The organism is Rhizobium sp. CB3060 (assembly GCF_025200735.1).
GTDB lineage: Bacteria > Pseudomonadota > Alphaproteobacteria > Rhizobiales > Rhizobiaceae > Rhizobium.
This window is the reverse complement of the sequence record NZ_CP104160.1, coordinates 115,343-172,852: the sequence shown is the minus strand read 5'-3', so window position 1 is coordinate 172,852 and position 57,510 is coordinate 115,343. Positions and strand designations below refer to the sequence as shown.

General features: G+C 56.4%; 55 protein-coding genes (2 of these 55 only partly in view). 29 read left to right on the top strand and 26 right to left on the bottom strand.

Going from position 1 to position 57,510, the window contains the following annotated elements; translation table 11 throughout:
* A protein-coding gene (locus tag N2601_RS30370) for a SulP family inorganic anion transporter (protein WP_260305707.1) crosses the window boundary here: on the top strand, positions 1-64 show its 3' portion. It extends 1,478 nt beyond the left edge of the window; the window shows 64 of its 1,542 coding nt (coding positions 1,479-1,542); its start codon lies off the left edge, out of view; it ends in the stop codon at positions 62-64.
* Positions 65-132: 68 nt separating this feature from the next.
* On the opposite strand, the gene N2601_RS30365 is transcribed toward N2601_RS30370, so the two are convergent.
* The 6 genes from N2601_RS30365 to N2601_RS30340 form a co-directional block, all read right to left on the bottom strand.
* A complete protein-coding gene (locus N2601_RS30365; RefSeq protein ID WP_260305706.1) occupies positions 133-579 on the bottom strand; it encodes a hypothetical protein in 447 nt (148 codons plus the stop codon).
* A complete protein-coding gene (locus N2601_RS30360) occupies positions 560-1,999 on the bottom strand; it encodes an amino acid permease (RefSeq protein WP_260305810.1) in 1,440 nt (479 codons plus the stop codon). Before N2601_RS30360 ends, N2601_RS30365 begins: the two co-directional genes overlap by 20 nt.
* Before the next feature lie 171 nt (positions 2,000-2,170).
* Positions 2,171-3,379, bottom strand: coding sequence for a beta-ketoacyl-[acyl-carrier-protein] synthase family protein (locus N2601_RS30355; protein ID WP_260305705.1), 1,209 nt, complete (start codon positions 3,377-3,379; stop codon positions 2,171-2,173).
* Entirely contained in the window at positions 3,380-3,661 is a 282-nt protein-coding gene (locus N2601_RS30350) for an acyl carrier protein (protein ID WP_260305703.1), read from the bottom strand. It lies immediately after the preceding gene.
* 94 nt (positions 3,662-3,755) lie between these two features.
* On the bottom strand, positions 3,756-5,630 hold the full coding sequence (locus N2601_RS30345; protein ID WP_445945068.1) for an acyltransferase family protein: 1,875 nt from the start codon (positions 5,628-5,630) through the stop codon (positions 3,756-3,758).
* Between the two features lie 223 nt (positions 5,631-5,853).
* Positions 5,854-6,444, bottom strand: coding sequence for a NodA family N-acyltransferase (locus tag N2601_RS30340; protein ID WP_260305701.1), 591 nt, complete (start codon positions 6,442-6,444; stop codon positions 5,854-5,856).
* 500 nt (positions 6,445-6,944) lie between these two features.
* Between N2601_RS30340 and N2601_RS30335 the strand changes: the two genes are divergently transcribed.
* Positions 6,945-7,163: a hypothetical protein gene (locus tag N2601_RS30335; RefSeq protein ID WP_260305700.1), complete on the top strand. Its 219-nt coding sequence runs from the start codon at positions 6,945-6,947 to the stop codon at positions 7,161-7,163.
* A 569-nt stretch (positions 7,164-7,732) separates the two neighbouring features.
* Here the strand turns inward: N2601_RS30335 and N2601_RS30330 are convergent.
* The 3 genes from N2601_RS30330 to N2601_RS30320 all read right to left on the bottom strand — a co-directional run bounded on the left by N2601_RS30330 (position 7,733) and on the right by N2601_RS30320 (position 11,610).
* Entirely contained in the window at positions 7,733-8,782 is a 1,050-nt protein-coding gene (locus N2601_RS30330; RefSeq protein WP_260305699.1) for an AraC family transcriptional regulator, read from the bottom strand.
* Between the two features lie 189 nt (positions 8,783-8,971).
* The gene (locus N2601_RS30325) at positions 8,972-9,910 is read right to left on the bottom strand and encodes a LysR family transcriptional regulator (RefSeq protein WP_260305698.1); all 939 of its coding nucleotides are present in this window, start codon (positions 9,908-9,910) and stop codon (positions 8,972-8,974) included.
* A 797-nt stretch (positions 9,911-10,707) separates the two neighbouring features.
* Positions 10,708-11,610: a calcium-binding protein gene (locus N2601_RS30320; RefSeq protein WP_311319473.1), complete on the bottom strand. Its 903-nt coding sequence runs from the start codon at positions 11,608-11,610 to the stop codon at positions 10,708-10,710.
* 398 nt (positions 11,611-12,008) lie between these two features.
* On the opposite strand from N2601_RS30320, the gene N2601_RS30315 reads away from it, so the two are divergent.
* A complete protein-coding gene (locus N2601_RS30315; RefSeq protein WP_260305697.1) occupies positions 12,009-12,461 on the top strand; it encodes an SgcJ/EcaC family oxidoreductase in 453 nt (150 codons plus the stop codon).
* A 139-nt stretch (positions 12,462-12,600) separates the two neighbouring features.
* On the opposite strand, the gene N2601_RS30310 is transcribed toward N2601_RS30315, so the two are convergent.
* Positions 12,601-13,488: an omptin family outer membrane protease gene (locus tag N2601_RS30310; protein WP_260305696.1), complete on the bottom strand. Its 888-nt coding sequence runs from the start codon at positions 13,486-13,488 to the stop codon at positions 12,601-12,603.
* An 892-nt stretch (positions 13,489-14,380) separates the two neighbouring features.
* Between N2601_RS30310 and hemN the strand changes: the two genes are divergently transcribed.
* Entirely contained in the window at positions 14,381-15,727 is a 1,347-nt protein-coding gene (gene hemN / locus N2601_RS30305; protein ID WP_260305808.1) for an oxygen-independent coproporphyrinogen III oxidase, read from the top strand.
* Between the two features lie 117 nt (positions 15,728-15,844).
* On the opposite strand, the gene N2601_RS30300 is transcribed toward hemN, so the two are convergent.
* The 3 genes from N2601_RS30300 to N2601_RS30290 all read right to left on the bottom strand — a co-directional run bounded on the left by N2601_RS30300 (position 15,845) and on the right by N2601_RS30290 (position 18,825).
* Complete coding sequence (locus tag N2601_RS30300; RefSeq protein WP_260305694.1) at positions 15,845-16,879, bottom strand: porin; 1,035 nt, start codon at positions 16,877-16,879, stop codon at positions 15,845-15,847.
* A gap of 514 nt (positions 16,880-17,393) precedes the next feature.
* Entirely contained in the window at positions 17,394-17,612 is a 219-nt protein-coding gene (locus N2601_RS30295) for a ferredoxin (protein WP_260305692.1), read from the bottom strand.
* A 34-nt stretch (positions 17,613-17,646) separates the two neighbouring features.
* Entirely contained in the window at positions 17,647-18,825 is a 1,179-nt protein-coding gene (locus N2601_RS30290) for a cytochrome P450 (protein ID WP_260305807.1), read from the bottom strand.
* Between the two features lie 753 nt (positions 18,826-19,578).
* On the opposite strand from N2601_RS30290, the gene N2601_RS30285 reads away from it, so the two are divergent.
* From N2601_RS30285 to hypE, 16 genes are all read left to right on the top strand, one after another.
* The gene (locus tag N2601_RS30285) at positions 19,579-20,601 is read left to right on the top strand and encodes an L-histidine N(alpha)-methyltransferase (RefSeq protein ID WP_260305691.1); all 1,023 of its coding nucleotides are present in this window, start codon (positions 19,579-19,581) and stop codon (positions 20,599-20,601) included.
* A 717-nt stretch (positions 20,602-21,318) separates the two neighbouring features.
* Positions 21,319-23,337 (top strand): flavin-containing monooxygenase, encoded by a 2,019-nt coding sequence (locus tag N2601_RS30280; RefSeq protein ID WP_260305690.1) that lies wholly within the window; start codon positions 21,319-21,321, stop codon positions 23,335-23,337.
* A gap of 91 nt (positions 23,338-23,428) precedes the next feature.
* Positions 23,429-24,541, top strand: coding sequence for a hydrogenase small subunit (locus N2601_RS30275; RefSeq protein WP_260305689.1), 1,113 nt, complete (start codon positions 23,429-23,431; stop codon positions 24,539-24,541).
* The gene (locus N2601_RS30270; protein ID WP_260305688.1) at positions 24,538-26,328 is read left to right on the top strand and encodes a nickel-dependent hydrogenase large subunit; all 1,791 of its coding nucleotides are present in this window, start codon (positions 24,538-24,540) and stop codon (positions 26,326-26,328) included. Before N2601_RS30275 ends, N2601_RS30270 begins: the two co-directional genes overlap by 4 nt.
* An 11-nt stretch (positions 26,329-26,339) precedes the next feature.
* Positions 26,340-27,053, top strand: coding sequence for a Ni/Fe-hydrogenase, b-type cytochrome subunit (gene cybH, locus N2601_RS30265; RefSeq protein WP_260305687.1), 714 nt, complete (start codon positions 26,340-26,342; stop codon positions 27,051-27,053).
* Position 27,054: 1 nt separating this feature from the next.
* Positions 27,055-27,645, top strand: a complete 591-nt coding sequence (locus tag N2601_RS30260; RefSeq protein ID WP_260305686.1) for a HyaD/HybD family hydrogenase maturation endopeptidase — start codon at positions 27,055-27,057, stop codon at positions 27,643-27,645.
* 152 nt (positions 27,646-27,797) lie between these two features.
* On the top strand, positions 27,798-28,073 hold the full coding sequence (hypC, locus tag N2601_RS30255) for a HypC/HybG/HupF family hydrogenase formation chaperone (RefSeq protein WP_445945067.1): 276 nt from the start codon (positions 27,798-27,800) through the stop codon (positions 28,071-28,073).
* Between the two features lie 353 nt (positions 28,074-28,426).
* Complete coding sequence (locus N2601_RS30250; protein ID WP_260305683.1) at positions 28,427-29,122, top strand: hydrogenase expression/formation protein; 696 nt, start codon at positions 28,427-28,429, stop codon at positions 29,120-29,122.
* A 47-nt stretch (positions 29,123-29,169) separates the two neighbouring features.
* Positions 29,170-29,664 carry a hypothetical protein gene (locus N2601_RS30245; RefSeq protein ID WP_260305682.1) on the top strand — a complete coding sequence of 165 codons (495 nt, stop codon included), beginning with the start codon at positions 29,170-29,172 and terminating at the stop codon, positions 29,662-29,664.
* A 91-nt stretch (positions 29,665-29,755) separates the two neighbouring features.
* Positions 29,756-30,760 (top strand): nickel-dependent hydrogenase large subunit, encoded by a 1,005-nt coding sequence (locus N2601_RS30240; protein WP_260305681.1) that lies wholly within the window; start codon positions 29,756-29,758, stop codon positions 30,758-30,760.
* A complete protein-coding gene (gene hypA / locus N2601_RS30235) occupies positions 30,753-31,094 on the top strand; it encodes a hydrogenase maturation nickel metallochaperone HypA (RefSeq protein ID WP_260305680.1) in 342 nt (113 codons plus the stop codon). The genes N2601_RS30240 and hypA overlap by 8 nt, the downstream gene beginning before the upstream one ends.
* Positions 31,094-31,966: a hydrogenase nickel incorporation protein HypB gene (hypB, locus tag N2601_RS30230; protein WP_260305678.1), complete on the top strand. Its 873-nt coding sequence runs from the start codon at positions 31,094-31,096 to the stop codon at positions 31,964-31,966. Before hypA ends, hypB begins: the two co-directional genes overlap by 1 nt.
* A gap of 2 nt (positions 31,967-31,968) precedes the next feature.
* On the top strand, positions 31,969-34,242 hold the full coding sequence (gene hypF / locus N2601_RS30225; RefSeq protein WP_260305675.1) for a carbamoyltransferase HypF: 2,274 nt from the start codon (positions 31,969-31,971) through the stop codon (positions 34,240-34,242).
* Positions 34,233-34,460 (top strand): HypC/HybG/HupF family hydrogenase formation chaperone, encoded by a 228-nt coding sequence (locus N2601_RS30220; RefSeq protein ID WP_260305674.1) that lies wholly within the window; start codon positions 34,233-34,235, stop codon positions 34,458-34,460. Before hypF ends, N2601_RS30220 begins: the two co-directional genes overlap by 10 nt.
* Positions 34,457-35,614: a hydrogenase formation protein HypD gene (gene hypD / locus N2601_RS30215; RefSeq protein ID WP_260305673.1), complete on the top strand. Its 1,158-nt coding sequence runs from the start codon at positions 34,457-34,459 to the stop codon at positions 35,612-35,614. Before N2601_RS30220 ends, hypD begins: the two co-directional genes overlap by 4 nt.
* Positions 35,611-36,657, top strand: a complete 1,047-nt coding sequence (gene hypE, locus N2601_RS30210; protein ID WP_260305672.1) for a hydrogenase expression/formation protein HypE — start codon at positions 35,611-35,613, stop codon at positions 36,655-36,657. The genes hypD and hypE overlap by 4 nt, the downstream gene beginning before the upstream one ends.
* A 156-nt stretch (positions 36,658-36,813) precedes the next feature.
* Here the strand turns inward: hypE and N2601_RS30205 are convergent, their stop codons facing one another.
* The 3 genes from N2601_RS30205 to N2601_RS30195 form a co-directional block, all read right to left on the bottom strand.
* Complete coding sequence (locus tag N2601_RS30205) at positions 36,814-37,407, bottom strand: hypothetical protein (RefSeq protein ID WP_260305671.1); 594 nt, start codon at positions 37,405-37,407, stop codon at positions 36,814-36,816.
* 38 nt (positions 37,408-37,445) lie between these two features.
* Positions 37,446-38,033 carry a hypothetical protein gene (locus N2601_RS30200; RefSeq protein WP_260305670.1) on the bottom strand — a complete coding sequence of 196 codons (588 nt, stop codon included), beginning with the start codon at positions 38,031-38,033 and terminating at the stop codon, positions 37,446-37,448.
* A 142-nt stretch (positions 38,034-38,175) separates the two neighbouring features.
* Positions 38,176-38,613, bottom strand: a complete 438-nt coding sequence (locus N2601_RS30195; protein WP_260305669.1) for a SyrB-like regulator — start codon at positions 38,611-38,613, stop codon at positions 38,176-38,178.
* A 393-nt stretch (positions 38,614-39,006) separates the two neighbouring features.
* Between N2601_RS30195 and N2601_RS30190 the strand changes: the two genes are divergently transcribed.
* Positions 39,007-39,303 carry a hypothetical protein gene (locus N2601_RS30190; protein ID WP_260305668.1) on the top strand — a complete coding sequence of 99 codons (297 nt, stop codon included), beginning with the start codon at positions 39,007-39,009 and terminating at the stop codon, positions 39,301-39,303.
* 248 nt (positions 39,304-39,551) lie between these two features.
* Here N2601_RS30190 and N2601_RS30185 read toward each other — a convergent pair whose 3' ends face one another.
* Complete coding sequence (locus N2601_RS30185) at positions 39,552-40,676, bottom strand: ROK family protein (protein ID WP_260305667.1); 1,125 nt, start codon at positions 40,674-40,676, stop codon at positions 39,552-39,554.
* 536 nt (positions 40,677-41,212) lie between these two features.
* On the opposite strand from N2601_RS30185, the gene N2601_RS30180 reads away from it, so the two are divergent.
* From N2601_RS30180 to N2601_RS30165, 4 genes are all read left to right on the top strand, one after another.
* On the top strand, positions 41,213-42,499 hold the full coding sequence (locus N2601_RS30180) for a DegT/DnrJ/EryC1/StrS family aminotransferase (RefSeq protein WP_260305666.1): 1,287 nt from the start codon (positions 41,213-41,215) through the stop codon (positions 42,497-42,499).
* A gap of 78 nt (positions 42,500-42,577) precedes the next feature.
* Positions 42,578-43,246 (top strand): HAD family hydrolase, encoded by a 669-nt coding sequence (locus N2601_RS30175; protein WP_260305665.1) that lies wholly within the window; start codon positions 42,578-42,580, stop codon positions 43,244-43,246.
* 203 nt (positions 43,247-43,449) lie between these two features.
* Positions 43,450-43,953: a GNAT family N-acetyltransferase gene (locus N2601_RS30170; RefSeq protein ID WP_260305662.1), complete on the top strand. Its 504-nt coding sequence runs from the start codon at positions 43,450-43,452 to the stop codon at positions 43,951-43,953.
* Between the two features lie 269 nt (positions 43,954-44,222).
* Positions 44,223-44,939 (top strand): GntR family transcriptional regulator, encoded by a 717-nt coding sequence (locus tag N2601_RS30165; protein WP_260305659.1) that lies wholly within the window; start codon positions 44,223-44,225, stop codon positions 44,937-44,939.
* Positions 44,940-45,002: 63 nt separating this feature from the next.
* Here N2601_RS30165 and N2601_RS30160 read toward each other — a convergent pair whose 3' ends face one another.
* The 6 genes from N2601_RS30160 to N2601_RS30135 all read right to left on the bottom strand — a co-directional run bounded on the left by N2601_RS30160 (position 45,003) and on the right by N2601_RS30135 (position 50,976).
* The gene (locus N2601_RS30160) at positions 45,003-45,197 is read right to left on the bottom strand and encodes a helix-turn-helix domain-containing protein (protein WP_260305658.1); all 195 of its coding nucleotides are present in this window, start codon (positions 45,195-45,197) and stop codon (positions 45,003-45,005) included.
* 170 nt (positions 45,198-45,367) lie between these two features.
* Complete coding sequence (locus tag N2601_RS30155; RefSeq protein ID WP_260305657.1) at positions 45,368-46,540, bottom strand: ABC transporter ATP-binding protein; 1,173 nt, start codon at positions 46,538-46,540, stop codon at positions 45,368-45,370.
* A gap of 77 nt (positions 46,541-46,617) precedes the next feature.
* Positions 46,618-47,643: a Gfo/Idh/MocA family protein gene (locus N2601_RS30150; protein WP_260305656.1), complete on the bottom strand. Its 1,026-nt coding sequence runs from the start codon at positions 47,641-47,643 to the stop codon at positions 46,618-46,620.
* Positions 47,644-47,675: 32 nt separating this feature from the next.
* Positions 47,676-48,506, bottom strand: a complete 831-nt coding sequence (locus N2601_RS30145) for a carbohydrate ABC transporter permease (protein ID WP_260305654.1) — start codon at positions 48,504-48,506, stop codon at positions 47,676-47,678.
* Position 48,507: 1 nt separating this feature from the next.
* Positions 48,508-49,437, bottom strand: a complete 930-nt coding sequence (locus N2601_RS30140; protein WP_260305653.1) for a carbohydrate ABC transporter permease — start codon at positions 49,435-49,437, stop codon at positions 48,508-48,510.
* A gap of 72 nt (positions 49,438-49,509) precedes the next feature.
* The gene (locus tag N2601_RS30135; RefSeq protein ID WP_260305652.1) at positions 49,510-50,976 is read right to left on the bottom strand and encodes an ABC transporter substrate-binding protein; all 1,467 of its coding nucleotides are present in this window, start codon (positions 50,974-50,976) and stop codon (positions 49,510-49,512) included.
* Positions 50,977-51,251: 275 nt separating this feature from the next.
* Here N2601_RS30135 and N2601_RS30130 point away from each other — a divergent pair, with 275 nt between their 5' ends.
* Positions 51,252-52,508, top strand: a complete 1,257-nt coding sequence (locus N2601_RS30130; protein WP_260305651.1) for an ROK family transcriptional regulator — start codon at positions 51,252-51,254, stop codon at positions 52,506-52,508.
* Between the two features lie 170 nt (positions 52,509-52,678).
* Here N2601_RS30130 and N2601_RS30125 read toward each other — a convergent pair whose 3' ends face one another.
* From N2601_RS30125 to N2601_RS30115, 3 genes are all read right to left on the bottom strand, one after another.
* Positions 52,679-52,984: a DUF982 domain-containing protein gene (locus N2601_RS30125; protein WP_260305650.1), complete on the bottom strand. Its 306-nt coding sequence runs from the start codon at positions 52,982-52,984 to the stop codon at positions 52,679-52,681.
* A gap of 118 nt (positions 52,985-53,102) precedes the next feature.
* Entirely contained in the window at positions 53,103-53,576 is a 474-nt protein-coding gene (locus tag N2601_RS30120; protein WP_260305649.1) for a hypothetical protein, read from the bottom strand.
* A 27-nt stretch (positions 53,577-53,603) separates the two neighbouring features.
* Complete coding sequence (locus tag N2601_RS30115) at positions 53,604-54,062, bottom strand: phasin (protein WP_260305648.1); 459 nt, start codon at positions 54,060-54,062, stop codon at positions 53,604-53,606.
* Positions 54,063-54,734: 672 nt separating this feature from the next.
* On the opposite strand from N2601_RS30115, the gene N2601_RS30110 reads away from it, so the two are divergent.
* The 3 genes from N2601_RS30110 to N2601_RS30100 form a co-directional block, all read left to right on the top strand.
* Positions 54,735-55,490, top strand: coding sequence for an aquaporin (locus N2601_RS30110; RefSeq protein ID WP_260305647.1), 756 nt, complete (start codon positions 54,735-54,737; stop codon positions 55,488-55,490).
* Between the two features lie 569 nt (positions 55,491-56,059).
* Positions 56,060-56,650, top strand: a complete 591-nt coding sequence (locus N2601_RS30105; RefSeq protein WP_260305646.1) for a NodA family N-acyltransferase — start codon at positions 56,060-56,062, stop codon at positions 56,648-56,650.
* Positions 56,651-56,763: 113 nt separating this feature from the next.
* On the top strand, positions 56,764-57,510 hold the 5' portion of the coding sequence (locus tag N2601_RS30100; RefSeq protein ID WP_260305645.1) for a LysR family transcriptional regulator. 243 nt of this gene lie beyond the right edge of the window; the window shows 747 of its 990 coding nt (coding positions 1-747); it begins with the start codon at positions 56,764-56,766; the stop codon falls past the right edge of the window.

The window sequence follows — 57,510 nt, the reverse complement described above, 5'->3', positions numbered from 1 at the left end:
TCATCCGCGGTTGGTGCCGATCTTCAAGCGATTGACCGCCGAGACCGCGGAACCCGCAGGATAAGTCGCAGGGGACTGCCGAGCAGCAGATGGGCGAAGACATTCTCGGCCATCCGGATCTTATGCCTTTGATCAACCGCCTCGCAAATTATGATTTAAAGAAGCTTGCCTGTTTCTCCTGAGATTTTTTGGTGCGTCCGCGCTGCCCGGCTTAAAAGGAGCGACCGTCGCATCTGGATTTGAAAACGCGCGCTGCGCTTCGTATTGCTTAGGCCGGCTTGTCGTCCGTTTGCAGAGCGACGCTTCCTGCGTTTCTGAGCGCGATAGCGAAGGAAGAGCTTCGCTGCTTGATTGGCGGCCGGCCGTGTCGGGTTTCTGACAATCCGTGGTTCTTCCTACAAACTCGCATTCGAACCGGAAACGCTTTGTCGGATCCATCTGCCACTTTCTTGAGTTACAGGGATCAAGCAGGTCTTCGGAAAAGGCGACCAGGCAGAGAAGCTGAGCGCCAGCGGGGCGCACCGGCGCCTTGCTGCATCTTATCCGGCGGAAAATCTCGTCATATTCGATCGAGACCATTTCCACCCTCGACGGATAATCGTGAGCGTCGTGCCTTTTTGACTACTACATAGGCGATTGCGAGCAATACGAACCACAGCGGCGTAACCTTCAAGGCGACAGCCGTGTCCGGCTTCTGCGCCAAAGCCCACAGGATGAAGATGAAGAAGCCGAAGACCATTGCGACAGCCGCACGTCCGCCGGGCAGTTTAAAGCTGGATTTTTCGTGCAAGTCAGGCCGCTTGCGACGATATTGCAGGTAAGATGCAAGGATGATCGACCAAATAAAGATGATAAGCACTGCAGATACCGTCGTGACGATCGTGAAAGCCTCGATGACGTTATCCCCGGAATATAGCAGTCCGATTCCGGCCAGCAGAAAGACGCACGAGAAGAACAATGCATTTACCGGCACTTTCCTTCGGTTCAACTTGCCGAATAGGCTCGGGGCCAGCCGGAGGGTCGCAAGTCCGTAGACCATGCGCGATGTTGAATATATGCCTGAGTTGGCACTTGATGTCGCCGAGGTCAATACGACGAAATTCACCACATGGGCGGCAATACCAAGTCCAGCAAGCGAAAACATAGCGACAAACGGGCTCGAATTCGGATCGACTTCATTCCATGGGATGACCGTAAGGATGACGAACAGGGCACCGAGATAGAAGAGTGCCACGCGCACCGGAATCGAGTTGATTGCCTTTGGCAGGTTGCGGGCCGAGTCTTTGGTCTCTGCCGCGGTCATTCCAACGAGTTCGACACCTGCAAAGGCAAACACAGCAATTTGGAAACCGGCAACGAAACCGTGGAAACCATTCGGAAAGAAGCCGCCATGCAGCCACAGATGCGAGACCGATGCCGTGCTTCCATTGGGCAGTGTGAAGCCTTTGGAAAGCATGTAAACACCGGCAAGGATGAGTGACACGATAGTGACAATCTTGATGAGCGCAAACCAGAATTCGATTTCACCGAAATTGCGCACCGTCGGCAGGTTGAGGGCGAGAAGCGTGAATATCAGACCAAGCGCTGGTACCCAGAGCGCAATGTCTGGGAGCCAATATGACACGTAGCTGGAAACGGCGACAACGTCGGCCACCCCGGTCACAATCCAGGAAAGCCAGTAGGTCCAGCCGGTGAAAAACTGCGCCCAGGGCCCGAGATAATCCCCGGCGAAATCCGCAAACGAACGATATTCCAAATTGGATAGCAGGATTTCTCCGAGCGCACGCATGACAAAGAAAAGCATGAAGCCAATGATCGCGTAGACGAGCAAGATCGAAGGCCCGGCGAGCGAAATGGTCTTTCCGGATCCCATGAAAAGACCGGTGCCAATTGCGCCTCCGATGGCTATAAGCTGGAGATGCCGGTTGGAAAGGTGACGTGCAAGATGATCATCCTCTTTTCGATGCGAATCTACGGAGTTCCGTGGTGCTATATTCATTGAGTACCTCTCGTCGTTTATGATCGACGGCTGATGATCGGCCAAAGCTCACGGGCGCCAGCAGACAACATCATCCAAGTCAGATAGCCACTGGCACAGCTCGCGCCAGACGACTAAAATCCGACATTCAGCACGGCATCATTGACAGGCAAGGCGAGGAAAACGCCTGGTCTATACCCGCTTGAATGCCACAACGGCATTCGTGCCGCCCATGGCGAAGGCGTTGCTCAGTGCTACGTGCAATTTCCGCTCGCGCGGCACATTGGGAGTAAAATCGAGATCGCAAGCAGGATCCGGCTCGCGGTAGTTGGCGGTCGGCGGCACGACGCCTTCGCGCAGAGCCATCACACAGGCGATCATCTCGAGCGCGCTCGACGCACCGAGGCAATGCGCGTGCACGGATTTGGTTGAGGAGACGGACATCGAGTTGGCATGATGTCGGAAGACACGTTTGATCGCTGCTGTTTCGATCTGATCGTTGGCTCTGGTACCAGTGCCATGCGCATTTAGATAATCCACGTCCTCAGCATTCAGCTCAGCATCAGAAAGGCAGGCGCGCATCGCGGCCACCGGCCCTTCGACGGCAGGTGCAACGATGTCGAATGCGTCGGCGGAAAGACCAGCGCCGGCGATTTCGGCAAGTATCGTCGCACCCCGCCGTGCCGCATGCTGATAGCTTTCCAATACCGCCATTGCCGCGCCCTCGCCTAATACCACGCCTTTTCTGTCGGCGGAGAAGGGTCGGCAGGTATCGGGCGCGAGTATGCGCAGCGCTTCCCAAGACTTCAGCACGCCCCACACAAGCGGGGCTTCGCTGCCGCCGGCCAGCATCACGTCGGCGCGGCCGAGCCTGATCTGATCCACTGCCGAGGCGATGGCATGATTGGCCGAGGCACAGGCGGATGTGACGCCGAAAACCGGACCGCGCAAGCCAAGGCTCATGCTGACCTGAGCGGCGGCAGCACTCGGCATAACCTTGGGTGCAGTAAGGATGGCAGCCCGCCGAGCGCCATCTAAAAGAAGAGCGCGATAGTTTCCTTCGATCGCTTCCCAGCCGCACACGCCAACACCCACCATCGCACCGATGCGATAGGTGTTTCCTTCGTCAATGGAGAGTTCGGCATGTCTTGCAGCTTCGCGTGCGGCAATCACGGCAAGCAAGCTGAAGCGGTCCATTGAATTGGTTTGCTTGGAATTTAGGCCATGCTCCGGTAGCGCCTTGATCTCGGCGCCGATCATGCCCTTCAACTCGTGAAGGTCTGAATTGGCGATTGGGCCGATAGCGGAACGTCCTTCGCGCATTGCTTCCCAGATGGAGGTGTGGTTGGTTCCCAGTCCGCATAGGCCGCCCATTCCAGTGATAACGACGCGCCTGTCCATTCAAGCCTCCCTTACTCTCAAAGCGCGGACGGCTTCAATGAGATCACCGACAGTTTTAAGATTTGCCCAGGCGTCTGCGGTGTTAAACTCGATGCCGATGTCATAGGCTTGCTCCAGATCCCAGAGGATATCCGCCAGTCCTATCGAATCGATACCGAGCGAGGTCAGCTCGGTCTCAGTCGTTATTTCGGCGTCGCTCAAGGAGGGATCTCTGTCGGTGCCATACGCAGCAGCGTTTTTCTTGATCATGGCGATGACGTTATCTGCGATTTGATCTGCCATATTGTCTCCTCTCGATTTTTCCTACGACGCACAGGTGGCACCAGGAACGTGTCCCCTCCCTCGAAATGGAAGGATTTGATTGGCCCAAAATGCTCTAGCGAGCGGCCCTGATCAGCCTCTCAGCAAGATTTGTCTGGCGAGCAATGATCTCAGATCCTTCATAGGAAAGGTGACCGCCATCTCGGTAAAGGAATTTGCCGTCGATCTCGGTTTTGCATTTTGTGCCGTCGCAGAGAAAGTCGTGGTAGGAAACGACTTCTACGTCGGCCTTTAGCGCTGCTTCGTTTAACAGCTCCAGGGTGCGGGCGCGTCTGCGACGATATTCACTCACATCTATTTTGCAGTCGCTGTAGCGCCCAAGCATAATGCTCCCCCTCGCCTTGCGCTCCAGGCAATCGCCGATGTCGAAGTTTCCGACTGGCGGAGGAGCAACCACAACGACGCGCTTGCCCGTTGCCCGAACGGCTTCGACGAGAGCCTTGATCCCTTCAACGGCTGCATAGAGCGAGAGTTCGCCCTCAGTGAAAGTCTCACCATTTCTCTTGAGCAGGATAAATTCACCCGATACAGGCGTGTCGAAAGGGCTTGAAATAACAACTGTGCTTATCTCCGGTCGGTTTTTCAAAATGGCCAAAACGCGGTCGTTAAAGGCAATGCAATCCTGGGCAAAGGCAAGGGAAAAGGGTGACGCTAATTCCCTCGAGACAGCAGCAACGCCAATGACGGGGAGACACCCGCTCATCGTGAGCTGGGCAAGGCCGCCTTCGCCAACTGTTTTGGCCAGGCCCGGAACAAGTGCCATTGCAAAAGAATCGCCCCAGACCAATAGCTCGGGCCTGCTTGCCGTCTGGCAGCTCTTGGGGATTTCCTGGGGAGGCGATCCCAGGCTGAAATCACATGCTCTTCCCAGGCCGTAGTTGATCCGCCGGATGGTGGCGAAATCAGATTTGCTCTCGGTCGCGGCAATGGCAAGGGAGGGCGAGGAGGCGAGCAGAACCGATGTTGCAGCCAATCCCGAGACCAGCCGGACGCGCGACATGGCGTATCCGCGTCGGAATGGCTCCTCCACGAACCTGTAAAGCGCCCAGCTCCCAACCATTGAAAAAGCAACGGCCGCATAGATCGCAAGCGCTGGAGGTTCCGCCAACCACACAGCTCTCACATAGACGAGCACGGGCCAATGGATGAGATAAAGCGAGTAAGAGAGGTCACCGATCCTCCTCATGCCACGCACGACCGCGTTGTCCCAGTTAGGCGCGCGTAGGAGAGCGAGAGTGGCCAAGCAAACCAAAGCGCCATTGACGACGGGATGAGCAAAACCCATCGGGGCAAGGAGGAGAAGCGCGAGTGCTGGGAAACGTAACTTCGCAAGCGCGGCAGACACCAAGGGCCTGATGGGAAGCAAAGCCCCGAGTGAACCCATGGCCATTTCCCAAGATCGGGTCGGCAGAAGATAAAAGACAGCCGAGGGGTTCCAGGTGACCAGACAAACACACAGGGTCAGGCTGGCGACAAGGAGCATGGCAATTCCAACGAGCCACCATCTCCTGGGAACCGAAACCAAGAAGAGAGGCAGCAGCAGGTAATATTGTTCTTCGATCGAGAGCGACCAAAAATGCAGGAGGGGCATCCGTTCGGCGACAGGGCCGAAATAGTCCGCCTGCAACCAAAGAACGATGTTGGCGGAAAATGTGAGGGCCCCTATCACCTGATTGCGGAACTCCCGCAGCCCCACGTCCGACAGAAAAAGAGGCGCAGCGATCGTCGTAAGCGCAATAACGACGTAGGCGGCCGGCAACAGACGCTTCGCACGTCTATAGTAGAATTCCAAGAAGCTGAACCGCGACTGCTCCAGTTGCCTACTGATCAGATCGGTGATCAGAAAGCCCGAAATTACGAAAAAAACATCAACGCCAAGATAACCAGCTGCGAACGGCCCAATATGGGCATGATAGAGAACAACCAGCAAAACAGCGAGCCCTCGTAGGGCTTGGATATCGGCTCGAAATTCTCGTGGCATCGGTAGGACCTGATGTAATTCTCAATTGATGGGATTGACCGATGACTTGGCCGAAAGGTGACTGTTTAGTAGGCTGCCCAAGCAAGCCAGCGCTGGATCGGTTCTGACTTCATGAGCGCGCTGCGGCCCTAGGTGCACTCGACATATACGGCGCATTGGCAGGCCAGGCGCGTCATAGCTCCGGTCCATTGCGATCGATCATCGAGCCAGCAGGCCAATCGGACATTGATCGTCCAATCGGCAGAACGACGACAAGTGCGTCATCGATGCGTGTGGGCGGCTTATCGAGACGCGGCTCTTGTAGGGTGGACCGCACGCGAACGTCCGAAAAAACCGTCACAGGACCGTAACGGCCGAACCTCTCGATATGCCTTTGCAACTCTGGCCGAACCGTGCCGAAAGCAAACGGAACGGCGAGATCCTGGAGGGTTGGAAGCATGGCTCGGATTGAATGGCTCATTCCAAGTCTTTCGCGATCGGTGCGTATCCCGTACAATCCCAACTCAGCTACCGGCAGGTCAATTCCATCAACTTTAATGAAGCGACGTAGCAGTCCCAGATGAGCGGCGATCCCGTGAGCGTCATAACCGATGAGGCGAAGCTCGGGTCTTGCTCCGGCCCAGCTTTGACTGCCCTCGAATGGTTTTGCATTAAAGGCCCCGGTTGGCCCGTAGGTCGTTCGAAAGAAGTTGGCGAGTTCCACATGATCGGCGAGTTCCAGCTCGCTTTCCCAGCATAGTCTCCACCGCATTTGAGAGCACATGCAAAAATCTCCTCTTCCGAGTGTTTTTTAAAAGCAGCTATGCGATGAAAGTCACCGGGTTGAGGACGCCTAAAAGGCATTCGTCTGCCGCCGACTGTAGCCCTCATGCCTATAGGATCGATCGTGGCGCTGGGTTCCTGACTGTGGGGCTTTGCAACCAAATACCTGTCCATTCGCGAACCGCTTGCGACAGCCATCAATGTACTTGATAGCGATCAAGCGATGTTCCTTTAATGGATCATAGCGCACAATTCGTAAAATCGATTATTTGGATGCGGTGCATCCAAGCGATGAATGGGTTGCATCCCATAAGCGCGACTCTTAAACTCTTGTTGAACTCAATGCGCCAGCGACTGGAAGTCGCTTGCATTGTGAACATGAGAAAAATCGCTCGCACTTAATTCGAATCATCATAGTGCTGGATGGCGATTGGTCAGCAGTGCTGGCCATTTCGGGAATGGACGCGTAAAGCGCTCTTGCATAAATGGACGGGACGAAGAATGGAAGAAAGCATCAGGATCGACAACCGGGGTGACTTTGGCATCTGGGCTATTGAGGTTGCCAAGCAGATTGTCGGTGAACAGGGTTTTGATCTGGCCAAGGCCGCGCGTGATGGAACCGAAGATGCAGTCCGCGAAACAGGTAATGCTCTTGGACAGGCTATCACCAACGCGCTCATGCAAGTCTATGACGGCCTCCTTGAAGGCGCGCCAGACTAGGCCCTCGCAACATCAGCAATTCGCTCCGGAATGCCTCGCGCGGGCATAGCCTGCCGTTACGAATCATCTTCAGCAACGCTGATTGAGAACGTCGTCGGCTTGGTTTTCTTGTCCCCGGACGAGCTTCACTCGGCAGTGTAAGACGGCCTGGCAATGCGATCGCAAATCGAAAGCGGAAGGCTAGCGGCGCACGCTATGATCCACTCCGGTGTTCGCCGGCTGCGGCGTGATTGATTACCATCGACATCGATGGGTCGGCCAGGGGAATCGTCCCCGGGATCCCTGTTCATCATTACGCTCGATCGACCAGGTTGCCCTGTCATTACCACGTGGCAAGCAATGACAGGGCGGGTGCGCTGACGCGGATGGCATTGATGCGCCAGCGACAGGGCGCCCGGTCTATATCAGACAATCGGCGCGGGAGGAATCCCATTGGCAAAAAATGAAGATGGTCATAGCGGAACCTTGCAATGGTCCGAATGACACGGGAGAGCGAGGCAGTTGGGGAAACTGACGGACGCAGCCCGACCAGCCGCCCACGCGCATCTAATCATTTATCGCGCGAGAGATCATCTCTGTGAGATTGAGTTGCCCACTAAAGTTTTCTGTTGCCGGCGCGAGCGCGGCTGCATACCCCTGATGCGCTTTCTCGTATGAGAAGGGCTTTCACCGTAATTTGCCTTGTACATCGCCGAGAACCGCCCGAAGTGAAGAAATCCCCATTTCACGCAAATTTCTCTCGTTGTGTGCCCATTCTCAGGATCAAGTAAATCCACCCGCGCCGCCCGCAGGCGAAGCATCGCCAAATAAGCGGCCGGCGTGGTCTCCCGGAAGGCACGGAACCCGAGTTGCAATGCGCGTGTCGAGACGCCAGCGGCTTTGGCGACCATCGGAATTCTGATCGGCTGGCCGATATTGGCTTCCATATATTCAATCGCGCGCCGGACATGTCTCGGGGCAATCATGTAGGGCTTCCTGTCGAGCAGGTGCGAAAGCTTGTGAGGGACAAAGCGTATTATCAGGTCGGCCAAAGCTTGCGTGATATGCGCCATTGCAATTGGGGATCGAACCGAGGGATCGCGCAACCCACGAATGACGGTCTCAGCGAGAGAGCCGATCATCTGACCCGTCGACGTCGACATTTCCAATTCCGGAAGAAGGCCTAATGATCCACTGAATGGCGTCTCGAAGGTTTGATCGAGCGTCTGCAGAATAACATTCCAGTCGAGCAAAAGTTCGTCAATGATGTTCGATCGGCCGAACATCGTGACGCTCTCTGGCTCAAGATTGTTGTATAAGAGCAACTTACCATGTCGAGCGGTGGCTTCGCGCGGGCCGTAGGTCACTCCCATGCCGCCGCTACGCGGTAGCACAATCGACAAATGCTCCACTGCGTTGATGGTAGGCTCAATCTGAAACTCGAACTCGTGTTGATGAAAACCCTTGATCACGGTGGCACAGTCGCAGGTGGAAAAATCAAGACTCCATTGGAAGTCATCGACGGGGCTGACAAGCTCGGCTTTATACTCGCCAAAGGCGGTACCGAGTGTTTCGATCATGCCATCAAATGACGATCCATCACGCCTAAATGTCAAATGTGGGTTACTGCTTTGCGACATCCGATACGCCTGTTCGTGATTACAATTTGGATACTGCATTCTTCGAGCGCTAATTTCCGGTTAGTCACCGCGGAAATGAACCCCGGCTCATACGCCCGTGAGGCCTTAGGGAAGTCCGTCCGCGGTTCGTCGTCATAAAAGACCGATCCGCTCGGCAATCTTGTGGAGGCTCAACTTCATTTCCGTCTCCTAAGTGTCACCTTCGCGACACATGGAAGGGCTTGCTATGCGGTACGCCTCCTGCAGAATTATCTCACGCATCCAGGTGCTCGCCGGATCGTTTTCATGGGAGGCTGGCCACTGGATGCCCTCGGTGAACGCTGGAAGAGGTATTGGACTTTCCACAATCCGCAAGGGCATAGATGGTGCGAGATGCTTCACCAGTCGCAGAGGCATAATCGCGAGTCTGTCGGTGCCCAACAGCGCTGCCGGCACCATCCCAAAGCTCTGAACGGCGACTTCGATACGCCTTTTGACACCTCTTTCCGATAGATAAAAATCCTCAAGCGATTGCTGTTGGCCAACCCCAGACTTAGCCGTGACGTGGCCCATCGACATATAGTCTCTGACTGTAAGATGCCGAGATAGCTTCGTATTCGTCGTACAGCCAACAGACACGAACTTTTCGTCGAACAGCTTCGCTCTCGGATGTGCGCTTGACATGAACAATTCCGGAAGAATCAGAAAATCTGCTTTGCCCCGCCGCAGAAGCTGGTCCGGGTTATCTGGGAGCGGAATCAACTCGAAACTGACTGCGGGAGCTTCCCGTGCCAGCCGCTTTATGATTTTCCGGAAGAACACGGTCGTCATGAAATCACAAAGCGCAATCGTGAAGTGTCGCTCCGGTTCGTCCAGTGCGAAGCTGCCGGCAGAAATAACGTTGAGTTGAATGTGCTGGAGTGTCTCTCGAACCGCGGAGGCGAGGCTTTCCGCACGTGGCGTCAGAATAAGTTTTCGGTTCTGCATCGTAAACAGGTCATCGCCGAAATAGTCGCGCAGCCGGCGGACGGCGGCACTCATCGCAGGCTGACTGAGATTGATGCTGCACGCCGCTGCTGAAACGTTACGCTCAGTCGTCAAAGCGTCCAATGCGACGAGAAGATTAAGGTCAAGACCCTTGAAACGCATACCGATTTAGCCTCAGAATTATCGTGAGGGTTGAAAAGAACAGTAGTGCTCCGATGTTTGCGCGGCAGATCTGACGTCGTGAAGTTGCAAAGCAAGATCAACCAGCATCGCAAAGACCATTGGATGCGTAATCCGGATATCTTGGGATCGAATCGACTAGTTTTGATTGTAGGCAACCTGACATTTTGGACATTATGACCTGCCGCCTGCCGTTGCGCGCTTCACAGTCTTCAGGCGTTGATTTTGGTTCCATCCGGCCGTTGCCCTTAGGCACATTGATGATGTCGCAAATGGTTTCAACATCCAACTGGACGCGTGTCAGATGCTCGACAGTGACGGTACCGAACTCACACATCGTTAATCCCGAAAGGCGAACTTGCCTAGAACGCGGCTTTGAACGAGCTAGTGGAAAGGTATGTCGACACCGTGCTTCAAAAGGGATACAGGCGCGCCGTGCCTCATAACATGCGACGTGTCTTGCCCGGTCAGCTTCAGCGTTCGTACCGGCAAAATCGCGCAGCAACAGGACGCGCTCGGGCGGCCGGTCGCTAAATTGTCAGTTCATTAAAAACTGAATTGACTTGCTCCTCCCTTCGGGCCGTCGCGATTTTGCAAAGTTCATTTGCACTCCGCGACCATGTGGTAAGAACCCGCGGCCTTCAGAACTCGCTTTCAGGAATTCGACATATCGCAATGCCTGCCGCAAAAACCCAATTGAGGGGCTGCGAGGGGCGAACTCCCGGACAAGCCAAAACGGTGCACCTGAAAGGGGCAAGGATTCGTGGCAAATCATGCAATCAGACGAATGTGAAATCCCACCCTGTCAGATGCATATTGGCAAGATCAGCCACAGTCTGCACACCAGGCAAATGAACCAATGGATCCACGCTATTTTCCGAGGTGACATAGGCGAGATTTGCAGTGTGCATCTTATTGTCGTGGTAGACAAGGATGTCGCCGGCAGCCTCGCCTGAAATCGCGCGTGCGGCGGCAGTGCCATCGGCGAAACTCCGGTCAGTGATCACCACGACGTGCTCGCCGTTCGCACCCGAGGCCTTGCCGCTATAGAAGGTGTCCACCGGAAAGCCCGACTGAACGCTCGCGTGATTGACGAAATTCGCGCCGAAGCCGTCGTTGTAAAGGTCCATCGCGTCGAAGGCGAAAGTATCCTGCGCCGGATCGAAATCGAGGATGGTGGAGATGTCCGGGTCTAGTCCCTGTTTCGGGAACACCCCTGGCATCGGATTGTGGTCCCCGGGCTGAGGATTGTGGAACTGGAAGACGAACGTGTCGCGCCCCTCGCCCCCTTTTAGCCGATCCCTGCCATCACCGACGAAGAGAACATCATCGCCTTTTCCGCCGGAGAGATAGTCGTTGTCCTCACCGAAAATCGGGGGTTTATCACGGCCGTTGTCGCCGGAGAGATAGTCGTTGCCGTCTTCGCCGTGGACCTGATCATTGCCCGCGCCCCCTAAGATCCGGTCGTTACCCTCGCCGCCGAAGGCTCGGTCATTGCCTGATCGAGAGTCGATCCAGTCGTTGCCCCCGTGATCAATGATCACATCGTCTCCATTGCTGCCAAAGAGGCTATCGGCGTTCTCGCTACCTCGGAAAAATTTTTCCATCGCAAATACTCCTTGTGATGCGGCGCAATAAAACGCCAGGTGGCGCCTACCTATTTCTATTCGGACATTGGGCATAATTGATTGTTTCGATGGGTTGCATCCATGTCACCGATGGATTGCTGTGCACTTCGTTCTCGAACGTTAATTCCGCATTTGCCGCGCTTTGTGTTGAAAGAGCTCATTGCTCAAAAGTAGCCCTGAATTCAGCTTGCTGAGATCCGCCGCGGCAGGGCCTTTGCTGGATCGGCAATTCTGACGAGGGACGCGGTGTTTAAAATGCAAATTGATGGCGTGGATGCGTGTTATCCAAACAATCGATTTTACGAATTGACGGCCATGCTGCATCAGGCGGGCTATCGAGTGACGAAAATAAGGGGCGTCGACCGCACACGCGGATGCTGAAAGCAATCAAAAGCAGTCAAGAGAAGCCCTACCGAGAACCTGCTCGTGCAACTAAAAACCGGAGATGAAGCATGCGTCTTACACTTGCCGCCGCGGCAGTACTTTCCACTTTATCTTTGCAGCAAGCCGTCGCTGGGACTGTAAACTGCGCACCGATCACCGAGCAGCAGGTAGCTGAATTGTTCGACCGCTGGAATGCGTCCCTCAGAACGCTCGATTCCGAAAAAGTTGCCGCGAACTATGCGGAAAATGCGATCCTGCTACCGACGCTGTCGAACACACCGCGCCTGACGCACGAGCAGCGAGCCGCTTATTTCGACCACTTTCTCAAAAAGCGGCCGAAAGGATCGATCGATCTGCGCGTGATTAGGATCGGATGTAACATGGCAACGGACAGCGGCATTTATACCTTTTCATTCGCCGACGGCACCAAAATTCCCGCGCGTTACACCTACACCTATGAGTTCATGGACGGAAAATGGATGATTACAGCCCATCACTCCTCAGCAATGCCTGAGACCTAGGGTTGGCGACAGCTACGCGTGCTGGCGAAATGCCAGCACCCCGCTTGCGATGAACTCCAGCTCATCATTCTAAGCCAGAACTTTTATCAAGCATCACTTGCCTTGCTTCGGAAGCAAATCGCCAGATTGTCACAACGGGCTAGAACGTGAGCTTGAAACCGGCTGCCAGAGTGAGGGCATAAAGGTCCATGCCGGCGCCATCTTTGTAAGATCCGACTTCGGGGGGGCTGGTCGACATGTCGTATTCCGTCGTGTCGCCTTTCCTGCGAAAGTACTGATCAAAATTGCCGGCAAAGAAGAGGCTGACGCGGCCCGTCAACTGATAGACGGCCTTGGCGCCGATCGAAACGAAAGGATGCGCGCCGAACTTTTCCTCGAAATCCACATTGCGAAGCCAATGATTGTCGATGTCGTTGGCATCGACATCGGCGCCGCAACGCAAAAGAGCCGACAGGGTCCAATCCCCGTATTTCGTGGTCGCTTCGGTGCCAAGGAAAACGCCGGGGTAGCGTTGTTCGTAACTGATGACCCGCTCGCCGTCCTCAAAGTTGAAGCGCTCGTTGCGAAATCCCCCCGAGCTGTCAATAAACGTTCCGCCATACGCGGTCCATTTGACGTTGGTGTATTTGAAGCCGACATGCAGATTGACGGTCGTGGCATCGTTGATCACGAAGTCGTGCCCAGATGCAATATCAATGTTAACGTATCGTTCAAGATCAGTATTCGTATGAACCGATCGAGACGACCAGTCCTTGCCATCATAGCCCCAAGCTTTCTCCCAATCGTAGTCCTCCATGTGGCTGTCGCCAGAAAAGCTGATCGCGGCGTTGGCGGAGATAGTCCAGCTGTTGTCGAGCTCAGCCTTGAAACCCGACGTCATAACTGGCGCATGGCTTTCCCAGATCAAGCGACTGATCCGATTACCAACCTCGTTGTAGACAAGTTCGTTACCCTTAAGACGAGTATATCCGAAACCCATCACGAAGCTGGCATAAGGCGAGGTGTAGATTGTCTCTTCCGTCGCCATGGCGGCTGTTGGAGCTGCGCAGAACGCGGTGAGAATAAAAATTGTCGAAAGGAATCTATAGCGCCATATCCCAGCCGCACTGCGTATCGCAGATCGCGCTGGACTCTCCGATCTGCGAATCGGCCTCGCCGCAGAATGGTGTTGGTGTGCATTCCGAGCGGCCATGACATAAAGGCGATGTCTACGAAGGCGAACTGTATCGCGCGGTGGTAAAACGACGACGTTCGACGTATGCCGCCGGTGTGCTCCTTGCCTATATAAACCGATGTAAAGTGCCATTCGACCCCTTTCCCTAACATCCATTCAAACTGGCTCGGAGTTAAGGCCGTTCGGTTGACCGGCGACCGATGGCCAAACAGAGTCCCCTTACCCGGAGCCACCAAGCTGAGTACAAATGTGCAAAGCGTTCGACCAAAGCGCTGTCTCAGCAACTATGCCCGCCTCCTGGAGCTGATGCCGACACGGCTCCTCTCCCTCGGCGCAGTGTATCGCGGATGGTTAGGCATACATTATGCCAAACGAAAATTGCTGTCGAAACAAGGTAATATGCGCGGTACCATTGTCCAATGTCGGACATTGTCAAAAGTATAACGTTCGGTTGGTTCAAGGCGTCCGGGCATGGAGCGTCACAATTAGATGCTAGATGCGCAGTAGTTGAGCGCAAACGTCTTTCCCAATTCAAACCAAAGGGCAGCTGCTTATAGCGACTTCGACCAGCTGCAAGTTCTCGATCTTCAACTCGAATGGCATGCCTTTTGCCCGGTGAAAGACGGCGGGAAGCCATGATGCCTGGCGGCGAAAGCACCCCCCTCAAGCACTGAATCCCATTTGATCGAAAGGAAGACGGCGCGTGAAATCTGGACATGACAAGCCGGACTGGAGACGAAAGTCATTGCGCGCATCGTCATCAACTTTCCTCTCGAAAAAACATAGTGGATCGCATTTACCTTGGTATACTATCTATCCGACGATACAGGAGTTTTCCTCAGCAATCGGCGCCGAGACCTATGAGGAATGGCTGAGGAGCCTGCCAACTGATAACGCTGTTTCGCTCTATCTTCACATTCCATTTTGCCGCTCGATGTGCTGGTATTGTGGTTTTCCGACGAGCATCACTCGTCTGGATAATTTGATCATCAATTATCTCGCAGTGCTGCGTGAGGAGATCCGCTTGGTCGCCGAGCTAGCGCCGCAGGCACTCCCGGCGAGCGACGTGCACTTCGGAGGCGGATCCCCGACCATCATGCCGCCAGCAGACTTCCTGTCGCTTATGGAACTCCTGCGCGGCCGCTTCGCGTTCGAGAAAGCGGCTAACATCGCTATCGAGGTCGACCCGCGTACGTTCACCACCGATATGGCCGAAGCCTTGCAAAAAGCCGGTGTGAACCGCGCAAGCGTCGGTGTGCAGAGCTTCGATCCCATCGTACAAAAAGCGATCAACCGGGTTCAGAGCGAGGCGCAGGTGATGACTGCCGTCCAGAACCTGCGCCTGCACGGAATAGGGCGCATCAATTTCGACCTGATGTTTGGTTTACCGTATCAAACAGTCCAGTCCTGTCGCCAGAGCGCGATGTTAGCTATTGAGATGCGTCCCGACCGCCTCGCGGTTTTCGGGTATGCGCACGTTCCCTCCTATAGAAAAAATCAGCGCTTGATTGACCGGGCAGCATTGCCCGATATAGCCGCGCGCGCCGAGCAGGCCTCAGTCATGACCGACACGTTAGTTGCCGCCGGCTATCTGCAAATCGGGCTCGACCATTTCGCTCTGCCGGATGATGAGCTTGCGCTGGCGCAGAGGACTCGTCGTCTTCAGCGCAATTCCCTTGGTTACTCGGCCGAAACACGCCAAACTGTGATCGGCTTCGGCGCTTCGGCGATCGGTCGTTGCGGCGAAGGTTACGTTCAAAACGAACTCCCACAAGACTCTTATAACCGATCCATTGCGTCCGGCCACTTGGCGACATCAAAAGGCTATCGTCTCACCGTCGAAGATCGCGTACGGGCGGCGATCATCGAGCAACTCATGTGCTACTTGGAAGCAGACGTACCAGCAATCTGTACGGCTCACGGATTTGATCCGATCCATTTACTCAGTTCCGCTAAGCAGTTGCACATTCTGGCTGAGGACGGGATAGTGGACATCGACAACGGTTTGGTCCGTGTGCGGCAGGAGTGTCGCTTTGCGCTTCGCGCTGTCGCCTCCGCATTCGATGCTTATCTTGGCCGCCCACCCCTCTAGCCCGTCAAGAAGCAAGTGCAAACAAGCTTAATCAGCGATCACGGGACTTTATCGACTACGAGTTTCTCGAGATGTTTGGCAGGAGGCCATCCGTCCTCCCTCCCCGTCGGTTAAATCTTAAAACGACCGCTGAATCCGAAGCGCGCCGGCCCAAGTCTCATTCTTGATCCGGTCGTAGTTCACATAGGATATTTCCGGCTCGATTTTCAGGTCTCTGGTTGCGAACCATTCGACCGTTGTCGCCGCCTGGAACGTCTTGTTATCGGCATATGCGAACTGCGTATTCCAGTTTAACCTATCATTGATCTTGATCGTGCTGCCGCCCCAGAGCGCCCAATCGCCGCTGCTTCCAGTAACGTCACCGTTCGCATATTTGTTGATCTTGCTGCCATCTGTATTCCAAGCTCCCATGAGGAATGCACTGATGAGGCCAAAATCGGCATCGATACGAGCCTTGACTGCGCCCTCCTCGACAATGGAATCATAACCAGCGACAACTCTTACCGACCAAGGACCAGTCTTGTAGCCAAGACCAGCCACTGCGTCCGGCGCATAATGATCTGCGCTGCTAGGATTCACACTCGTCGAAAAACTGTCTTCGATCGAGACCACACCGAACATGCCGTTTTCGCAGTCATAAAAATACGAAAGTTGGTTCAACTTGATAGGGCCATTGCCGATCACATCCGGATTGACGACATTGCCGGCATAACCGATCCAATCATTGTATTGAGAGCCGGCGCGCCCGATAAGGAAACCGCCAAGCGAGATATTCGCCAAAGGCAGATCGGCGCCGAGCGTGTTACTATCGTCCGTATAATCGAACCGTAGAGTCGTCGTCGTCTTCAGGGGGCCATATTCAGTCTCCGTCTCCGTATTGACGTAGATTTCGCTTCGCGTCAGCCAGGTGGTACCGCTGGGCTCTACTGGGGCATAAGGATTGTATGACGATGCTTGCGTGCGGACCATACCGCCGAGTTGCATGCAGGTTTCAGATCCGGGGATATAAAAATAGCCCTTGCCGTAGGCATCGCAGATACGGACAAGTTCAGCCGGTTCCGGCTCTATGGCGACGACTTGATCGGCAGCGCGTACGGAAGGCGCGACTGAAAGTGTTGCAATCGCGCCGAGAAGAATGGTTCTGATATTCACTGAAGCTCCAATGTTTAGGTCAACGAGAATTCATCACGCGCGCTGAACGCCTGCTCAGCAATCGTCGTTGAAAGCGAATTCCTATGCTTCTGAATCGGGATCAGGGATTCACTCCCGCCCTTGAGCAGGCCTGGCTGGCTACGCTTTCAAAAGGAACAATTCGGCCTGGCTATTCCTTGGAAACAAGGCCAGATCCCTCCATTGCGTCTGGAAATCTGACGACAGGAGCTAGGCCGCGGCAGAGAGCATTTTGCTGACATTTTCGACATTTCCGCTCTGTTAACTTTGATCGGGAAGCGTTCGCAAATGGCTCGCAGCAATATGCATGCCGCAGGAAAAATCCTTTGTTTTGCAATGTAACTTTTTTGAAACAGCTCGCTTGCAAGTCCGCCATTGTCGCATAGCCGACAGAGCTCAGCGACATCGACCCGTGTTTGCAGCTAGCGGCATTTGAAAACATTGTGGATCATCGATCGAAACGTCTGCTCATCCCTTGCAAGTCCAAAGCATCAGTTCACGCCATGACTGGCGCTGTATCGGATGAGCGGTTGATTTCCAGCGCACGTTCGGGACATGATCGAGCACCGCGTGATGCGTAAGATTCGTTCCCTGCAGCAACGTTGATATTGCCGGGCAGGATATAACCATCATCATCCAGCTTGAAGATCTCCGGCGCTTGGGACCAGCATCGCGCGTGCCCATGGCATTTGGCATTGTGGACGATGATGTGCATGCCTAACCTCCGATTCTGCACAGCGGCGCTCGAGTTATGACCAATCCAGGACGAGATTCTCGATCCCGAACACATGGCCGCCATGGGTTATTGGGGCCGTACCTTCCTTGATACGGAAATGAGGGATGTGAGACAGCCATTCCTCCAAGCCGATGATGATCTCCCGCCGGGCAAGGTGCGAACCAAGACAACGATGGGGACCAGACGCGAACGCGGTGTGGCGGTTGTCCTCGCGTGCAAGGTCGATCACGTTGGGATCCTCGAACTCCGCCGGATCACGATTGGCAATCATCGCGGCGCAGCAAACATAATCCCCTTTGCGAATCGGCGCGCCTTCGAAGTCGATATCTTTTGTGGCCACCCGGATCATCTGTACGGTCGAATAGGCCCGCAACAATTCTTCGGTTGCGAGCACAATCCGTTCCGGTTCACTGCGCAATAAACTCTGGTCCTTTGCGTTGCGCGCCAGGTGGGCTAAGTCAAAGCCTATCGCGGCTGCGACCGTATGGAGCCCCGCTACGAACAATAATACGCCGATGCCGCGGACTTCTTTGTCGGTCAGCGGACGGTTATCAATCTGTGCCTGCACGACGAAGGTCATGAAATCGTCGGCCGGTTCTTTGCGGCGCAAGGCCGCAAGCTCATCGATAAACTCCAGAATAGCTCGAGCCGCTGCCGATCGCTGGACCTTGTCTCCCTGAAGAAGGCCTTTCGCCCAGCCGACAAATATGTCGAGCCGTTCAGCCGATAGTCCCAAAAACTGAAGAATGACGCCAACTGTGAACGGAATGGCAAAGTCTTTCATCACCTCGCAGCTCTTGCCCGACTCGGAGATCTTTTCGACAATGGTGATTGCTCGCGCACGGATAGAGGGTTCCAGCGCCATCACTCGTTTTGGCGAAAACAGGGGGTTAAGCAGGGAGCGAAAGATGCCGTGGGCCGGTGGATCGAGCTCAAGTGGGATCAACGGCCAGTCGTCACCGAGCGCAGAGGCGAAAAGGCTGCGGTGGCTGGAAAAAGTATCGAGGTCCTGCAGCACTTTGCGTTGGTCGTTGGCCCGGGTGATGAGCCAAGTGCCACGACCATCACGCGTATTGTGGAGTGAATAAAAGATTGGAGGTCCGGCGTGAACACGAGCGGCGGCTCCATGGGGATCGCCATTGGGGATGCGTTGCATGCCGGGTGACGTGAACAAGCTGAAGTCGCTCACCATTTCGCGCGGAACATGATCTGGAATCGGGTCACTCACGAGTTGATTTCTCCTTTACGGCGGCCGGCTGCGTTGCGCCGTGTTGTTCTTTGGCAGCTGAAGTCTCACTGTCGCGGTTCACCTGCCCATCAAAAAGCCAAGAGGGCGAGATTGCCGATATTCGGCAACTCCGGCTCGTGACAGTCGCAATCTGGTCGTCCGGTCGATTGCGACCCGACACTCCCCCAATGAGGAGGCCACCCAAACGTGCCGGACGCGCCGATCGCCTCGTATAGAGACTTCAACATTCATGCCAGGTCCGTTGGTCGGCCGAAAAGCAATCTTCCCGGCGCTCTTCGGCTGTTTGATCCGAGCAAGCTGAAAAAGCTTGTGTCGGGGAGCTAACAAAATCGACGTAGTGCGATCGCGCTCGCGGAAGAAACTGGCATAGCGGTCGACGAGCAAACGCCCGCCGTAGCGGTGTCGCACTTCCGACAGCGCCGGCACCGTCAAAGATGCGCGAGTATCATTTCATTGTTTTAAAACGATGTTCTGGCTTGGCCTGAATAATGCCTAAACCGCCGCCAACCTACTGGTTGAGGAAAATCCGACAATCGGCCCCACAAGGAGGCGGGTAGCCGCAAATACATCGCCATGCGCATGGCGCAGAAGACCGTCGCCACGAACCAGGCCCTCAATGCTTGCAAGGGGAATGAATTTCCTGTGCGAAGTTTCGCCTGTCGCCCTATCCATCGCCACTCACAGAGGAGAGCAGTTGTGAGCTTTCTTGAAACAAGTTCAAAGCTTTTTCAGCAAAAATATGCGGCAGACTTGGGTCCCGAACAATACGCTCACCACACTGGACGTGACCGGGACGGCAATTCGATGAGCGGCGCACTGTTGTGGGCAAGGGCTGAAACCGAAAGGATGAACAATGCGCGCGATACCGGGACAACCAATATGGTGGACGCCGAGATCAAGTTGGCGCAAGAACTTCAGCAGAGAGTAAAAGAGTATGTCCGATGGCCTCGGGGCGAGCGATCTCAAAAAGGGGTGTCAATTCTCGACTTCGGCCCCGGAACAGTGCGGGCATTTCAGCAGAAGACCCTTCCCCTTGCAACGGAGTTGCGCGGAAAGACCTCACGTTGCGTACTGGTTGATCGCTCGAACGAGTTCCTCGGGGACATAGAGCGATCGCCGCCACCGTTCGACCTGAAGATCGAATTCATACGAGATGACATATTTTCTGGGCGACGCTTTTTTTCCGATGAGGAAACGGCATTGGTCGTCATGTTTGGACGCACATTTGGGAACCTCGCAGCCGCCATAAGTGAGGCCCCTCCGGTTGAGGCGGTCGTCCAGGCGTTGAGAAGGATATCGAACAGCGCTGAGAGGTGCTGGCTTGCGATCTCAATTGGCTCGGATCTCAGGTGGCATGTCGCAAAAGCTTACTACGAAGCGCATCCAGAATTTCAGCTGAACGTGTTCTATCGAATGAAGGCAGAATTACCCATCGACGATAACTTTGATCCAGAAGTGTTTGAGTATGAGGCGGATATAAGAGGCGACGACAACTTCATGCAGGTGATCCACACCGCGATCGTGAATAGAAGTTTGTCGTTTCGGCTCAACGGAAAAAGCATCGAATTGAAAGATGGTGATCGGTTGCATTTAAAGAACTCGTTTTCTTTTTCCGAAGATTTCTTCAGGGAATGCGCGAACCTCGCAGGGCTTATGTCGGTTGATGTGCTTTCAGATGACGCCGGCTCAGACATTCACGTGCTGGAAAAGGCGACCTGAGAACAAGTCTATTCGCCGCTGTCGGCGAAGAGCCAAGCCTTGCACGCAATTGGCAATAACCGGCCATTCCGCCGATGTCTGGCAGCAAGTATGGTCCCTGACATTCATAGCGGGATGGAGTGTCGGGCGTTTAGAACTGGGCAACTTTCACGGCCGAGACGCTCGGCCGCGAACTCAATGTCGCGGCGAGGAGATCGACAGCAGGCTCTCGCGTTCGCCAGGCGGCTAACAGGTCAAAGTCGCTTGGTCTTGTCCGATGTGCGACAAACGCCGGTTATGCGCGCCGGCGGTTTGATCGATTGTGCTGAACTAGAAACATTTTCCTTTGGCACGCATATTGCTGCGAAGCATTTGCAGACGCGTCACGGTCCGACGGTACCCGCATGGAGATGTCGAAATGCTAGCACCAAACTATCTGCCGGGACCTATGCCCGGTCGCCCGAGAGCGGAACGCTCCAGATCCGGAAGAAGGTACAAGCCATGTTCGCCGAGGAATATCGAGCCGTGGCCGCGCAGACGCATCAGGCTATGCTTGGGTAGTCGCGACGAACGCACGAGCAAACCCTCATCGTCGTCATAACCCCCAATCTGACGGCGCCGCAATAGGCGGCTTTTTGTTCGCGGCGATCAATGCCGCCCGATCCGGCGCGTTTTGAATTAGATACTTGCCAAATTGCTGCAGAATCTCACCAAACGCCCGTCGTGGAACCCGCGAAGTTGGACAGCAATCGCACCCAGGCGCGACGCCTTGGCCGATTGGTCCAGATCCTTTCAACCGCAGGAACCCAAGCAATGGCTCACTTAGAAGACGTCGACCAGTTTTGCCAGCGAATCGCCGAAGCACTCCCTTCGGCCAATATCCCGACCCTGTTGCTCCTGCTTTATCAGTTCACAGGACGAGAATATTGGCTAAGCCCGCGGTTTATTCCCGCCAAAAGCGGCTGGGACGACAACGACTCCGGTGGCCTGCCAAGCGAATTGCAGGCGGAGATTCGCGATGCAGCGCTGAGCGCCATCACGGCTTGGCGCCAAGGTGTTCCCATCGCCAGGGCAGACTTATCGGCGGAAGAGTTGATCCGCATGCTATCCATGTCAGAGGCTGAGCCTATTCCGCCGGAATTTGCTGACATGATGATCCACAAGCTGCGCAGGTATTCAGGCGCGATTCCTGATCCGGTGTGTTTGCCGGACAACTTCCGCATACTTGTCATCGGAGCCGGCATGTCCGGTATCGCAGCCGCAGTTCGGCTGCGACAACTGGGCGTTTCCTACATCCAGATCGAAAAGCAAGCCCGCACCGGCGGGGTCTGGCATTCACATCGCTACCCTGGCTGCGGGGTCGACACACCCGGGCATCTATACTCCTTCACGTTTGCCAGTGGCGACTGGAGCAAATTCTTCCCGTTGCAGCAGGAAATCGATGAATACCTCAGCCGGGTCGCCTGCGAGTTCGGGATTGAAAGCTCAATCCGCTACGATACGGAATGCCTGTGCACTCGTTATGACGAGGAAAGCCGCACTTGGCATTCTCGATTGCGCTTGCCAGGCGGGCGGGAAGAAACGCTTGTAACCGATGTGGTCATTTCAGCCGTGGGCGGATTTACCACGCCGAAATGGCCAAACATTCCCGGCCTGCGTGACTTCGACGGACTAGTGGTGCACACCTCCAATTGGGATCCCGGGGTTACGCTCGACGGCAAACGCGTGGCTGTGATCGGAAACGGCGCATCGGCAATGCAGATTGTCCCGGCCATCGCCGATCGGGTGAGTGCCCTGACAATCTTCCAGCGATCGCGCCAATGGGCGGCACCCTTTCGGAAATTTCTTATGCCGGTTCCCGAGCCGATGCAGTTCTTGCTCCGCGCGGTACCACACTACGAATGGCTCTACAGGCTGCGGCTCAGTTGGATTTTTGACAGTCAAGTGCACGAGTCCCTGCAGAAGGACCCGGCGTGGCCGCATCCCGATCGCTCTGTGAATGCGCTGAACGACGGCCACCGCGAGACGTGTACTCGATATATCGAAGAACAGCTGGCAGGGCGACCGGAGCTACTGGCCAAGGTCATTCCCGACTACCCGCCGTTCGGCAAGCGAATGCTCCTGGACAATGGCTGGTACAGAACCCTTCTTAAGCCGCAAGTCAATCTGGTGGACAGCGCTGCTGCGCAGATTGAAGGCAAGTCGATCCAAGCGAAAAATGGCGACAGTCATGAATCAGATGTTCTCATCGTCGCCTCTGGCTACGATATCACACGCTTCCTGCTTCCAGTTCAGGTATTCGGACGCAATGGCGTGACAGTACGTGAGGCCTGGAACGATGACAACTGTCAGGCCTATCTTGGTACCGTTGTGCCGGGCTTCCCGAACTTCTTCATGCTCTACGGCCCAAATACAGCCCTCGGTCATCGCGGGAACTTCATCTTCACCATCGAAAGCCAGCTGGATTACGTGCTGAGCGTTTTGCGCCAGATGGGTGAAAAGAAGCTCTCCGAGGTGGAATGCCGGCAAGACGTCTATCAACGCTACAACCGGACGATCCAAGAAATGCACCAGAAGATGATCTGGAGCCATCCCGGCATGTCCACCTATTTCCGCAACGCCCGGGGGCGAATCGTAACAAACAGCCCTTGGCGCCTTATCGACTATTGGAACCTGACGAAGGAGGCAGACCTTTGTGACTACCACACGATGGGGAACGTCGGCTCACAGTCAAAGGCATCGGCTGAAGCGGTTTGAAAGGCGGTCGCCATGGGGTCGAGTTGAGATCGAGGATTGAAATCGCTCAGTGGATAAGAAGGCCTCAGGGTTGGGAAGGTGGAGGAGCAGGATGGCCGCGACCGAAACGTTTTACGATGTTATCCGTCGCCAGGGCGTAACCCGGCGCAGTTTCATGAAATTCTGCAGCCTGACGGCTGCCTGCCTCGGCCTTGGCTCCGATACGGCCGCCGCGATCGCCGAGGCGCTCGAAACCAAAGAGCGTGTTCCGGTGATCTGGATGCATGGACTCGAATGCACCTGCTGCTCGGAAAGCTTCATCCGCTCGGCACATCCGCTGGCCAAGGATGTAGTCCTGTCGATGATTTCACTCGATTACGACGACACAATCATGGCGGCGGCCGGCTACCAGGCCGAGGCGATCCTCGAAGAGACCAGGGAGAAGCACAAGGGCAAGTACATTCTCGCTGTCGAAGGCAATCCGCCGCTCAACGAAGGCGGGATGTTCTGCATCGATGGCGGGCGACCCTTCGTCGAGAAACTCAAATGGATGGCCGAAGGCGCCCTAGCTGTCATCGCCTGGGGAACCTGTGCCTCTTCGGGCTGCGTTCAGGCCGCAAAGCCTAACCCCACAAAGGCGACGCCGATCGACAAAGTGATCCGCGACAAGCCGATCATCAAAGTGCCTGGCTGTCCGCCGATCGCAGAGGTGATGACCGGCGTCGTCACCTTCATCACCACGTTCGGCAAGCTCCCCGAACTCGACCATCAGGGTCGGCCGAAGATGTTTTATTCGCAGCGCATCCACGACAAGTGCTATCGGCGCGCTCATTTCGACGCCGGCCAGTTCGTCGAGGAGTGGGACGACGAAGGCGCGCGCAAAGGTTACTGCCTTTACAAGATGGGCTGCAAAGGCCCGACCACCTACAACGCCTGCTCGACCGTTCGCTGGAATGGCGGCGTCTCCTTCCCGATCCAGTCGGGTCATGGCTGCATTGGCTGCTCGGAACAAAATTTCTGGGACGCAGGAAGCTTTTACTCGCGCCTGACGGAGGTCAGCCCGTTCGGCGTGGAAGCCACTGCAGACCAGATGGGCATGACCGCAGCTGGTGTTGTCGGTGGGGCGATTGCTGCCCACGCTGCAATCACCGCCGTCAAGCAGGTCACCGCCAAGCGCGGGAAAGCCGATCCTAAAAACGGCCAGGGACAGGAAAGATCACGATGACCATCCAAACGCCAGATGGCTTCGCGCTTGACAACTCCGGCAAGCGTCTTGTGGTCGATCCGGTAACCCGCATTGAAGGCCACATGCGCGTCGAGGTCAATGTCGATGGGGACAACATCATCCGCAATGCCGTTTCCACCGGCACAATGTGGCGCGGCATTGAAGTCATCCTCAAAAATCGTGATCCACGCGATGCATGGGCGTTCACCGAACGGATCTGCGGCGTCTGCACCGGAACCCATGCGCTGACATCGGTGCGGGCGGTTGAAAATGCGCTTGGCATAACCATTCCGGAAAACGCCAATTCGATCCGCAATCTGATGCAGCTGGCATTGCAGGTTCATGACCACGTCGTGCATTTCTATCACCTGCATGCGCTCGACTGGGTGGATGTCATGTCTGCCCTCACGGCCGATGCGAAGGCCACCTCGGCGCTTGCGCAATCGGTGTCCGATTGGCCATTGTCTTCGCCTGGTTACTTCAAAGACATCCAGACACGGCTAAGAAAGTTCATCGAATCCGGCCAGCTTGGTCCATTCAAGAACGGCTATTGGGGAAATGCATCCTATAAGCTGCCGCCGGAAGCGAACCTCATGGCGGTAGCACACTATCTCGAAGCCCTCGATTTCCAGAGGGAGATCGTCAAGATCCACACGATCTTCGGCGGTAAAAACCCGCATCCGAACTGGCTCGTCGGCGGAGTGCCCTGTCCGATCAACCTCGACGGTACGGGAGCCGTCGGCGCAATCACAATGGAACGATTGAACCTGATTTCGTCGGTGATCGACCAGCTGATCGAGTTTAACGAGAAGGTATACCTGCCCGATATCATGGCAATCGGTTCATTCTACAAGGATTGGCTCTTCGGCGGCGGGTTGTCGGGCAAGAACGTGCTTGCCTATGGCGACGTTCCGGAACACGCAAATGACTACACCGAGGCGAGCCTGAAGCTCCCGCGCGGCGCGATCATTAACGGCAATTTCAATGAAGTCCTGCCGGTCGACCACTGCGATCCAGAGCAGATCCAGGAATTCGTCAGTCACTCCTGGTACAAATATCCGGACGAGGCCAAAGGCCTGCACCCTTGGGACGGTGTCACCGTGCCTCAATACGAGCTTGGGCCGAATGCAAAGGGCACCAAGACCAACATTCAAGCGCTGGACGAAGGCGGAAAATATTCTTGGATCAAGGCGCCGCGCTGGCGCGGCCACGCCATGGAGGTCGGCCCGCTTGCCCGTTGGGTCTTAGGCTACGCCCAGGGCAGGGCAGAATTCAAGGATCCGGTCGACAAGGTCCTGAAGGACCTCGGCCTGCCGACCGCTGCGTTATTTTCGACACTAGGGCGTACCGCCGCTCGCGCGCTCGAATCCGTTTGGGCGGGCCGGCAGATGCGCTATTTCCACAACAAGCTGGTCGCCAACATCAAGGCCGGCGACAGCGCCACCGCCTTCATTCACAAATGGAGGCCGGAGACCTGGCCTTGCGAGGTCAAGGGCGTCGGCTTCACCGAGGCCCCGCGCGGCGCGCTCGCACACTGGATTAAGATCAAGGGCGGCAAGATCGAGAATTATCAATGTGTGGTGCCGACCACCTGGAACGGCAGTCCGCGCGATCCGGACGGCAATATCGGCGCGTTCGAGGCTTCCCTGATTGACACGCCTATGTCGAATCCGTCGCAGCCGCTTGAAATCCTCCGAACCCTCCACTCCTTCGATCCGTGCCTTGCATGCTCCACCCATATCATGAGCCCGGACGGTCAGGAAATGGCCAAGGTCCAGGTCAGATGAGAAGGACGATCATGAGCATCTCCGCTATCTCAAACGCCGATGGCGAGCGCGCCAGCGAGCACGAAAACGCGTACGTCTATGAGGCGCCCGTTCGCCTCTGGCACTGGATAAACGCTTTCTGCATCCTGGTGCTGGCGCTGACAGGCTATTTCATCGGCAGCCCATTACCGGCGGTACCTGGCGAGGCGAGCGTCAATTTCCTGATGGGCTATATCCGTTTTGCCCATTTCGCCGCCGGCCAGATCCTGGCCGTGGCCCTGATCCTCAGAATCTACTGGGTCTTCGTCGGCAATGTGCATGCACGCCAAATCTTCTACGTTCCCTTTTGGAGCGGACGGTTCCGGAGCGAATGGCTGCACGAGCTGCGCTTCTACACGTTCCTCACCGGAAACGCGCTGAAATATGCCGGCCACAGTCCGCTGTCGCAGTCCGTCATGTTCCTGATGTTCACATTGCCGCTGATCTTCATGGTGATCACCGGATTTGCGCTTTATGGTGAAGGCATCGGCCACGACAGCTGGGAATATAGGCTGTTCGGTTGGTTATTCTGGCTCTCGCCGAACAGCCAGGCCGTCCATACCTTCCATCATCTGGGAATGTGGGTGATCCTGATCTTCGTAATGATTCATATCTATGTCGCGGTGCGCGAGGACATCGTCAGCTGCCACAGCATCATTTCGTCAATGATTTCGGGCGAGCGGCTGTCCAAGCACAATGAGGACTAGGATGGACGAAGCGAACTCTCGCAAACCGAACGTCCTGGTGCTCGGCATTGGCAATATCCTCTGGGCGGACGAAGGTTTTGGCGTCCGCGCTGTGGAAGCCTTCCACCAGGCCTATGCGGTGCCAACCAATGTCACCGTGCTCGACGGCGGCACCCAGGGTCTTTATCTCGTGCAGTATGTGACCGAAGCCGATCATCTGATTGTCTTCGACGCCGTCGACTTCGGCCTCGCGCCCGGCACGCTGAAGATCGTCGAGAATGGCGACGTGCCGAAATTCACCGGCGCCAAAAAGATGAGCCTGCACCAGACAGGCTTCCAGGAAGTTCTGAGCGCCGCGGACCTTCTCGGTCGCTATCCCGCAAAACTCGCACTGATCGGCTGCCAACCGGTGAACCTTGATAACTGGGGCGGACCGGTGACTGAGCCCGTCAAAGCCGTAATCCCGGCCGCCGTAAGAGTAGCCGCCGGCATCCTGGAGCGATGGGGCGTCGCCATCAGTTCGCGCCCCGCCGCCGCGCCCGCTCTTCTCGCCAACGACATCGATTTTGCACATTACGAGCGGCGCGCCGATCCTTGCGAATTGACCGGTTGAGGGGTTTTTGATGCGACCGAGCCAGTTGTCGATTGCGTTCCTGTTCGCCAGCTGCCCAAATCTCAACCTAAGGACGCGCGCGGGAACCCTTCCGGTTTACGACGCATGAACCCAGGCGGATCGAGGAACTGATTATGTGCATAGGAATTCCGATGCAGGTGACAGGCGGCGAATTTACAGCGGAGTGCCAGCGCCACGGATCGGTTTTTGCGATTTCGATGGTGCTGGTCGGTCCGCAACCGGTTGGAACGTACGTTCTTACTCATCTAGGATCTGCGGTCCGGGTGCTCGATGCCGACGAAGCACGTAAGATCGACGATGCGTTGGCCGGTCTTGCTGAAGCCATTGAAGGACGGTCGTTCGAAGCGCTGTTTGCCGATCTTACCTCCGGCGAGCCGGAATTACCGTCTCATTTGCGGGAAAACTGACAGTGCGTATTTCGCAACGGAACGCAATCTCCTCATCCTTGTCAGCCGCATTGTCATGTGGAGTGTCGCCAACGACCGCCGGAGACAGACGAGATCGATCCTACCGGCTGCGGGCGGATTGCCTCCGTGCTGACTATTGCGAGGCGAAACGGGCTGCCTAGGCATCGGGCCACGTGTGCGCATCCGCATGAGACCGCGGCCGGAATTTTCCTTCAGATCATACGACCGGACTTTCTCAGCAACTGGTACACCGCTTGCAGAAGCCAAGTGCGAGATTGTTACGCGCTGATTTGGAGCAGACAATGCCAGCCTACCCAGTTGGCTCCCTAAATGGCCAAAGCCGCCGAGCCGAAATGCTCATATCCGACATTGCTGCAACGCTTGCGGTGCAAAAGGCCGGCCAGCCGGGGCAGCTATTCGACGTTTTCGAATTCGATGACAATGATAAGAAATTGATCACGCAGACGCTCGGCAAAGGCGAGGTTTGCGGGGTAGCGGCGCTGCCCTACGGGGTCCTGGCGCAGTTCCAGGAAGCGGTTGTGGCCGGGGTCTGGCATATTCGATTTGCCGACTCCCGCGGCGACCTCATTGCGGAATATATCGAGGTCGGCCCCATTCCTATCGCGGTGCGGCGGGCCTGCACGGCGCTGCCGGCTCTGGTCTCTCATGGACCTGCGCCGCCTGGCGCTATGAACGTCATGCCCCTGCTGACCGAGATCGGTGATCGCATCGTCCAGTATCGGGAGGGCGATCCGGCGCATGTTATCATTTTGTCGTTGTTTCCGATGAGCATCGAGGATGTGAATTTCCTGCAGGTCACGCTCGCAGGCGGTCCCGTACAACTGACATCGCGGGGTTACCGCCCCTGTCGCGTGGCGGCGGCGGGGGCCCGAAACGTCTGGTCCGTACAGTTTTACGACAACATGGACAAGATCGTCCTCGACATGCTGCAGATCGTCGACATCCCCTCCGTCGTCCTCGCCACTGAAGAGGATTTCCGTGAATCCGCGGCACACCTGCGTGATATCGAGGAGGCCTATTTCAAATGATCAGCTTAAACAATATCGGCCACCATCTGACCGTTTCGGATAAGGACATGGTGAAAGGCGGCACATGCTGGACGTCGCAGGAACACCCCAATAAGGATTGGCTCTCCGCCTGCGAGATCCTCGCATCGAGGTTCTTGAGGCTGGCGATGAACGCTGGCCTTCAGGAAAGGGCGACAATCGATCCCATGCTCGGCGCTGCTGAAACGAGCTTGCCGGCATTCGGCGGGCGAACGACCGGCATCGTCGCCACGCCATGCTTCATGATTTTGGCTGCTGCAGGGAAGGCTCGGAATGTGCAGGCAGGTGTGATCGAATTCATCGCCGGCGAATCCGCGACGACTGGCAGTGTTGATTCCTACTTGCTGTTTTACATGGTCTTGGAGTTTGGAACGATGGGGACGGTGTTGAAGGCCAAACGCGCATTTTTCAACTTCGTTGCGCTCGCGCCGCCGCCCAATCCAACAGCCAGCCCCAAGCGCAGTGATTTGCCTTGGGGAATTTCCGAGCGATTCGGGAGCTTGCTGCATGACCTATCTCCTTAGCGCCGGCTCGATCCAGATCGAGGTGACAGTGTCGCAAGCGCATGCCCGTTTCGTGGGCGTGAGGGTCAACCGCCCGGAACAATTGGCACGCATGTTCATCGGCCGCCGACCCGAAGAGGCGCCCGTGCTTGCTGGACGGGTTTTTTCACTCTGTGGCTATTCGCAATCGGTGGCCGCGCGCCTTGCCATTTTGAATGCAGCCGGCCTGCCGATGCCTATCGAGGAGCAGTTGACGACGATAGCCGGATTGCTGGCTCAACGGATATTCGAAACATTGCGGGCGCTGATTTTGCACTGGCCATCATCAATGTCGGCAAGTCTGGTGGCTTGCGCGGGAAAATATCTGCGCGGCGCCCTGGCCGCGTCGCAGGCAATCATCGGCGAATCGCGAGAGAAAAAAGTGAACCCTGGTGCCCTGGCTGCCAACGCGCGGCGGCTTGCCGCTGCCGCAGAGGGGCTCGGCATTGCCAAAGACGGCGGCTTGTCGGCGGATAGCTCGGCTTGCGCGGTGATTTTTCAAAATATCAAGGATGACCGAACTTTTTCAGGCCGGCGTCCTGATCCGCTGACTGCCGCCGATGATGCCGAAGTTGTTGCCCATCTTTGCAAAGATGCGCCTTACTGCGCCTTGCCGCATCTTGCCGATAGGGTCGTCGAAACCGGTGCTTATGCCCGACTTTGCGATACCAGTAGGCCAGGCGATCCGCACCTTGCGCAACGCTTCATGGCACGCATACGCGACGTTTGCCTTTGCTTGAAGCAACTCGCGTGTCTTGCCAAGGGCCATAATGACCCTTCCGAACTGATGGCCGGTGGTCCGGTGCCCGGCGGCGCGGGCGGCTTTGGCGTGGTGGAATGCGGGCGTGGCAGACTTTATCATCAGGCCGAGATCGACGCGAATGGGAAACTTTGTGCCTACCGCATACTGGCCCCTACCGAATGGAATTTTCATCCGGCCGGTCCATTTGTCAAAACCCTTCTGTCATCGCGGATCGGTGCTCATGAAGCGGCAGCCCGGTCAGTTTCTCGCCTAGCGGCGCTGTTCGATCCCTGCGTCGAGTTCAGGCTTAACATTCGCGATGTCGCCCATGCATGAAATGTCGTTGATGGAGAGCGTGATCGCCATCGTCTGCGAGATGGCGCTGCTAAATTGTGCGAGCGCAGTCAAATCGATCCGCCTCGATGTCGGTGTTTTGAGCCATATCAATCCGGATTCGCTCCTGTTCTGCTACGAAGCTGTGCGGCGTGGGACGATTGCTGAACATGCCGCACTCGAAATCAACCGCATCGCCGGCGAGGGCTGGTGCCTCGATTGTGGGAAGACGGTGCCCCTCGATAGGCGGTTCGGCGCATGCCCGGATTGTGGGCAGTATAGGGTACAGACGACGGCGGGCGATGAATTGAGGATCAAGGACATGGAGGTGATCTGATGTGCACGGTATGCGGTTGCGAGATGGCAATGTTGGAAGATGGCAAGAGCAAAACAGGCGCGCAGGGCGAGGACCACGATCATCATCGCGGTCACCAGCACGATCATGGACATCATCATGATCGTCACTACGCGGAACACGGTGCACTCCAACATCATCAGCGCATTGCAGGCGTGCATGTCCCGGGCATGAATCCGGAGCGCATCGTCCAGATCGAAAAGGATATCCTCTCCAAAAACAACGCCTATGCTGCCGAAAACCGGGCTCTGTTCACCCGCAACAGCATCTTTGCGCTGAATTTCGTTTCAAGCCCGGGGTCGGGAAAGACCAGCTTTCTGGTGCGCGCCATTCGCGACCTCAAGGACCGGATGTCGATCAGCGTGATTGAAGGCGACCAGCAGACCTCCAACGATGCCGCACGCATCCGCAAGACCGGAGTTCCTGCAATCCAGATCAACACCGGCAAGGGCTGTCACCTCGACGCCCACACGGTCGGCCACGCGGTGGAGGACCTGGCGCCCGAGCCCGGTTCGGTCTTGTTCATCGAAAATGTCGGCAATCTTGTCTGTCCCTCCGCTTTCGATCTCGGCGAAGCCCATAAGGTCGTGGTGCTTTCGGTTACTGAAGGCGAGGACAAGCCGCTCAAATATCCCGACATGTTCGCGGCCGCCTATCTGATGATTCTCAACAAGTCCGACCTTCTGCCTTATCTCGACTTCGACGTCGGGCGCTGCATCGCTAATGCGCTGCGCGTCAATCCGCGCCTTCGCACTCTCACGGTTTCTGCGCGCAGCGGCGAAGGCATGGAAGCGTTCTATTTCTGGCTGGAGGCTGAGGCGGCCCGGATCGCGAAAGCTTCGCAGGTAGTCTGACGATGGTGAGCGCCTTGGCATCCATGGCGGAAGATCGTGTCCGGCGGTTGCGAGTGTGTGTGCGCGGTGCCGTGCAAGGGGTGGGATTCCGGCCGTTCGTCTATAGGCTTGCGAGGATGATGCAGCTTGCCGGCTTCGTGCTCAACGACAGCGCCGGCGTGCTGATCGAGGTCGAGGGCGTAGCCGTCGACTGCTTCGCGGAACGCGTCTGGAAGGAGGCGCCGCCGCTTGCCCGTGTCGATTCCGTCGACACGCTGGAACTGGAGCCGGCCGGCGACGAAATGTTCGAAATCCTCGAAAGCGTCGGCGGCCGCGGCGCAACGCGCATTGGCGCCGATGCTGCGACCTGCGCCGAATGTCAGCGTGAGCTGAATGATCCGGACAACCGCTTTTTCGGTTATCCTTTTGTCAACTGCACTCATTGTGGCCCGCGCTTCACCATCACCCGTGCGCTCCCCTATGATCGCGGCCGGACCTCGATGGCTGCGTTCCCGATGTGCAGCGCTTGCGGCGCAGACTATGCCAACCCCGAGAGCCGGCGGTTCCATAGTGAGCCCCTCGCCTGCCCGGTTTGCGGCCCACAGCTTAGCCATCCGATCGCGGAGATTTCCGCACGGCTCATGAATGGCCAGATCATTGCGATCAAGGGCATCGGCGGCTTCCAGCTCTTCTGCGATGCACGCAATGATACCGCAATTGATCGTCTCCGACGACGCAAGCTGCGCGACGAGAAGCCGTTCGCGATCATGGTGCCGGACATTGAGACAGCCCGAATACTTGCCAGGCCCTCGCGGGCGCAAGAGGATTTGCTCGCCTCGACCGCCGCCCCGATCGTCCTTATAGAGGCGTGTGATCACCTTTCCAAGCTCATCGCTCCCGGCCTCTGTCGGATCGGTCTTCTGCTCGCCCATGCGCCTGTGCATCACCTGTTGTTTGCTGCGTTTGCAGCAGACGCGGCCGGTGCTCCCGCCGCTCTGATTGCGACCAGCGCCAATCTGGAGGGTGAACCGCTCATATCAGATAATGATGATGCCATGCATCGGCTTGCCGGGATTGCCGACCTGATCGTCACACATGACCGTGACATTGCCATTCGCGCTGACGATTCCGTCATGCAGGTAATTGACGGCGCGCCGAGCTTTTTGAGGCGCGCACGGGGTTTTGTGCCGGAGCCGGTCGATCTTGGCGAGGACGGCCCATGCGTGATTGCTACCGGCGCGGACCTTAAAAACACGATCTGCGTGACAAGGGGCCGCGAGGCGTTCCTGTCGCAGCACATCGGCGGTCTCGACAATGTCAAAGCGATCGGTTTCCAGCGGGAGGCCCTCGAGCATCTCTGCTCTATCCTTGATGTCAGGCCCGAATTTGCCGCCTGCGATCTGCATCCGGATTTCCGTTCAGCGCGGATCGCGGAACATTTGGATTTGCCGCTTCTGCCGGTGCAACATCACCTTGCTCACGTCGCGGCCGTGGCGGCGGAACATCAGGCCGGCGGGTTGGTCCTCGGGCTTGCACTCGACGGCCATGGCTATGGCGTCGACGGCAGTAGTTGGGGAGGCGAAATGCTGGTCGTCGACGGTCCTCGCTGGCAGCGGCTCTCTTCGCTTCTGCCCTTGCCGGCGCCGGGGGCCGACCGGGTCGCGCGGGAGCCCTGGCGCATGGGAATTGCCGCTCTTCAGGCCGCCGGCCGCCGCGACCTTGCGGCGACGCTTTGGCCCGGACATCCTGGCGTCGCGCAACTTGATGCGATGTTTGCCCGCGGCTTGCAATCAGCCGATACGTCCAGCTTGGGGCGGCTTTTCGATGCAGTGGCGGCAATAGCTGGCGTCCGCCTCGTCCAAAGCTATGAGGGGCAGGCAGCAATGGAGCTCGAAGCACTCGCCGATAATCCCCAATGTCTTGCCGGGGGCTACAGTCTCGCCGATGGCCTGCTCGATTTCCGACCCCTCATCGTCCATCTTGCGAAGCGGCGGCCTTGCCGCCGCCAGGCCGCAGACCTATTCCACGGCACGCTGATCAGCGGCCTCGCCGACTGGGCCGCCCTTGGTGCATCGCAGGCTGGCACGCGCACGATCATGCTCGGCGGCGGCTGCATTACGAACCGCATTCTGGCCGAAGGTCTCTGCAGCGCCTTGCGCGACCACGGCCTTGAGCCCCATCTGCCGCACCAGGTTCCGCCCAATGACGGGGGTATAGCGCTCGGTCAGGCCGCCTATGCACGGCACGTCATCCAACACGACTGCGACCAGATATGGGAGCACCGGACATGTGCCTAGCCCTACCTGTCCAGGTGGTGGAATTGCTGCCAGACAATATGGCCAAGGTAACGCTGGACGGCGTCTTGAAGGTCATATCGATTGCACTCGTCGAGGATGTCACGCCCGGTGACTATCTCATCCTCCACGTCGGCTACGCGCTTGCAAAGCTCGACACGGAAGAAGCGGAAAGGACGCTTGCCTTGATCCGCGAAGCTGCCCTCGGAGGTCCGGCGTGAAATATATAGACGAATTCCGCGATGCCAAGCTCGCCAAAGATATTGCTCGCCAAATAGCGGCGGCGGTAGATCCGGCGCGCAGCTATCATTTCATGGAATTCTGCGGCGGCCATACCTATGCGATTGCGCGCTATGGCCTTGAAGACCTGCTGCCGTCCAATGTGCAGATGATTCACGGACCGGGCTGTCCAGTCTGCGTGCTGCCAATCGGCCGCATCGACGCGGCGATCACGCTTGCCATGCGCCCAGAAATCACGCTTTGCACCTATGGCGACTTGATGCGTGTGCCATGCTCAAACGGCTCGAGTCTGCTCCAGGCCAGATCGGCCGGCGCCGATATTCGCATGGTCTATTCGACACTCGATTCGCTAAGGATCGCCGAAGCCGAACCGAACAGGCAAGTCGTCTTCTTCGCCATCGGTTTCGAGACCACGACGCCGCCGACGGCGCTGGCGCTGCGGTTCGCGATCGCAAAGGACCTTCCAAATTTTTCGATCTTCTCAAACCACGTGCTAACACCGGCTGCGATCCAGACTATCCTTAAAAACTCCGATGCCCGCACGCTCGGCACTATCAAGATCGACGGATTGCTCGGCCCTGCACATGTCAGCACGGTCATTGGTACGCAGGCATTTGAAGTCCTTGCCGAAGAATTTAACACGCCGATCGTGGTGGCAGGCTTCGAGCCGCTCGATGTCATCTATTCAATCCTGATGCTGGTCCGCCAGGTCAATCACGGCGTCCACAAGGTGGAGAACCAGTATATCCGCGCCGTGACCAACCTTGGCAGCGAAAAGGCGAAGCGCGAGATCGCAAATGTCTTCGAATTGCGGGAATGCTTCGAATGGCGGGGGCTCGGCGCGATGCCCCATAGTGCGCTTGGCCTCAGGCCTAAATATGCCAAATATGACGCCGAGAAACGTTTCGACATGGTGACGCCGGCGGCGCAAGACAATCCGGCCTGCGAATGCGGCGCCATCCTGCGCGGCGTGAAGAAGCCTTCCGACTGCAAGCTGTTTGATAAGGTCTGCACGCCAGATTCGCCGATGGGTTCGTGCATGGTGTCGTCGGAAGGCGCCTGCGCCGCGCATTGGATCTACGGCCGTTTCCGCGAACCGGGAAGGGCGGAAGAAAGCAGCAGGACGATCGCATGACCATGAAAGCCAAAAGGTCGAGGCTCGACCTCAGGAAGGGACGCATCGATCTCTCGCATGGGGCGGGGGGATGCGCCACGGACCAGCTGGTCAAGAACATTTTTCACAAGGCCTTCGACAATGACTGGCTCAGGGCTGGCAACGATCAATCGGCATTTGCCGTTCCGGCAGGGCGCATGGTGATGACCACCGACAGCTATGTTGTCTCGCCGCTGTTCTTTCCAGGGGGCAATATTGGCTCGCTTGCGGTGCATGGGACGATTAACGACATTGCAATGGCCGGCGCATGCCCGCTCTATCTTTCGGCAGGTTTCATCATTGAAGAGGGATTTCCGCTCGCAGATCTTAATCGAATTGCCGACGCCATGGGAGCGGCCTCCCGCGAGGCAGGTGTGCCGATCATCACTGGCGATACGAAAGTGGTTGAGCGCGGCAAGGCCGACGGCGTCTTCATATCCACCTCCGGCATCGGCATCATTCAAGCCGGTCTCGACCTACGCTCCGATGCCGCGCGGGCAGGCGATGCGGTGATCATCTCGGGTTCGATAGGCGATCACGGCGTCGCTGTGATGTCGAAGCGCGAGAATCTGAATTTCGATACGGACATCATATCGGATTGCGCTGCGCTGCACGGGTTAGTAGCGGCAATGGTCGAGGTCGCCGGATCGTCAATCAGGCTGATGCGAGATCCAACGCGCGGTGGACTTGCGGCGGTACTCAACGAAATAGCCAATGCCTCAAATGTCGGCCTCCGCATCGACGAGGCGGCTATTCCGATCAAACCGGAAGTGGCCGCGACCTGCGAGTTGCTCGGCCTCGACCCGCTCAACGTCGCCAACGAGGGCAAGCTCGTCGTATTGGTTGCGCCAGAGTTTGCGAATGCGCTGCTCGCCGTCATGCGCGCCCATCCGTTGGGTACACAGGCGGCATTGATCGGCCATGCCGAGGCTGACGACCATTGCTTCGTCCAGATGGCGACGTCGTTTGGTGGCAGTCGCATTGTCGATTGGCTATGGGGCGAACAGTTGCCGCGGATCTGCTGAGCACGGCTGTGCATATCGCATCCACGCAAGAATGCGTACCCGGAGGCAGCGACGAGCTTGGTGAGCAGCTTTCATGCATACTTTCACCGTAAACCGTAAGCACTCCCTCCTGTGGCCATGAAGAGATCTAAGCGCTGCCACATAAACATGATTGGTTCACAAGATCTCGCGCTGATCGCTGAATCGCGCGAGCATCTGTCGAATCTGCATATTTTCTAGAAGAAGATGTTTCATCAGCAAAGCCTTAAGCCGCCGGTTTTCTTCTTCAAGCGCGATTAGCTCCTCGTCCGAGATATCGATGTGGCTGCCGTTTGATTGGGCGCTGACCATGCTTGTCGTTGCGTCCGCATTAAGATCGATATTCGCTTCACGTCGACGCTTTGTGTTCTTTCGAGACCGCCTGGAAGACCCCTCTTTCGATTGTAAAACAGAGTTGAAGATCGCGCCATTGTCCTGCTGAGACGGACGCGTTGGTTCCATTTCGAGCGAGGACTCCGAAATCCGCTTATCATCGCCGGTTTCAACGTCGTCGTTGAGGTGAGTCTCAGGTTTTGGATCCGACCACAGCTCGCTTTCTCGCTTCGGAACATCTGAGACGGTGTTAGGCTCGAAGAGATGTGGTGCGTCTGCCTCCGCCTCGCGCGCCAGCGTCTTGAGGTCGGTATCCCCCCAGATAGAAGCCGGCCGGATCGTTGGCCTGCGCCGGGCCGATTTGAGCTCGACAACGAATTTTCGCTGCTGTGTTTTCATATATGTCCCATCTTTAAGATCGTAAGGAGGATTTACGATCAGTCGAATCGCTCAAGCATTTTTTTTAGCTGATTATTTTGCAAAAGCAGCTTTTGAGCCAATTGAATCCTCAGTTGCGTGATTTCCTCGTCCAGGCTTGTCACCTCTTCGAAAAGGCCTTCCTCAGGCGATGAGGATGTCTCATTTTGAGCATTTCTTGCAACAGCAGCGTCCTGCGCAGTCACGTCAATGTGAACTCTTTTCGCATGTGCCGGCTTTTTCGTCCGCGGTATGCGTGGAGCCTCATTGCGCGCATCGCCTTTAGGCGGCACCGCAGAAGCTTCAGCGCTCGGCTGCCCGATCTCCGGAGGCGACAATTCTTGAACCTCGTCACCATCAACCGGTGCCGCACCTTCGATTTCGACCTGACCTTCGAATTCTTTTGAATCGATCGCTATGATCTCAATAGATCGGCTTTCATCGGGCTCGGAGCTACTGGAGGGCTCTGGTGGATTTAACGCAAGCTGCGGTACGTCTTGTGCTTCGCTTTGGCGTGCGTCGGTGTCTACACCATGCCCAATCGAACTTTCGGGTGCAGACTGTCGCCGCGAAGTTAATCGAGCAAGGAATTTCCACGGTAATTTCATAGTGCTTCAACCTCGACCAGTCCGTATCTATAAGGGCGCCGCAGCTTGCCACCGGGCTCGGAAGGCGAGCCCGGCGAACGCATTTTCTGCCGAGAAGGATAGCTCAGGTCGATTGCGCCACCATCCCTCTGTTGATCGGCGATCAATCTAGCCCGAGCCGCTTGCGCAGATCGGCATTTTCCGCACGCAATTTCTCTGCCAAGAGTTTACGCAGCCTCTTATTCTCTTCTTCCAGCTGAATAAGATCCGCCATCTCGTCCCTTGCCGAAGCGGCCGCCGTTACTTTTTGCACGGACTGCTGTGGCGGCGTCTTGGCTGCAGTGTCCTTTATGGGTTCCTTGACGGAGATGTCAGCGACCTGCATTTCGATAGGATCGGACTTTGTGCTTGCGGCTTCTTCGCTACGCTTCCTGCGACCTCGCGGCGCCTTCGCAGGTTTCGCAACCTGCGTGGTACCCGCTGCCTCGGCAGCTGCTTTCGGACGTCGCGGAGCGCGCTGTTTTTTTGGCGCTGGCGTTTTTGCCGGTATATTCGTGTCTGCCATCTCAGTGATTGTGCCAGTATTGTTCTCGTCAGCCATGAGTATCTCCCTCTGTCGGCAGGAGTCCTTTTCGGCTGAGTGAAAGACAGAGTCAATATTGGTGCTTTTGTGGCTCACTTTTTGGACAGCACCTGTCAAAACTCGTGGCTAAAGGGCGAGCAGCGGCTTACGGACGATGGAATGAAAAAATGCCGAGCTTGCAAGGTCGAGCCTTCTGTTTCGAGACGAGTTCCGCAACCTCACTCTGCCACGAAAGGGAGCCCCCCTTACCAGCTTCTGCGATCGGTCGCTTCGTTCAATGTTCGGATTTTCCTAAATCATTTGCAATAGACCAATGCTTCACCTGGCACCCGATTCTTGACAGATATGTGCAAAGCCGGTTTGCACCGTCATGGAAATCGCCCTTGGTTCGACCGACAAAGAGGATACGAAATGCGTGCACCATCAGGTTCTGTTCCCGGACTTTGCTCTGCTTCCGCCACCATGTTCGCTGTGGGAATGGCGTTCCTCGGCTATTGGGGAGTGTATGAGCCAGGAGGCTGGCATCGGTCCGATTTGATCGTGGTGATCTTGGCGCTCATCGGTTTTGCAGCGCTTGGCTCAGTTCCTTGGATTGTAACGACCCCTGTCGCGGAGGAAGGCCAGGAAAAGATTGTAGCCGCCAGGCGAGCGCTGTTGCTGGGAGTCGCCTTGATCTGGTTGTCCGTTCTCGTCTCGTTTTTTTCTTGAGCCTCGCCCGCCGTCCGCACCAGGTTGGGATAGCATGCCCCGAGCAGTTCCCTGGCCGGATCGAGCACATACAGTCCAGCAATCTTACGCGCCAACAGCATCTCCTTCAGATGCACTGGAACCCGAAAATCCACCTGCAACGGGCTGCAATTCGATGTTCGAGAAAGACGGCGGCTTCATTTGACATGCGGATGCTTGCAAAGGATTTGACCAGACGCCGTCTCTAAACTTCTGTGGTCGTTCTCTGCTCAGATCATGAAATTCAGCATTTCGCAGAGAACGAGACCCGCCGCGCCGCGCAGGCCGGCGACATCTTCACAATCGCCGAGGGCAAGGGCGATCTCGTTATCCGCGGGATTGAACATCAATTGCCTAAAGCTCTCTCGAATAAGATCTAACATCAATTTTCCGCCGCGCACGATATCGCCATGCAAAGTGATGCGGCTGGGTGCCATCAGCTGTTGAAGGTTCGCCAGGCCGACAGAAATATTGGACGCATAGTCGTCAAGCAGTTCTCTTGCCCCTTCAACGCCAGTTTCGACGAGCCACACCAAGCGGCTCGCATCCAACAAGCCGGCCTGCGGCAGGCCCCTGGCCTTTGCTTCGCCTCTTAACCATCTAAGTGTGGCGATCGTTTCCCAACATCCGCGTCGTCCGCATCTGCACATTTGGCCATTGAGTTGCACGATTGTATGGCCGATTTGGCAGTGTTTACCTTCTGCGGCCCTATAAGGATGTCCATCGACATAAAGCGCCGCGCCCAACGAATGACCGATGTAGACGACTGCGAAATTTCTCTGTCCACGTCCTTGTCCGAACCAACGATCGCCAACAAGCAAGGCTCTAGCATTTTGGTCGACACAAGCCGGGACTCCGAAACGCTTTGCCAACTCTGCTTTTACCGGAAATCCATGAAGGTACGGCACAAGATCCATAGCCGCGATCGAGCCCGTTTGCGGGTTGAGCTCTCCGGCAACTGCCATGCCGATGCCTAAAACCTGTTCGTGGGCAGATGCGATTGACTTCTCAATGCAAGCACTGACGATCTGAAATGCATCGGCAGCATCTGTCAGATCTTTCGCCAAATCCACGTCGTGTTGAGCATAGATCTCGCCCTCCAGAGAGACCAAGCATGTGTGGACACGGTCGTGCATCAGCCGAACTGCGCAGATCGGCTTGGCCCCTTTCGAGAACCAGAGCTTGGTAGCGGGTTTTCCGCCGGTGCGATCGGGGGGTACCAGGTCGCCTTCTTCAAGAATACTCTGATTTATCAGTGGTTGGACGATGCTGCCGATGGTTGCGCGACTGGCACCGGTGGCGCGCGCAAGCTCGACCCTGCTGGACGGACCCATATCGTAGAGGGCCTGCAGCAAGCGTCCTCGATTTGCAATCCCTAGCGTCCGCGCCGCGATTAGAGGATGAGCTGGCCTAAATCCTTTACTGTCGCTCTGGTCCCCCTCGTCCGGCCCGATGAGGCGCTGGCCAGATCCGCCGTGCGTGTTCGCGTTTCTCGCAATTGATGGTTTTTCCGTTCTTTTTATCATGGACTCCGTCTGATCCGACTTTCTCTTTTTATCGAAACTCGATTGTCTTACGCCACCCCCGCCTGAGTGCCTGCAGCCGTTGCCGAACCCTCGCGGACCCCGGAGCAGGTATGGCAACCATCACACATCTGAGTTTCTCCACCGCCGTCTGAATGTTCATTTCGAAACGAAGAATTATCCTTCGAGGAGATATGCATCTCCGGATAAATATTTTCAAAAACCACAGCATCACAATAGAAATATTCACAAACGCAAAATATACTTTAAAATATATTTTAGGCATACTGTTGATTTGACCTCCTAAAACATTAGAACTCTTCAGGAAATCGACAGACATCCACGTAACTCAATCGCCGGAGGAATAAATGAACGGATTTGCCAGCAATAATCTGGACCGCTGGGAGTCCGGAGGGCACTGGCGAGAAAGGGATCTCGCTCTCCTTGGTGGGGAGCCCACCGTACCTTCCGGGCGGATCACGCCTTGGCCAGCCACACAGACGGAGCATTTGGATGCACTCCGCGAAGTTGTAGACAGTGGAAGGTATCATCGGGTCAATCACCCGATCGTGGCCGATTTGGAGCAGGATCTCGCTACTTGGACGGGGAAGTGGAAGGTGCGCGCCGTCGGCAGCGGTACGGCGGCAATCCATATTGAACTTGATTATTTCAAAGGTCGAGGCGAGCACGTGGTGACTGCGGCGCTAAATTGGCCGGGCGCGGTGGGGCCAATTGCGATCAGTGGCCTCCAGCCAGACTTTGTTGACGTCGACATGAACCTCGCCGGGATCGATCAAGACGCGGCAGCCGACCGGTTCGCACCTGGCGTCGGAGCGGTTCTCATTACCCACCTCTTCGGGAATAACATTCGTGTTCCTCAGGCAAGATCCGCCGCCCGCGCCCAAGGGATTGCCGTGATTGATGACGTCTGCCAATCGATCGGCGCCATAAAAGCGATCGCAAATGGGGCATACATTGATACAGACGCGCTCGCCTTGTCCGGCAACGGCGCCAAGCATCTTGGAGCCGGCGAGCTCGGATTCGTGATTACGGAGGACAAAGATCTAATTGAACATGTGGACTGCGTTTCACTGACGAGTTCATCTCGAAACGGAGACCGGACTTTTTCGCCGTCATCAGCAGGATATAACTACCGTCCGAACGTCTTCTCCTCGTCCATAGCAAAAATGCGATTGAGCAACCTCGAGGCACAACTTCAGGTTCGAAGGAATAATGGGAAAATTTTATGGGAGATGATCCGAGATCTCTCCGGTATATTACCCCTCTTCGATCCATCTGACTGCAATCAGTCCATGCTCAGCTTCCCACTTCGCATCGAACCGGAAGCTCTCGGTTTTGGTCCGGGTCCGACGGCAAGGGATACCATCGTCAAACTGCTGCAGGCGGAGGGCGTGCCCGTTTTGGTCTGGCTCAGGAAGCCGGTGTTCGAATATCTGCCGAATATTGCCAAGGATTGGAAAGCCGCCGATTTTCCTAATACGGTACAACTCTTAGATACGATGTTTTGCGTATCGGAGATCGCGCCACCCAATGAAGCCGCGGTTATGGAACTTTACGCAGAAGCGTTTCATCGGGTCTGGACGGCTCTTTCCAAGTTTGGTCCAAAGATTTCCGATATCACGACAACCATCTAAACAAGCAAGGGCTGAGCAAAATCACCTTAACGCTTACTCTCTTGCAATGTCGTTTTCCAACGACAACGGAGTGATCCCATGACCTCGTACAAAACCCCAAAACTTCTGATTTTCGATTGTGATGGAGTCCTAATCGACAGCGAAATCATTGCGACCGCAGTGCATGTCGAGGCGTTGGCGGCGTGCGGATATGATATATCTGCCGAGACTTACAATCGTCGCTTCACAGGCATGACTGATCGGCAAACCTATTCAATCATCGAAGCTGAGTCTGGCTTGTCCTTGCCGGAGGGTCATCATCAATATGTTATGGCAGAAATTGGCAGACGGTATGCCAGCGATCTCAAAGCCATCTCAGGCGTCAATCAAGTTCTGGACGCCATTGATGTGGCGCGTTGCGTGGCATCGAGCAGCAATCTGAACGAGCTGCATTTTGCGCTCAAGCTAACAGACCTCTACCATTATTTTTCGCCAAATGTATTCAGTGCTTCCCAAGTCCCATGTGGCAAGCCCGCCCCGGATCTTTTTCTATTTGCGTCTGAGAGAATGAACACGCCGCCGGACAATTGCTTGATCATCGAAGATAGCGTTGCCGGGGTTCAGGCGGCGGTGGCGGCTAAAATGCGGGTAATTGGTTTCGTCGGTGGTTCTCATTGTGCTGTCGGACATGCTGAAAAATTGCTGGAAGCAGGCGCCATAAGAACATTCAGCCGGATGGCGGCGTTACCAGAAATTCTATTAAGTTGATGCTTCGGCGATGGTCCGCCAGCAAGCTCGAGCCGTAGCGGGCGAACCAAAGGCGCAAAATGCTTTCGCGATTGGAGGTTTCGCAGCTGAGGACCCCTTTTGTGTTGCGGCTACTAATCAGCCTCAGACTTTGTCCCGCTGCAAGGCTCTTTAGGAAGAGCTTCAATCTAAAGCACCCGACACTCGGCAAATAGGAAAAAACGATGGCTGAAAAGAAAACATACATTCAAGCTCCGATAGGGATTAAGTATCTGGAGAATTGTCGCGATCTGGTTACGGTTTGTGCAAGCTGGTCCTTTGGGCAATGGGGTTGTCAGGCCAATGGATCTTTCGAGCAGACGCAGCGTGAGTTCCAAGCCTCCTCAAGAAGTTCTCTGCCGCTGACTTTAGTAGCTATCGAAGACAGCAGACCCACAGGGATGATCAGCCTTTCCAACTGTGATTTTAAAGGAAGGCCTGATCTTTCGCCGTGGCTGAAGTCGCTGTACGTCCATCCATTCCACCGAAATAAGGGTACAGCTTCATTGCTGGTCAAGAGGCTGGAACACGAAGCTTTGCGCCTCGGCTACGAAAGGCTTTATCTTACCACGGAGAGCGCGAAGCTCCTCTACACGAAGAATGGCTGGTCGGAAATGGACCACGTACAGACACCTTATGGTGATGCGACTTTAATGACAAAGATGTTGCTGGGCGCAAGTACGGCCTAGGTCAGACAAGCCAAGGGGCGCCTGTGTTGGTCTGCGGGTACTCAAACCTCCTGCGGGACTGATCTTTCCGTGTGAACATATCGGAGACTGCCATGAATCGCGCTTCGGACCATCAGATCATGGCAGGCGTGACCTCAGCCAGACCGTCGTCTATAGTGGAATTCAAAAATCACGTCCCCACGAATCCTTAAGTAGTCCAAAGCGTAGTGGCGTTTGAATGCCAAGCGTCATCCGGTCTTCAAAATTGCATCGACAGAGGAAACTGAAAAATGTGGCTTTGCGAGAATGCTCTCCAATGTCGTGGAATAGCCGTTCCAACCTCCGCTGGTGAACAGGTCCCCGCAAAGGCTGACGCTGCCTACAATGCGGTTCTGCAATTGCTTTACAGCTATGCGCGTGTGCCAGTGCAACATCTTAGTGATCAGGAGCTTGCCTGCGAACTGGACCTTGGTCGGACACCGATACGCGAAGCACTGATCCGACTTGCCGCGGAGGGCAAGATCCTTTCGATCCCTCAGAAAGGCTATTTCACCAGGCCGCTCGTGGAGGGAGCATTGTTGGACTTGTATGGTATCGTACGTCAAACCCTCACCTACGCGCTCTGGCGTATGCGGCCGCAGGTACGGAAAACTGGCGGCGAACGTGACAACCCGCCCCGCGACCAGCTCGCGATAAATGCGGAAACCGTCTTTGCCCAAATTGCCCAGCTGTCGGCAAACTGCGAAATCTGCCGAATTGTCGACAAATTCTGTTTTTGCTCACATCCTGTCAGGATGGAAATAATTAACTCGGACCTTGGCCCTTCCTACGAACAAAGCCTTGCAAGGCTGATCGACGCGATGCCGTTATTAAGCAAGGCGACGGGCACGGTGGAATCAGCATTGATGAGTCACCTTGATCTCGAACAGAGCGCGCTCCCACACGTCGTACAAGAGGTAAACAGGCAACGGTCGACAAGTTTTCCTCGGCTGCTGAGAAGTTTGTGAATACGCCAGTTGTGATCACGGTCGAGTAGCTCAGCCTATGGCCAAGCGCAGTTGCTTAGCCGCTCAGGAGGGACAATCCAGCTTCGCGAGCGCTTCCCGTAATGAAGTCGCGCCGAGACGGACGAGCGCCCGGTTTAGGTGTGATCGGATTTCAGCTTCGCTCTTACCCTCTAGCAGTGCAATCTCGGACACGCTCCAACCGAGCGATATCCAGCGAAGACACGAACGTTCAATGGGCGAGAGCTTCCAGATCGTCATGAACACTCGGCAGATTGACTGGTCCGCGTCAACGAATCCTGTCTCAGCTCGAACGGCTCACCAGATGTCAAGCTGCGCTCCTCTTATAAAAAGGGGGCCGCCGTTGGACAGGTCCGCACGGCAGCCCCAGCGCCCTGGGAGGCAAGGCTTGCAATTGGTTCTCATACGCATCAGTCGCGAATTGCGGCTCCTGTTAGCGGATCGAACCAATGCAGCTTTTCCAAGTCGACTGTCAGCGGAAGCCGCTGGTTAGTTAAAGGCGTTGACGCCGGCGGGATGCGCGCCACCAGACGGCTCTTGCCTCTTTTCCTTAAAGCTTCCAAATCTGCTGCCTCTGCCTCGCTCACTTTGACGGGCACCGAGGCAATATCGAAGAAGACGAAGGTATCGGCGCCGAGCGCCTCGACAACGGCAATTGGCTCATTGAATAGCGTCTCGGATTCGGGACACACCATAAATATCTCGGGCCGCAGGCCGGCAATGACCTGGCGTCCGACATAGTTAGAAAGCGCAGGCCGCGCGAAAACTGGAAAGGTGATATCGGTTCCTGAGATGATGCCGTGCAAGCTTCCCCCCTCCTCCCGCAGGTCAACCCGGAGGAAATTCATCGCCGGCGAACCGACAAAACTGGCAACGAACAGATTAGCAGGTCGGTCGTAAAGCCGTTGCGGCGTGTCGATCTGCTGCAGGTTGCTTTCCCCTGCGTCGCCGACAGGTTTCAGCACAGCAACTCGATCCCCCATCGTCATCGCCTCGACCTGGTCGTGGGTAACGTAGAGCGTCGTGACGCCAAGGCGCTGGTTCAGGAGCTTGAGTTCAGCGCGCATCTGAACGCGCAGCTTGGCGTCGAGATTAGACAGCGGTTCGTCCATCAGGAATGCCATCGGATGACGGACGATCGCCCGACCCATGGCGACGCGCTGTCGCTGGCCGCCCGACAAAGCGCCAGGCTTGCGGTGCAGATGCTTCGTCAGGTCGAGCATCTCCGCTGCATCGCGCACCAGCTTTCCGATCTTGTCTTTCGACATTTTGCGCTGCTGCAGGCCGAAGGCCATGTTCTCGTAGACCGTCATATGGGGATAAAGCGCGTAATTCTGAAACACCATGGCGATGTCGCGGTCCTGCGGCTCGGTGTTGGTGAAATCCTGATCGTCCATGAGCAGCCGGCCGCTGTTGAGCAATTCGAGCCCGGCCGCCATCCGCAGAAGCGTGGATTTGCCGCAGCCAGATGGTCCGACCAGCACGACGAACTCGCCGTCGGCGACCGTAAAGCTCACATTGGCGACGGCGACGGTCCCGTCCGGATAGGTTTTTCCAATCCCGTCAAAGGTCATGGACGCCATATAGTTCTTCTCCCAGCATCAAGTGGCGAGGCAAGTCATCGGGTCGGATGGCGTGCCTCGCAAGATTGGTCTCGCCATCAGCCGATGGTCACGGGCCTGCCGCTGGCGACGGACTCCTCGATCGCAGCCAGTACCTTGGTGTTGGCAAGGCCGTCGTTCACCTCGGCAAGCAAGGGTACGCCGCGCACGACGCTGTCGACGAAGCGGGCGATGGACTCCTGGACGAAGCCGCCGATGCGGGTCGCACCCGTCGGCGTCATGCCGATGTAATCGTTGAACCGCATGCCGCCCTCGACAATCCGGCGCAGGCCGCCGCTATGGGTGGGATCAGCCTGGATCTGGCCCTTCTCGCCGACGAACTCGATCTTGAAATCGACGAGCGAAGGATTGTCGCGCGACAAGATCCAGCTGTTTTCCATGGTCACGACAGTGCCTTTAGAGAATTCCAGGATCGAGGCGTGGAAATCCTTGGTATCGACGCCGCCAGCCTGCAACGTGCCGGAACGGGCAACGGCGTAGACGCGGGTCACCTCGTCCGCGAGAATGAAGCGGAGGACGTCGACGAGATGGCTGCCGAGGAACCAGAGCGCGGAAGATTTCGCGGCCCAGCTCAACATCTCGAAGGGAACGAAGGTCGTGTTCGACAGCCGCGCCGTGCCGTGTTTTGCGAGGCCGATCTGACCATCCTGGATCATGTCGCGAACCTGCGCCAGGATCGGGTTCACACGGTTGTGGAAGTCGATCATCAGCTTGCCCTTGGACTTAGCAGCGGCTTCAGCAATTTCTTCTGCTTCCTGGACGGTCGTCGCTAATGGCTTTTCGCTGAGAACGTGTTTGTCGGCCTTCAGTGCCGCAAGGATGATCGGTGTGTGGGTGAAGTCAGGTGTCGCGACGGACACGGCGTCGATCTGGTCGCAGGCGATGAGCTTGTGGTAATCGGTGAAGGCTTCGGTCGCGCCGAAGCTCTCCTTCATCTTCAGCGCCCTGCCCTCGTCGAGGTCGCAGACGCCGCCAAGTTCGGTCTCTGGCAGGACGTTGAAGGTGTGCGCGTGATTGTTGCCCCAAAGGCCGGCGCCGATAACGCCGATGCGAAGTTTGCTCATTCGTTATTACTCCATTCACAAATAAGAAAAGGTCAGCCCTTCACCGAGCCGAAGGTGAGACCGCGCACGACGTGGCGGTCGAAGACCAAGAAGATGATCATCGGCGGGATCATCGCGAGCACCGCGGCCGCGGCGATGTAGTTCCAGGTCACGCCGCTGGTTGCGAAATATCCGAGCGTCCCGATCGGAAGAGTGGCGGTCGAGCGCGAACTCAGCACCAGCGGGAAGGCCGCGTTGTTCCAGGCGAAGACGAAGGCGAACATCGAGGTGACGATGATGCCGGGGCGGACGATCGGCAGCGTGATGCGCCACATGATCGTGTGCCAGCGCGCGCCGTCGACGCGGGCAGCCTCTTCCAGCTCCGCCGGCACCTCGTCGATGAAGCTCTTCATCAGCCAGACCGAGAACGGGATCGTCAGCGTCTGCAACACCAGCACCATCGAAAGGTAGGAGCCTTGCAGGCCGACCCGCGTGATCAGTACGAAATACGGGATCAGGAAGGCGATCGGCGGCGCCATCAACAGCCCGAGATACCAGAGCATGATGTTCTTCTTCCCGCGCATCTTGAAACGCGAGAGCGCGTAGGCCGCAGGCACTGAGAACGGCAGATTGAGCAGCACCGCGCCGATCGCCACGATGAGCGAATTCACCAGCTGCGGCGCGTTGGTGCCGGGATCGATAAGGATGTGCCTGAAAGCATCGAGGGAAGGCTCGAAGGTTAGTTGCGGCGGCATCGCGAACGCCGTTTCCGCCGGGCGGATCGCGAGCGCCAGGAACCAAAGGATCGGAGCGATAAAGACGGCAAGGAACAGCAGGCCGGCGGCATAGGCGAGCGCCGTGTACAAGGTCGTGCGGCTTTTCATATCACCACTCCTCATTGCGGAAGGCGAAGAAGATGTAGAGGGCCACGATGATGTTGACGATCAGTACCGCGATCCACGTCTGAGCGCTGACAAGGCCGACATTGAAGTTGACGAGGCCTTGCTCGTAGAGCGAATAGCCGAGCGTGCGCGTGGAGGTCCCCGGCCCCCCACGGGTCAGCACCAGCACGGTGTCGAAGGTGTTGAAGATCTGCATGAAGCGAAGCATCACGATAATGATGGCGGTGCGCCGAATGAGCGGCAGCTTGATGCGCATCAGGATCGTCCAGGCCGATGCGCGATCGAGCCTGGCCGCCTCGATGATCTCGTCGGGAACGGCAAGCAGACTCGCATAGAGGACAATCGCGAAAAAGGGTGTCCACTGCCAGATATCGACGAAGAGGATGGCGGCAAGCGCCGTCGATGGCGAGCCGAGAATGCCCTCTGCCGGCAGCGGCAGCGAGAGCGACTGCAGAACCCAGGTTACAAGGCCGCCGCCCGGGTCGTAGAGGTAGCGGAAGAGGAAGCCAACGACGATCGGCGCGATCGTCGTTGGCAGAATCAGGAGCGCGCGTACGACGTTCATGCCGGGCAGCGATTTGAGGAGGACAAGCGCGATCGCCAGACCGAGCGAGAACTCAATCGCCGTGCCTAGGATCGACAGGATCAGCGTGTTGGTCAGGGCCGCGCGGAAATCGAATGCATTGAACGCCTGGACGTAATTATCGAAGCCGACAAAGGCCAAAGGCTGCGGGCCGACCTGCAGGTTCCAAAAATATAAGCTTGATTTCAACGCAAAGAGCAGCGGGTAGGCGATCAGAACCAATAGCATGATCACTGAAGGTGCGATCAGGAAATAGGGCAGGTTTTGCCGTAAGAAGCCTCGCCTGACAGGCGCAAACGCCTGAGGCGAGCGAATGGTTGTAGCGCGCATCGTAGAAGTCCAGTTCTTCTTCACACGTGACTGCCGGCGCCAACTTGCCCGCGCCGGCAACAGAAGAATTCATTAGGCCTTACCGAGCTTGCCGATCAGCTCCTTGGCCCCGTCGAGCGTGTCGGCATAACTTCCCTTTTGATAAGGGATCATCAAATTGCCCTTGAGGATGCTTTCGAACAGACTGTTCGTGCGCACCAAGGCCGTGTTCGGAACTTCGCTGCCGGTCAGAAGCTGGTTTAGCGTCAGGCCGAGCACGCTTTCGACTGCGGTGTAACCGGGAACAGGTGGACGCGTGATCTTGCCGTTGCCCTGCTTCATCATGTCATATTGGACATCGAGATAGGGATAGATCGCCTTGACGTCGGCGTCTTCATAGAGCGACTTGCGGGCAAAATCCGAGAACTGGAAATTTAGATCCGGCCACTGCGCCATCTTCTTCTGGGTCGCCTTCGACGTCGCCCATTTGATGAAGGCATAACCGTTGTCCTGCCGGTCGGAACTGGAGGGAACACCGAGGCTCCAGCCGCCGAGGCTGACTGTCTGGGCTACGCCCTTGGCCTTCGGCAGTGCCGCGGTCGCGTATTTGTCCATGACATCGGACTTCTTGCCGGTCATGTAGCCGGAATTTTTGACCAGGTAGAAGTACGGCGTCCACCAGTAGAACATGCCGATATCGCCCTTGGCGAAACGGGTGCCAGCATCGAACCAGACGTAATTGATCGCTTCGGGCGGCGAGAGCTTGTAAAGCTGCCGATAGACCTCGACCGACTTTGCCCAGGCGGGACCGGTGAGCTGCGGGGAGAAGTCCCAGGGCGCGCCGGGGAAGGATTTGAACCAGTTCGCGCCGTGGCTGGCCGACAGCTGGGTGAACATATGGGTGATCGGCGACGGTTGCGACCCGCAGATCACCGTCGGGAAGAGCGGCTTGCCGCCGAAGGACTTCCCTTCAAGCGACTTCAGCGTCTCGATGTACTTCGTCCATGTCCAGTCTTCGGAGGCCTTGGCCGGCGGCGCGGCGATGCCGAAACTGTCGAAGATGTCCTTGCGGTACATCACCCCTTGCGCATAGGCCGCCACCGGCAGGGTGGCGATCTGTCCCCGCCACATGTTCGACGAATAGAGGACCTCGGGGATGAAGTCGGCAAGATTGATGTCGCTGTCCTTTGCGATGTAGTCGTTGAGGGAAATGATCCAGCCGTTGTCGAGATACTGCCCGAGCCACATCTGGTCGACGGCGATGACGTCCGCGTCCGACGTCTTGGCGACGAACGCCGAGACAAGGCGGGTCTGCAGCGCGTCATAGGAAAGGCTTTCGAGCTCCACCTTGATGCCGGTTTCCTTTTCGAACTCCGGGATCATCGCTTTCATCGAAAAGAAGAATGGATCTTCGACCGACAGAACGCGTACGGTCTTCGCGTCTTGGGCAGACGCGCGCCGTGGCGCGACAAGCGCACCCGCGCTTGATGCCAAGAGAGCTGCGACAGATGCTGACTTCAGCATGTTACGGCGCGACATATTAACAATATCGAATGTCATGTGTGCCTCCTCAGTTGTTCTTAATCCAACCTCATCCGATCAAGGGAAGCTTTCCCCACCCCGAGCGAGATTTCGATCGTACCCCTCATCTGCCGTTTTTCAGCAGTTTGTTTGTACTTCGCACAAACTTAAGGTACTGTCAACAAGATGCGATCGGAGGTACCCGCGTGACTAGCAGCTGACACAGCTGGTTGGCGGTAAAGCCGTCAAGCGCCATCTGGTCGAGCAAGCGCTCACAAGCTAGAAAGACAGGACTGGCAAATCGGAGATGCAAGTTGAAGTTCGAGAATCAGCCATCCTATTCGCTGGGGCAGCGCGGTCCTTCCAACAAGGACACGTTTGCTGGGGAAAGTGGCAATGTAAAGCTCGTTTCACAGTCGACCCTCGGCGAGATCAATCGCGGTCGGGTGCTGCAGGCGTTGTACGACAACGGTCCCAAAAGCCGCGCGGAACTTGCCCGTCTGGCGGGCGTCAATCGCACGACGATCACAGGCATCGTCCAGCCGATGATCGAGGAGGGCCTGCTCGTCGAAGGCGACGCAGTGCCATCAGACTTCAAGGGCGGCAAGCCGGCGCGTCCGATTTATTTCAATCCTGAAGCACCAATGCTCGGCGCCGTGCTTCTCTTGCCCGGCAGGATCCAGACATGCCTCGTGACGCTCAGCGGCGATATCAAAGCTCTCACCAAAGCGCAATTCGATCCGCATGGCGACACGGATGCGTTCCTGGCGATCATCAAGGACACCTTGTCCGCGACGCTTTCCCAAGCCCACCAAGCACCTTTCGGGATCGGCATCGCCTCGGGAGGCATGATCGACAGCGACAACGGCGTGATCCTCGCAGTCAATCTTGCGCCCGTTCTGACGGGCCTCCACTTGGTCGATATCCTGCAGGCGCATTTCTCACTGCCTGTTGTCATCGACCATCACCCGCGCGCGCTTCTCGTGGGGGACCGGTGGTTCGGGCCGGGACGAGGCCAGCAAAACTTCGCGGCGATCTATACCGGTGAGGTATTGGGCGGCGCCTTCTACATCGACGGACGGGTGTATCGGGGCCTTGCCGGCTCCGGCGGCGAACTGGGCCATACCGTGGTGGAGATAAATGGGGAACTCTGCAATTGCGGCAAGCACGGATGCTGGGAAACAGTCGCCGCCCTACCCTGGCTGCGGCGTGAAGCGGCCCAACTTGGCTTCGCAAACCCCGAAAACGTCACCTGTGCTCGCCTTGTCAAAGAGGCAGCAGAAGGTTCCGAAACTGCGAACGGCCTGCTGGACCGCTATACTCGAAACGTCGCGTTCGGGATCCTCAACCTGCAGCAGACCCTGTCACTCAACTCCTATATCCTGCATGGGGACATTGCAGGCGGCGGCGCAGACGCGGCCGAACGCGTCAGGCAACATGTCGAACGGTTGGTCAAAAAGCGACCGAACCAGGAGATTTCGATCACGCTGAATGGCATCGGAGAAGGCCATACCGCATTGCGAGGCGCCGCTGGCTTAGTCTTGTCCAGCCACCTGAAGCTGGTCATATAGACGGATACGATCCCGACGGCGAGACGGCCAACGACGCGGCTAAGCCATTGTGGTTCCAATCGTCGGGAGGTCACAAAAGTATCGACCTCGCCATTGATCAGATGGTCGACAGGGGCGATCTGGATTGGACTTGAAAGCGCACAGCCTTAAGCGAAGCGGGACCATCCAAATCATTGGACGAGAGCCCGCCGAGCGGTTCGCCCCGGGTGGGCGTTCGGCTTGGCTTTCAAAGAAGCCGCCATGCCGGCTTCGAGGCAAGCGGCCATGAATGCCTCTCGTGCAACGATGGCGGCTACGCCGCCATTGAGGGCACCGCGACAGGTCTTGATGGCACGCTGATGGCGTTCGCCATAACGTAAAGGCCACTCGTTTTCGAGAAAATCCAAAGCGTCGTATACGCCCGCAAACGTCCGCTCAAGACCACACTGAAGTCGGATAGTGACCAGACGAGTCCAGGAAACATCGGTTATCGGCATCCCATTTTCCTTCCAATGTCACCTGTGGCCCATCCAACAAATATTGGAATAACTTTCGAGCGTTCAAGAGTCGCGACGAGGCGAAGTCGCCTTGATCGAGCCAGAAGGAGGCGACCGCTCAAGCCAGAGCTGGTGGCAAATGTCGCCTGTTACGATGCGATATCGAAGTCTTGCCACCGCCGCCGGCCATAATCACAAAGCCTTTTTTTAATCGCGCGTGGTGCGGCCAACCAAGCCGCTCTCTTGCGAAGATCGCACCTGCTGACGACTGTCGAACTGGAGAGTCGCCATTAGCTGCGATGATGAGGATGGCGCAAGTTTTCGACCAAGTAAGCCCTTGCCAGACGCACCTCCCGAAGACCGCTTCAAAAAAGCGGTTATTGCCGAGGCTGCGACCGGTCAGTTTCCTTGCTTGGGCAGTGAAGCGCTTATCACCTCCCACGGCTCCTTCGTCAAACAAGTCTTTTGTGGCCTTGGATTCTCCAAACGAAACTTGGATCACGATCCCTCGGTTGATGAAATCGCGAAGAAAATGATCGTAGGTAGCGCTCGTCTTCCTCATTTTTAAGGGCGGAGTGTACAACAGTCCCATAGGACGTTTGTTGGGTGGCCAGCCAATTTATACTGCCTTGAGGTCCACCAAAAATTTGTCAAATGCATTGTTGATCGGCTTGGCGATCTCAGCCACCGCCTTGCTCGCCAACGCCCGGAATTCCTTGGCATTCTCGATGCTGGTATCTACGCGCTTGTGCAGGAACGCCGATTGGAGTTCGAACACTTGTGACGGCGAACTCGCGCCGAGCAACGCTTGCAAATGCGAGAAACCGGCCACCGCATTAGCCTGCAATGCAGCGACAGACTTAAGCGACAATTCGTAGCCGACCAGGGTTGCGGTTTCGAAGATCGGAGTGAGTATTTTTTGTGCCTCTTCAGCGCTCGACGCGAATTTAAAGAAAGCTTCGGTTAACTGCTTGTTCCCCTTTTCTACGGATGCCCCGATTTGATCGGCCACCTTCAGGGGCGATGATGCTGAATTTTCGATCGTTTCAAAGGACCTTTCTGAAGCCTTGGTGGTCATAGCGCTTTCCTTCTCACCTTGTTTGTTAATGTCGCTAGGCACGGCGATATTGTTGAAAAATCTGATCCTGAGACTATCGCCTGGCAGTTTGCTCATGCACGAATGCGGAAATCAGTTTGAGGGCCGTTTTTCGGACTCCGGATCCGAGATATCCGAATTGGCTCCATTACCGCCTGGTTTACGAAGCCGGCCCTATCCTTGGCTGCCTCTTGCCGCCTAACGACGAGTACATGCAAACTCGATGCCAACTAATGCATACGCTTTCAAAAAGGTGCTTCCGACTATTGTTCTACGGGTTACGCGCAAATCTTCAGACTGCAACGCGTCTGCTATGTCGCTTATTGTCGGACTCAAGACATTTTTGAACGCCAGACAGAGCGACCACCGGAGTAATCGCTCTGACGTAGAACCATTCTTTGTCTGGCACGAAACTTGTGTGTTTATCGCCCGCCGGCGGCAAGCCGCAGCAAGCACTGTGCTGATCTCGGCTGGTCGTCACAAAAATTGAAGTCAACGGCATAGGGCACGGAACGAACCCCGACAATTGATCCTGTGGGTGTCAAAGGGTTCTGGCGAACACCGCGTCGATAACCTGCCAAAAAACCCAGCCTGCGGCGAGAATGTCGAGGTTGACGACAAATATCCGTAGGGATGCAATCAACGGAGTTAAGGATGAATAGATATTTTTGCGAATTGCTGGGAACCTTTGCGCTCATTTTCTTCGGCTGCGGCACACTCCTCTTTATGCATTCGGAGGTGGGGGCTCTCGGTGTCGCACTTGCCTTCGGGATGACAGTGGTAGCAATGGCCTACGCGATTGGCCCAGTATCAGGCGCTCATCTCAATCCCGCCGTCAGCCTCGGTTTTCTTGTTTCGCGACGGTTTGGACTGTGGGACTTCGTCGCGTATGTCTTGGCTCAAAGTGCGGGGGCTATCGCGGCGGCAGGCGCGCTCTATGTGATAGCCATGGACAAAGTCGGCGGCTACGACATTGCCGTAGAAGGTTTCGCTCAAAACGGCTGGGGAGCCTATGGGGTAAGATCTGCGTTCCTGTTTGAGTTCATTTCCACGTTTCTGTTTGTGACGGTATTTCTCAAAAGCACGGCCGAGGACGGGGCGGGCATTGTCGCAGGTTTTGCGATCGGTCTTAGCCTAGTTGCGATCCATGTGGCGGGCATTACTGTTTCGGGTGCTTCTGTAAACCCTGCACGGTCGCTCGGCCCGGCGCTCTTTGCAGGCGAGACGGCGCGCACGCAGCTCTGGCTTTATATAGTTGCACCAATGCTCGGTGCTGTTGCGGCGGGCCTTCTGCAACTCAGTGAAGTTCTCGCGTTTCGACCAACAAGCAATCCGCTGAAGCGCAATGGCACCACTCTTGCAGGCCGAAGTAGAGCTGATGCAGCTCGCCACGTCCGATCCCGCTCCTGATCCAGATTTCTGCGGACTTCACATTTCCTTGACGGCGAACCGCCCCACCCCCGAGCCACTGGGCTACATATCACGTGATTTCATTTTCCGCCGTGCATTGTCACCTAAGCCGGTTCCAGTTTCGTCTTTTAGGTCGCGTTGATCTTCTTTCCCGACTGGAAAATCGGAGGCGGCCAGATTTGGAAAAACTTGGGTCCGTATTCAGAGCCCGACGGCCTAAAATAGACGTCTGATCGATATTGCGGCTGATGCTTCTGCAGGGATGCTCTGTGAGCGGTTTCAGCGCCAGCACTTCGGAATTACCTGTGAACCCTCTCTGCTCGGCATTATGAGGTCCGCTCATGGATCCATGAAGGAATGCCATTTCGGTTTTGGTGTGCCTCATGATATTGGCGGCTGGGGCAACGAATATCGCCTCGCCCGAGTCCATAGACCGGAGAGCATCAGCCGTGCGCGAAAGCCATCGCGCAACACTTGCGTTGCAGTACAACCATTGGTTGTTGGTAGCGATATGATAATAATCTTAGGCCGTAAACCCTCCGGCCAACGTCAAAAGAAGAGGTCTTTGAATGCGCGCAGACGTCCAGTGGAAATTGTGCTGGGAAAATGAGTTGCAACTCTCCGATCATGTCAATCTCGCCGAGTTCTTTCGGAAGACATACGGGCCGACTGGAGCGTTTAATGCAAAGCCGTTCCAAGGCAGTCAAAGCTGGGCCGGCGCAAGACCTGAGCTTCGTGCGATCGCGTATGACTCGATCGGTGTTGCGGCCCATCTGGGTTTGCTGCGCCGTTTCATCAAAGTTGATGGGGTAGATCTTTTGGTGGCTGAGCTAGGTCTGTATGGAGTGCGTCCGGATCTTGAGGGGCTCGGCATCGCCCATTCGATCCAGGTTATGCTTCCAACATTGCAGAAGTTTCAAGTTCCATTCGCCTTCGGTACGGTTCGACCCGAGCTGCGGAAACACATTGAAAGATTCGGCCGACACAGCCCGCTGACTGTTGTGTCACAGGTGAGCGTACGATCCACGCTGCCACACGCGCGCATCGACTTGCCGCCCACCCGTGTCGAGGATCCGCTTGTCATCATTATGCCCATTGGACAGCCCATCTCCGCCTGGCCGGCCGGTACGATGATCGACCGGAACGGACCGGAGTTATGACCTACCTCGATTGCTTGCGGAAGTGCTCAGGCTCGTCGTGGAACTCACGGTCCCAAGCGCAATCCGGTCCGGTCATCGACAGGATCGTGCCGTCCGTCCTCGGATGAAGAGATATGCGGTTCAATGGCCTTGATCTCAATCTCCTGGTTGCGCTCGACGCCCTGATGAGCGAGCGTAATCTGACGGCGGCGGCGCGCAGCATCAACTTGAGCCAGCCAGCCATGAGCGCGGCCGTCGCCCGGCTGCGCACCTTCTTCCAAGATGAGCTGTTTACGATATCCGGGCGCGAATTTATCCCCACACCTAGGGCAGAAAGCCTGGCGCCCGCGGTGCGCGATGCTCTGCTTCATGTTCAGCTCTCCATTATTTCCAGAGAGCCGTTTGACCCCGCGCAATCGGATCGTCGCTTCAAAGTTATCCTTTCAGATTACGACGCGCTCGTATTTTTCGAAAAAGTCGTGGAGCGCGCGGTGCGGGAAGCTCCTGCTGTCAGTTTCGAATTTCGGCCCCCGGGCGATGACAATGAGGATCTACTCCGGCGCGGCGAAGTCGATCTTCTCATTCTGCCGGAAATGTTCGCGTCGAACACCCAGCCCCGAGCAAGGCTATTCGATGATGTCCACGTGTGCGTAGGCTGCACCTCGAACAAGCAACTGGCAGAGCCACTCACATTCGACAAATACATGTCGATGGCACACGTTGTGGTCAAGTTTGGGAATGTCCGTAGGCCTGGCATTGAGGAATGGTATTTGCTCGAATATGGTCACAAGAGACGCATCGACGTCGTCGTACATGGCTTCAGCATGATTCCGCCGATGGTTTCGGGCAACGAACGCATAGGAACCATGCCCTTACGGCTG

Excerpts from the sequence above, each read along its gene's own strand:
- N2601_RS30365 (WP_260305706.1), bottom strand. The coding sequence starts at position 579 with ATGGTCTCGATCGAATATGACGAGATTTTCCGCCGGATAAGATGCAGC.
- N2601_RS30360 (WP_260305810.1), bottom strand. The coding sequence starts at position 1,999 with ATGAATATAGCACCACGGAACTCCGTAGATTCGCATCGAAAAGAGGAT.
- N2601_RS30355 (WP_260305705.1), bottom strand. The coding sequence starts at position 3,379 with ATGGACAGGCGCGTCGTTATCACTGGAATGGGCGGCCTATGCGGACTG.
- N2601_RS30350 (WP_260305703.1), bottom strand. The coding sequence starts at position 3,661 with ATGGCAGATCAAATCGCAGATAACGTCATCGCCATGATCAAGAAAAAC.
- N2601_RS30340 (WP_260305701.1), bottom strand. The coding sequence starts at position 6,444 with ATGTGCTCTCAAATGCGGTGGAGACTATGCTGGGAAAGCGAGCTGGAA.
- N2601_RS30335 (WP_260305700.1), top strand. The coding sequence starts at position 6,945 with ATGGAAGAAAGCATCAGGATCGACAACCGGGGTGACTTTGGCATCTGG.
- N2601_RS30330 (WP_260305699.1), bottom strand. The coding sequence starts at position 8,782 with ATGTCGCAAAGCAGTAACCCACATTTGACATTTAGGCGTGATGGATCG.
- N2601_RS30325 (WP_260305698.1), bottom strand. The coding sequence starts at position 9,910 with ATGCGTTTCAAGGGTCTTGACCTTAATCTTCTCGTCGCATTGGACGCT.
- N2601_RS30320 (WP_311319473.1), bottom strand. The coding sequence starts at position 11,610 with ATGCCCAATGTCCGAATAGAAATAGGTAGGCGCCACCTGGCGTTTTAT.
- N2601_RS30315 (WP_260305697.1), top strand. The coding sequence starts at position 12,009 with ATGCGTCTTACACTTGCCGCCGCGGCAGTACTTTCCACTTTATCTTTG.
- N2601_RS30310 (WP_260305696.1), bottom strand. The coding sequence starts at position 13,488 with ATGGCGACGGAAGAGACAATCTACACCTCGCCTTATGCCAGCTTCGTG.
- N2601_RS30295 (WP_260305692.1), bottom strand. The coding sequence starts at position 17,612 with ATGCACATCATCGTCCACAATGCCAAATGCCATGGGCACGCGCGATGC.
- N2601_RS30290 (WP_260305807.1), bottom strand. The coding sequence starts at position 18,825 with ATGGTGAGCGACTTCAGCTTGTTCACGTCACCCGGCATGCAACGCATC.
- N2601_RS30275 (WP_260305689.1), top strand. The coding sequence starts at position 23,429 with ATGGCCGCGACCGAAACGTTTTACGATGTTATCCGTCGCCAGGGCGTA.
- N2601_RS30270 (WP_260305688.1), top strand. The coding sequence starts at position 24,538 with ATGACCATCCAAACGCCAGATGGCTTCGCGCTTGACAACTCCGGCAAG.
- cybH (WP_260305687.1), top strand. The coding sequence starts at position 26,340 with ATGAGCATCTCCGCTATCTCAAACGCCGATGGCGAGCGCGCCAGCGAG.
- N2601_RS30260 (WP_260305686.1), top strand. The coding sequence starts at position 27,055 with ATGGACGAAGCGAACTCTCGCAAACCGAACGTCCTGGTGCTCGGCATT.
- hypC (WP_445945067.1), top strand. The coding sequence starts at position 27,798 with ATGCAGGTGACAGGCGGCGAATTTACAGCGGAGTGCCAGCGCCACGGA.
- N2601_RS30250 (WP_260305683.1), top strand. The coding sequence starts at position 28,427 with ATGCTCATATCCGACATTGCTGCAACGCTTGCGGTGCAAAAGGCCGGC.
- N2601_RS30245 (WP_260305682.1), top strand. The coding sequence starts at position 29,170 with ATGGTGAAAGGCGGCACATGCTGGACGTCGCAGGAACACCCCAATAAG.
- N2601_RS30240 (WP_260305681.1), top strand. The coding sequence starts at position 29,756 with ATGTTCATCGGCCGCCGACCCGAAGAGGCGCCCGTGCTTGCTGGACGG.
- hypA (WP_260305680.1), top strand. The coding sequence starts at position 30,753 with ATGCATGAAATGTCGTTGATGGAGAGCGTGATCGCCATCGTCTGCGAG.
- hypB (WP_260305678.1), top strand. The coding sequence starts at position 31,094 with ATGTGCACGGTATGCGGTTGCGAGATGGCAATGTTGGAAGATGGCAAG.
- hypF (WP_260305675.1), top strand. The coding sequence starts at position 31,969 with ATGGTGAGCGCCTTGGCATCCATGGCGGAAGATCGTGTCCGGCGGTTG.
- N2601_RS30220 (WP_260305674.1), top strand. The coding sequence starts at position 34,233 with ATGTGCCTAGCCCTACCTGTCCAGGTGGTGGAATTGCTGCCAGACAAT.
- hypE (WP_260305672.1), top strand. The coding sequence starts at position 35,611 with ATGACCATGAAAGCCAAAAGGTCGAGGCTCGACCTCAGGAAGGGACGC.
- N2601_RS30205 (WP_260305671.1), bottom strand. The coding sequence starts at position 37,407 with ATGAAAACACAGCAGCGAAAATTCGTTGTCGAGCTCAAATCGGCCCGG.
- N2601_RS30200 (WP_260305670.1), bottom strand. The coding sequence starts at position 38,033 with ATGAAATTACCGTGGAAATTCCTTGCTCGATTAACTTCGCGGCGACAG.
- N2601_RS30195 (WP_260305669.1), bottom strand. The coding sequence starts at position 38,613 with ATGGCTGACGAGAACAATACTGGCACAATCACTGAGATGGCAGACACG.
- N2601_RS30190 (WP_260305668.1), top strand. The coding sequence starts at position 39,007 with ATGCGTGCACCATCAGGTTCTGTTCCCGGACTTTGCTCTGCTTCCGCC.
- N2601_RS30180 (WP_260305666.1), top strand. The coding sequence starts at position 41,213 with ATGAACGGATTTGCCAGCAATAATCTGGACCGCTGGGAGTCCGGAGGG.
- N2601_RS30175 (WP_260305665.1), top strand. The coding sequence starts at position 42,578 with ATGACCTCGTACAAAACCCCAAAACTTCTGATTTTCGATTGTGATGGA.
- N2601_RS30170 (WP_260305662.1), top strand. The coding sequence starts at position 43,450 with ATGGCTGAAAAGAAAACATACATTCAAGCTCCGATAGGGATTAAGTAT.
- N2601_RS30165 (WP_260305659.1), top strand. The coding sequence starts at position 44,223 with ATGTGGCTTTGCGAGAATGCTCTCCAATGTCGTGGAATAGCCGTTCCA.
- N2601_RS30160 (WP_260305658.1), bottom strand. The coding sequence starts at position 45,197 with ATGACGATCTGGAAGCTCTCGCCCATTGAACGTTCGTGTCTTCGCTGG.
- N2601_RS30155 (WP_260305657.1), bottom strand. The coding sequence starts at position 46,540 with ATGGCGTCCATGACCTTTGACGGGATTGGAAAAACCTATCCGGACGGG.
- N2601_RS30150 (WP_260305656.1), bottom strand. The coding sequence starts at position 47,643 with ATGAGCAAACTTCGCATCGGCGTTATCGGCGCCGGCCTTTGGGGCAAC.
- N2601_RS30145 (WP_260305654.1), bottom strand. The coding sequence starts at position 48,506 with ATGAAAAGCCGCACGACCTTGTACACGGCGCTCGCCTATGCCGCCGGC.
- N2601_RS30140 (WP_260305653.1), bottom strand. The coding sequence starts at position 49,437 with ATGCGCGCTACAACCATTCGCTCGCCTCAGGCGTTTGCGCCTGTCAGG.
- N2601_RS30135 (WP_260305652.1), bottom strand. The coding sequence starts at position 50,976 with ATGACATTCGATATTGTTAATATGTCGCGCCGTAACATGCTGAAGTCA.
- N2601_RS30125 (WP_260305650.1), bottom strand. The coding sequence starts at position 52,984 with ATGCCGATAACCGATGTTTCCTGGACTCGTCTGGTCACTATCCGACTT.
- N2601_RS30120 (WP_260305649.1), bottom strand. The coding sequence starts at position 53,576 with ATGGGACTGTTGTACACTCCGCCCTTAAAAATGAGGAAGACGAGCGCT.
- N2601_RS30115 (WP_260305648.1), bottom strand. The coding sequence starts at position 54,062 with ATGACCACCAAGGCTTCAGAAAGGTCCTTTGAAACGATCGAAAATTCA.
- N2601_RS30110 (WP_260305647.1), top strand. The coding sequence starts at position 54,735 with ATGAATAGATATTTTTGCGAATTGCTGGGAACCTTTGCGCTCATTTTC.
- N2601_RS30105 (WP_260305646.1), top strand. The coding sequence starts at position 56,060 with ATGCGCGCAGACGTCCAGTGGAAATTGTGCTGGGAAAATGAGTTGCAA.